Origin of the sequence: Ensifer sp. CCNWLY38, assembly GCF_037120565.1 — a bacterium.
Lineage (GTDB): Bacteria > Pseudomonadota > Alphaproteobacteria > Rhizobiales > Rhizobiaceae > Ensifer > Ensifer adhaerens_H.
Map to the genome: position 1 here is coordinate 398,209 of NZ_JBBBBO010000005.1, position 50,493 is coordinate 448,701.

Genomic DNA, 50,493 nt, shown 5'->3' on the forward strand with positions numbered 1-50,493 from the left:
GTGCCGGCAAGCCGGGCCTGCAGATTGTTGTCGCCATTGCTGTCGAAGGTGCCGAAGGCGCCAAAGGTGAGCGCGCCGGTCGCGATCTGCCCCTTGTCGACGCGCACCATGCCCTGGTCGTTGAACGCGGCTGCGATGTCGATGCTGGTCTCGCCCTCGAACATCGGGCGCAGTGCCGGCGGCATCAGCGAACCGAAGCCGCCGCCGCCCGTGACGGTGAGCCGATGCATGCCGTCGGGTGTCTGGACGTGGCGACCTTCGAGCTTGAGGATCTCGCTGCCGTCGAGCGCGGCCGTGGCAGCGCCGGCCCAGTCGGAAAGAGGACCTTCGCCGGTCAGCTTGATGTTGACCGCGGGCTCGTTGGGCAGGCGAAGGAGTTTCGCGAGCACGCCGTTGTTGGGCTCGTCGACGGTTGCCTCCAGCTTCAGCTCGTTGCCCGCCGGATTGAAGACGATATCGGCGACGGCGCGCGCTTCCGGCCGGTCACGCTGGGCGGCGGTCAGGCCGAGGGCGATGCTCTCGTTGGTCGCATTGATCTTACCGCTGGCGGTCAGGAACTGATCTTCGCCGGCGATTGCCTTGCCGATGACGATCTCCTTGAGATCGATCGCGTCGATCTTGACGTCGACGGGAAGCGCGAAGGTCGAGCGCACTTCCTTGGTCTCGGTCGAGGGGATCGGCAGGCGTTCGACACGCACCGAGCCGGCGGAGATCGCCGCGGCGTCGAAGCGGAAGGAGAGCAACGCTGCGGGCGACCAGTCGAGCTTGAGGTCGCGCACCTCGGCATAGACGCCTTCGCCGTCGAAGAGCGTGATGCTTCCGGCCGTAAACTCCCCGGTTAGCAGCGCGCTCGGATCGGCGATCCGCACGATCTGGTCCGGCGTTGCCGCATACTTTTCGATTGCCCAGGCAACGAGGCGGGCGCCGGGTGTCGTGAAGCCCACGAAGGCGACGAGAAGGAGGGCAGCGACCGCGATCACGCTAAGCAGATAGAAGCCATAGCGCAGCGTCGCGCGAAGGAAGCGGACGACCTGATTCATGATCTACCCATAACGCAAGTTGCGCGGCAGCGGAATCGCCGCAGGGAGAAACTATCGCGCAATGACGGCAATTTGCCGGTTCTTGCTGGAGAAACGGCCCTCCTCAGAACGATTGGCCGATACCGGCATAGATGCCGTACTTGGTGCCACCGGGATATTTGTTGAGCGGCACGGCGAAGTCGAGACGGATGGGGCCGAAGGGCGTGGCATAACGCAGGCCGATGCCGGCGCCGGCGCGAATGTCGGAGAAATCGGGCGTCGTTTTCGCCGACACTGTGCCGACATCGATAAACGGCACCACGCCGATCGTGTCGGTGACCGCGATGCGGGCTTCGAGCGAGGCGTTGACATAGGAGCGCCCGCCGGTCTCCTCGTTGTCGGCGTTGCGCGGGCCGATCTCTTGGTAGGAGTAGCCGCGCACGGAACCGCCACCGCCAAGATAGAAGCGACGGTTTGCCGGGATATCCTCAAGCCCGCTGCCGCCGACGAGCATGCCGGCGCCGACCTTGCCGGCGAGAACGAAACGCTTCTCGTCGCCGAGCGCATGGTAGCCGGATGCCGACGCTTCGAAGGACGAGAAGAAGGTCTGGCCTTTGATCTCGTAGCTCGGCTTGGCATTGATCATCGCCCGGTAGCCGTCGGTCGCGTTCAGCTTGTCGTCGCGCGTGTCGCGCACATATTCGAGCGGAATGGCGGCGGTCAGGTAGGAATTCGAGCCGAAGGCGTCGTCGATGTTGGCCCAGCTCAGCTCGCCGCCACCGGAGACGGTGTCGGTCGGCGAAAGTTCGAATGTCGCGCCGGCAGCACCCGTCAGGATCTTGGCGCGGTAGGCGTCCGGATCCTGGATGTTGGCCTTGACGCTGGCGGTAAAGGTCGATGCGGGGCCGAAGGCGCCGGGCTTGGCGAAGAGGATGCCGACCGAATAGTCGAGCCTGTCCAGTTCCTTCGTCTCGCCGATGCGGTCGATCGAGCCTTCAATGCGCAGCGATTCCGCCCGCCCGAAGAGATTGCGGTGTCCCCAATAGCCCGAGAGCCCCAGACCATCGGTGGTCGAAACCTGGGCACCGAAGCCGAAATATTTATGCTTGCCTTCGGAGACCTCGATCTTCATCGGGATCGATCCGTCGGGCGACAGCGTGTTGGCTTCCTTGATCGTCACGCTTGAGAACACGCCGAGCTGGCGCAGGCGCTCGGAGGCCTTGCGGATATCCTCGGGCGAATAGGGTCGCCCTTCGTTGAGGCGCGAATAGTCGCGCACGAAAGCGGGATCGACGGTCTTGGTTCCCGATACGCTGACATCGCCGACAGGCGCGACCGGCCCACCGCTTGCGCCGATGACGACGTCGACGGTGGAATTGGCGTGGTTGGCGACGGCGCTGCGTTCCGTGAGTTTGGCGAGCGGCCGGCCCTGCTCGCGCAGGTCGTTCACGACCTTTTCGCCAGCCTTGATGATCAGGGTCGAATCGGCGCGTGCGCCGGCAGGCAGGCCATAGTTATCAGCATTGAAGCCGGCCGCATCACCTTCGAACGTGACGGAACCGACCGTAAAGACAGGGCCGGGCGTGACGGTGACGGTTACCGGGATCGCTTGCCCATCGGGGAAGGCGGGATCCGGTGGCAGGCTGTCGATGTCCTGGCCGTCGACGCGAATGGCCACGGTGCCGCCGTAGCGGGCCTTTTCATAAAGCGCGGCGAGCAGCCGGTCGCGATCGTCGCGGGCGCGGATGGCAAGACCGAGATCGCCGGAGACCGGCTTTTCCTGGCCCTGGACGAGCTGGGAGCTGTTTTCCAGCGCTTCCTTCAGTTCCTTGTCTTCGGTGCCGGCGTCGAAGGTGAGGGTGTAGTTGACCGGATCGATGACCGACGCTTCCTCTTCGTCGCTCTCGAAGAACTTCATGCCGAAGAGCTTGAAGGCATGGGCGCTTTTCGCGGAAATCGGGCCGAGCGCAAACGAGAAGGCGACTGCAAGCGCAGTTGCGGCCTTCCAGTACGCAATACTCGACCGTGGTGGGGACATTCGCTTCCGCATCCCGTCTTCAGGCGACCCAATACAAACTGCCTGCATATGCGGCCGGGTCACTATCGCATGCCTAAGGTTTTCCATCTGTTAACGATGACAGCCGGCTGCATCCACCCCTGATGCCGATTTTCGGTGCCGATTTCCTGGAAAAAGCTCCGAAATGTTGTCGACGCAGCACAACCATAGGCTCCGGACGGGCGGTTGCCAGCCAGCCGCGCCGGCGTTTTGCAGGGCGCTTGACTGGCCTTGCCTACGGTTCGCCGGGCCTATGCGGCTTCCGGCAGTGCGCGCAACTGCGGCACGCGAGAGGCTATGATGACGAGAAACTGGACCAGGAAACCCGTTGCGGCAACCGCCAGGCATGCCCCGACGCCGAAACGCGTGGCGACGGCGGCACCCAGCGCTGCGCCGATCGGCCGCGCGCCGAACGTGGCCGTGGTGATGAAGGCGGAAACCCGGCCCAGCATCGCATTCGGCGTGACGGCCTGGCGCAAGGTGAGGGTGGCGATCGACCAGAGCACAGGCCCTGCGCCAAAGAGGAAGAAGCTCAAGCCGGCAAGAACGCCGGATGGCATCCAGATCGTCGAGAGCATCACGGCGGCGGCTGCCAACCCGTCGAGCGGACCAAGCGCAATCATCACGCCGAAGGGGACACGGCGCGCAATGGCGGGCGCGGCGAATGCGCCGATCATCATGCCGGCGCCATAGATGCCGAGCGTGATGCCGACGCCTGTCGCCGTCAGGCCGAGGGTTTGAATGGCATAAGCGACATAGACCGCCTGCAGCACGAACCATGCCGTGTTGAAGACGACGGCAGTCACGAGAATGGGCCTGAGCAGCGAATGGCCGGCAAGGAACCGTGCGCCTTCGACCAGATCCTGTAGAAGTTTGCGTTTTGCCGCGGCGGGTTGGTGCTGCTCGCTAACGCCGGCAAGCAGGATGACCGAGAGAAGAGACAGGCATGTGGCAGCGACATAGGCCACGGATGCGCCCGTCCATGCGACGATCGCGCCGCCGATCGCCGGCCCGCCCGAATAGGCAAGGCTGCGGGCGAGCTCCAGCCAACGATTTGCGTCGGCCAGTTGGGCGCGGGGAACGATCGCCGGGATAAGGGCAGGGGCAGCGACATTGTAGCAAACGGTGCCGATGGCGCCGACGAAACCCATCACGGCCAGAAGCGGCAGGGTCAACAGGCCGCTGACCATCAGAAGCAGCGTGGCGACCAGCGACAGCGCGCGCAGCATTTCCGAGGAGACCATCAGCCTCAGTCGCGAGGCGCGATCGGCGACGAGCCCGGCCGGAATGGCGAGTAGGAGAAACGGAAGTGTCTGGGCCATCTGCAGCCATCCGGTTTCCGCCGGACCGGCTGCGAGCAGAAGCACCGCGGCGAGCGGAGCGGCAGCCAGCGCCATCTGCTCCGAGAATTGCGCAAAAAGATTGGACCAGCCGATCCGCTTGAAGGCTGGGGGCAATGGATTGCCGGGTAATTTCGACATGTGACGGCCTCGATGGATGATACTTCGAGGCAGCAGACGGATTTGCGCGGCCGATAACCACCCGGTTTGCGCGCGTCGGATCATTTCTTGGGGGTATGCCTAGCTTCGCCGCGCGCCCGGAACGAAAAACCCCCTCAGGCTTTGCGCCATAAGGGGGTAATTGGATCCTACGGAGAGCTTGCGTTACGCCGAAGGATGACCGTCTTCGCTACGCCTTAGCGCGGGCAGGAGTCGATGTAACGGCGGCCATAGCGGTCGCGGTAGTAGCACTGGCCAGGCTGCTCGGTGACGTTGCCGATGACTGCGCCGGAAACGCCGCCGATGGCCGCACCGACCGCTGCGCCACGGACGTCGCCGGTGACAGCGCCGCCGATGATCGCGCCGGAAACGGCACCGATGCCGGCGCCTTTTTCCGTCTGGGTGCAGCTTGCGACCGACAGGGCGACCAGCACAAGTGCGATGGCTTTCTTCATATTGTTCTCTCCGATCTCTACGGATCTTAAGCCTAGCGCTCAGTCCGTCCCGTGGATGATGGCGAAGCCGGGAACATCCCGCTCCACCTGAACTTGCAGTTCGGAAAATACGCGGTCCCTATTGAAAGTCTACGGGGGACCTGCGGCTTCTTCCGGCGCGCAAGATAATGATATCGTTCCTGAACGGGACATGAAGGCTCAGTTCCGCGAGATACAACCCGCGTGGAAAAATATTGTCGTCCGGCGGGCGGTAGCGGTTGCGGCATTCCAAAAAAAGACAAATGATACAAACAAGCCTGCGACATCCGGAGGAGCGGATCCGTGGGCGACGGGCATCGATATCAGTTGGCGCGTACCCTAGTCGCGTGAACCATCTCACCCGACTTTTCGGCCGCGCTCGTGTTGGCATTGACCGACCCCGGAGGAGCGAAATGGCGAAAGTAACAATGACGGTCAACGGCCGTCAGGTGAGCGGTCATTGCGACGACCGCACCTTGCTGGTGCAATTCATACGCGAAAATCTCGGACTGACGGGTACCCATGTCGGCTGCGACACGTCGCAGTGCGGCGCCTGCGTCATCCATATGGACGGAAAATCGGTCAAGAGCTGTTCCATCCTCGCCGCACAGGCGGCCGGATCCACGATCACCACCATCGAAGGGTTGGCGGCGGACGGCGAACTCCATCCGGTGCAGGCGGCGTTCAAGGCCAATCACGGCCTGCAATGCGGCTTCTGCACGCCCGGCATGGTGATGACGGCCGTCGACATGATCCGCAGGCACCAGGGCCAACTGGACGAGGCGACGGTGCGCGCCGAGCTCGAAGGCAACATCTGTCGCTGCACCGGCTACCACAATATCGTCAAGGCGATCCTCGCCGCTGCCGCCGAGATGAGCGGCGCCCGCGTGGCCGCAGAATAGCGTTAGATTTGGGGGCGGGACCTCGCCCCGAAGGCATGTCATCGAAGGACTGTCGCTGGATATCTCGGGAGGAGATAGGCAATGGGCGTTGAAGGCATCGGCGCGCGGGTGGCGCGCAAGGAAGACAAGCGGTTCCTGACCGGAAAGGGCCGCTATACGGACGACATGTCCGTGCCGGGCATGAAGTATGCAGTGTTCGTGCGCAGCCCGCATGCGCACGCGAAGATTCTGAAGGTGGATGTGTCTGCGGCCAAGGGCATGCCTGGAGTCATCGACGTGCTCGACGGCAAGCAGATTCTCGCCGATGGCATCGGCAACCTGATCTGCGGCTGGATGATCCACTCCAAGGATGGAACGCCGATGAAGATGGGCGCCTGGCGGCCGCTCGCGCATGAGTCTGTGCGCTATGTCGGTGACGCCGTGGCGATCGTGGTTGCCGACAGCGTGGCCGAGGCGCGTGACGCGGCAGAGGCCGTCGTCGTCGACTACCAGGAACTTCCCGTCGTGATCGATGCGTCGAAAGCGCTTGAGGCGGGGCAGCCACAGCTTCATCCGGAAGCGCCCGGTAACCTGATCTTCGACTGGCAGATCGGCGACGAATCGGAGACCGACAAGGCGATCGCAACCGCTGCGCATGTCACCGAGGTCACGATCCACAACAACCGGCTCTCGCCCAATCCGATGGAGCCGCGGGCCGCACTTGGCATCTATGACGCCGGCGACGACCACTACACCTGCTACACCACCAGCCAGAACCCGCATGTGGCGCGGCTGGTGATGAGCGCCTTCTATAATGTCGCGCCGGAAAACAAGCTCAGGGTGATCGCGCCCGATGTCGGCGGTGGCTTCGGCTCGAAGATCTATATCTATCCGGAGGAGATCGTCTGTCTCTGGGCGTCGAAGCGCACCGGCGTGCCGGTCAAATGGACCTCCGACAGAACCGAGGCGTTCCTGACCGACGCGCATGGCCGCGACCATGTGTCGACGGTGAAGATGGCCTTCGATGCGAACAATCGCATCATCGGGCTGAAGGTCGACACGATCGCCAATCTCGGCGCCTATATGTCGCTCTTCTCCTCGGCGGTGCCGACCTATCTCTATGCGACGCTGCTTTCCGGCCAGTACGACATCCCGGCGATCCACGCGAATGTGCGCACGGTCTACACCAACACCGCACCGGTGGATGCCTATCGCGGCGCCGGGCGACCGGAGGCGACCTATCTGCTCGAACGCACCATGGAGACGGCGGCGCGCGAACTCGGGGTCTCGCCGGCGGAACTGAGGCGGGTCAACTTCATCCGCTCCTTCCCGCACCAGACGCCCGTGATCATGAACTATGACGCGGGCGACTACGAAGCGTCGCTGAACGCAGCGATGCAGGCGGCCGACTGGAACGGCTTTGCCGCCCGCAAGGCGGAAGCCGATCGCCGCGGCATGAAGCGCGGCATCGGCATGAGTTGCTACATCGAGGCCTGCGGCATCGCGCCGTCGGCAGCGGTGGGCTCGCTCGGGGCCGGCGTCGGGCTGTGGGAATCGGCCGAGGTGCGGGTCAATGCGGTCGGCACGATCGAAGTGCTGACCGGCTCGCACAGCCACGGCCAGGGCCACGAGACGACCTTTGCCCAGCTTGTCGCCGACCGCTTCGGCGTGCCGATCGACAGCGTCAACATCGTGCATGGCGATACCGACAAGGTGCAGATGGGCATGGGCACCTACGGCTCGCGCTCCGGTGCCGTCGGCATGTCCGCCGTCGTCAAGGCACTCGACAAGGTGGAGGCGAAGGCAAAGAAGATCGCCGCGCATCTGATGGAGGCAGATGAGAGCGACATCGTCATCGAAAATGGCGAGTTGAAGGTTGCCGGCACCGACAAGGCGGTGCCCTGGTTCCAGATGGCGCTTGCCGCCTACACCGCCCACAACCTGCCCGCGGGCATGGAGCCCGGACTGAAGGAAGGGGCTTTCTACGATCCGGCCAACTTCACCTTCCCGGCCGGTTGCTACATCTGCGAGGTGGAGGTCGATCCCGATACGGGGCGGACAAAGATCGTCCAGTTCGTTGCCGCCGACGACTTCGGCAACATCATCAACCCGATGATCGTCGAGGGGCAGGTGCATGGCGGCATCGCCCAGGGCATCGGCCAGGCGCTGCTCGAAGGGGTGCACTACGACCCCTCAGGCCAGCTGCTGACGGCAAGCTACATGGATTACGCCATGCCGCGTGCCGACGATCTGCCGTCGTTCCAGGTCTCGACCTCGAACACGCCGTGCCCGAACAACCCCCTGGGTATCAAGGGCTGTGGCGAGGCCGGTGCGATCGGCTCCCCGCCGGCGCTGATCAACGCCATCACCGACGCCATCGGCAACAACGCGCTTACCATGCCAGCGACACCGCAGAAGGTGTGGGCGGCAGCGCACGCGGCCAAGTGAACGGGAGGACACCCTCATGTACGAGACCCAATATCACCGGGCGTCCTCAGTTCAGGATGCCGTCAAGCAGATGGAAGCGGCCGGCGAAGGCAAGTATGTCTCCGGCGGCATGACGCTGATCCCGACGATGAAGCAGCGGCTGGCGGCACCGAGCGATCTCATTGATCTCCGGCATATCGCCGAGATGCAGGGCATCACGGTCAACGACCGGTCAGTGCGGATCGGCGCGGCCATGACACATTCTGACGTGGCGTCGTCGGCGGCGCTCAAAGCCGTCTGTCCGGCGATCTGCAGCCTTGCCAGCCATATCGGCGACCCGCATGTGCGGCACATGGGCACGATCGGCGGTTCGATTGCCAACAACGACCCGGCGGCCGACTATCCGGCGGCGATGCTGGCGCTCGGCGCGACGATCGTGACCAACAGGCGCGAGATCGCGGCGGATGATTTCTTCACCGGCCTGTTCGAAACGGCGCTGGACGACAGCGAGATCGTCACCGCCATCAGCTTCGATGCGCCTGCCAAGGCCGCCTACCAGAAGTTCGCCAATCCGGCGTCGCGTTACGCGATGACCGGTGTGTTCGTCGCGCGACGAGACGATGGCGACGTCCGGGTGGCCGTAACCGGAGCGGGAGCGAACGGGGTGTTCCGGCATGGCGATATGGAAGCGGCGCTGGTTGCCAACTGGTCGCCGGACGCGCTCAGCAATGTCAGCGTCGATGCCTCGGAGCTGCTCTCCGACATTCACGCCGACGCGGCCTACCGCGCCAATCTGGTGAAGGTCATGGCCAAGCGCGCCGTGGCAGCGGCCTGACCGGCATGCGGTGTCGCCAAACAGCAAAAAAAGGGGGCGGCTTCGGCCGTCCTTTTTTCATCCTTGCTTGACTTCGATCAAGCTTGAAGAGATGAACATGCGCTAAGGCTTTCTTTGGAATGTTTCAAAACTAGGGCGCTCCAGGTTGAAACGGTTTCAGTGAAAGCAGCGAAGATGCTTCGGTCCGAAAATGCTAGATCATTCCGGATGCATTCATTGGACACGCAGCGCTTCAGGGGCCTTTTGCCGCAGTTGGCAGATGCCGAGCATTCCGAGGTTGACCCCAGGTCGCTTTGATTGAAGAAAAGCGACCGGGCACTGGAGAAAATGATGGATTTCGACAATTTCTTTAAGAACGAGCTGGACGGGCTGCATCAGGAAGGCCGCTACCGGGTTTTCGCAGACCTCGCCCGTCATCGCGGCAACTTCCCGAAGGCAGCGCGCCACACGGCTGCGGGCGTTCAGGAAGTCACCGTCTGGTGTTCGAACGACTATCTCGGCATGGGCCAGCATTCCATCGTCACCGAGGCGATGAAGCGCGCCATCGACGAATGCGGCGCCGGCGCCGGCGGTACCCGCAACATCTCCGGTACCAACCACTACCACGTCCTGCTTGAGCGCGAGCTCGCGGACCTGCACGGCAAGGAATCGGCCCTGCTGTTCACCTCGGGCTACGTGTCCAACTGGGCAGCACTCGGCACGCTCTGTTCGAAGATTCCTGGCGTCATCGTCTTCTCGGACGCCGGGAATCACGCTTCGATGATCGAGGGGATCCGTCACTCCAAGTGCGAACGCGTCATCTTCAAGCATAATTCGGTGGCCGACCTCGAATCCAAGCTCGCTGCCGCCGATCCGCGCGCGCCGAAGATCATTGCGTTTGAGTCCGTCTATTCGATGGACGGCGACATCGCGCCGATCAAGGAATTCTGCGACCTCGCCGACAAGTACGGCGCCATGACCTATCTCGACGAAGTGCACGCCGTCGGCATGTACGGCCCCCGTGGCGGCGGCATTGCCGAGCGCGAAGGCCTGATGCATCGCCTGACGGTGATCGAAGGCACGCTCGGCAAGGCCTTCGGCGTCATGGGCGGTTACATCACCGGCTCTGCGGCGCTCTGCGACTTCATCCGCTCGTTTGCCTCCGGCTTCATCTTCACCACGGCGTTGCCGCCGACGCTTGCCGCCGGTGCGCTCGCCTCGATCCGCCACCTGAAGGAAAGCCAGGTCGAACGCTTCGCGCACCAGGAGCGCGTCCGTCGTCTGCGTTCGCTGCTCGACCAGCGTGGCATTCCGCATATGCCGAACCCAAGCCATATCGTGCCGGTCATGGTCGGTGACGCCGCCAAGTGCAAGTGGATCTCGGACCTCTTGCTCGACAATTTCGGCGTCTACGTGCAGCCGATCAACTATCCGACGGTGCCCAAGAAGACCGAGCGCCTGCGCATCACTCCGACGCCGCTGCACTCGGATGCTGACATCGATCACCTCGTCGGCGCGCTGCATTCGCTGTGGTCGCGCTGTGCGCTGGCCCGGGCGGTGGCGTAAGGCCGACCTCGCCGGCGCCTGGTGCACCGGTCGAAAACTCTGAGTTACTGAAGGAGCCCGGCCGCCAGTTGCCGGGCTTTTTCGTCGGCGGCGAAAACATCGCCCATGGTTGCGGCGGCCGGCAGGTCGGCGAGCTTGTCCATGACCTTTTCGACGATGTCCGCCATAGCGAGAAAGCCGGTGCGTCCGGCGATGAAGGCGTCGAGCGCCGTTTCTTTGGCGCCGTTGAGCACCGCCCCTTGCACGCCGCCCTCGACCATCGCCCGGCGCGCCAGCCGGATTGCCGGGAAGCGCACTTCGTCCGGCGCTTCGAAATCGAGGCGTGACAGCTTGGCGAAATCGAGCCGCTCGATCGGCAGGCTGCAGCGGCTCGGATAGGAAAGCGCATAGCCGATGGCGGTGCGCATGTCCGGGCAGCCGAGCTGCGCCAGCACCGATCCGTCGGTATAGCCGACCATCGAGTGGATCACCGACTGCGGATGCACGATCACCTCGACCTGTTCCGGTTTGAGGGCGAAGAGGTGCTTCGCTTCGATCATCTCCAGCGCCTTGTTGAACATCGAGGCGCTGTCGATCGAGATCTTGAGGCCCATCGACCAGTTGGGATGGGCGCGGGCGACATCGGCGGTTACATGCCGCATCTCCTCGAGCGACTTGGTGCGGAAGGGGCCACCAGACGCCGTCAGGATGATGCGCTCGACCGCGTGGCGCTGATGTTCCTCGAGCACCTGGAAGATGGCGTTGTGTTCGCTGTCGACCGGCAGCAGGCGGCCGCCGCCCGTCTTCACCGCGTCGATGAACAGGCTTCCGGCGGAAACCAGGCACTCCTTGTTGGCGAGTGCAATATCGGCGCCGCGGCGGGCGGCTGCCAGCGTGGGAGCGAGGCCGGCATTGCCGACGATCGCCGCCATCACCCAATCGGCGTCGCGTTCGGCTGCCTCGATCAGACCGCTTTTGCCGGCGGCGACGGCAATGCCGGTGCCGGCAAGGGCCGCCTTCAGGTTTTCGTATTGGTTTTCGTTGGCGGTGACGGCGAGTTCTGCGCCAACCTTCACGGCCTGTTCGGCAAGCAGCGGAATGTTGCCGTTGCCGGTGACCGCGACGACGTCGAAGCGCTCGCGACCGCCAAGGCGCTCGATGACGTCGAGCGTGTTGGTGCCGATCGAACCGGTCGATCCGAGGATCGTCAGTCGGCGCTTCGCACTGTCGCGGGATGCCATGCCAATACCCATGTTCTTCTTTTCGGACGGGATGCCCGGCGCAGCCTGCGCTGCGGACACGTGATCTTCGCGAGATCGATCCGAGTTTTTTATGTTGTTTGCTAGGCTCTACAGGCGAATTCCGCCGGCAACAAGGGCGCGGTCTTCAATCCGTGTCGCCCACGGGCTAAGAATCGGACTGCTTTGAGTCGGAGTCCGAAGGAGTTCGCGATGCTGAAGATCATTACCGCCGTTTCCTGCGCCTGCGTGACCATCGAGATGGCCTCGATGCAGCCGGTTGCAGCCGAAAACGTTCCGCCGCAGCTCGTCGGCACCTGGCTTGCCGAGGATATCGGTGGCGGCGGCGTGATCGACGATCTGCAATCGACGCTGGAAATCCGCGAGGACGGCACCTATGGCGGCATGGCCGGCTGCAACCATTTCACCGGCACCTTCAGTCTGTCGGGCACGACGATCACCTTCGGCCCGGCCGCATCGACACGCAAGATGTGCGTGCCGGCGGCGATGACCCAGGAGCAGAAATTCCTGGAGGCGCTTGGCAGCGAACTCTTCTGGGCAGTCGAGGGATCGAAGCTGGTGCTCAACAAGGCGGAGGGCAGAACCGCGATCAAACTGGCGTTGATATCGGCTGGTTCCGAAGGAGCCGACGTGACGTTCCGCGTTCCGGGGGCCGGTGCGGTGGATCGGCAATCGATGCGCTATGATTGCGGCGGCAAATCCGTCGAAGCGGAATACATCAATGCCGGCCCGGTTTCATTGGTGACTTTCACGATCGACGGTACCTTTGTCGTCGCCTCCAACGTGATTGCCGCTTCGGGCGCGAAGTATGCCGGCGGCCAGTACATCTGGTGGACCAAGGGCGACGAAGCGACGCTTTTCGACGCGACGAAGGGCGAAGAAGACCAGGGCGTCGCCTGCAAGCCCGCGCCTTGACGCGCAGCCTGCCCGGCAACGTCTTTAGGCGCGCTTTCCAACCCGGCTAAAGAAGTTTCCGGGAGAATCGGAACTTTTGCCCTCGCTTCATAGTTACAATCCCGGCGCTGTCGCGCTGTCGTTGTGAAAAGGGAGTTGATCCATGGGGCTGCTTATCGGAATCCTGATTACGTTCCTTGTCATCGTGTTGGTGCTCTATCTCGTCCAGCGGCTGCCGCTCGACGCGCGCGCCAAACAGATCGTCCAGATCATCGTGATCATCATCGGCATCATCTCTCTGTTGAAGTACCTGGCCGTCTTCTGACGCGCCTCGTTCCCAACCAATGTGAAAGCCGCCGGCTCCGATGTACCGGCGGTTTTTCTTTGCGCGGTCGGTCGATACTGACGGAAGCTGACAGTCGTTATGCCTAGGGTCGCGTCATCGAAACGGGAGACCCGACCATGCTGTCACCAAATCTCATCCTGCTTTATGTCGAAGACCCGCTGGCGAGCGCACGCTTCTACACCGACCTGCTCGATCGCGAGCCCGCCGCCGCCTTTCCAAGCTATGTCGCCTTCGAACTGGAAGACGGCCTAACCTTCAGTCTCTGGTCCACGGCGGCGAGGGATTTCGTATCCTCCGGCACGGGCCATCGCTCGGAAATCGCCTTCATGGTGCAGGACGATGCCGAGGTCGAGCGGCTCTATGCCGCTTGGCAGGAGCGGGGGCTTACAATCGAGCAGGAGCTGAAAACGGCCGTCTTCGGTCGCACCTTCGTCGCGCTTGACCTGGATGGTCACCGCCTGCGCGTCTGCCGGCCGGATGATTGAAGTGCTGCGAACGCTGTGATTCCGGGCCGATTTTGTCTAAACCTGCTCGTGGTTGATCTCTATCTGAGAAAGCAGTGACGCGGCCTCGCTCGAGTTGAACCAAGTATTGCCGGTATCGGCAAAGAATGGTTCTATGTCGATATGGGGGCTAATCGTCGTTTGGTTTCGATCATCGTTGCCGTGACTGTCTTGTTCGCGGCGATCGATGTTGTGTGGCTGCCATTTTCGACAATCAGCCTTGATCCGCGAAACTTTGGTCACCTTGCGAAGGCGGCGTCGGCCGCTTTGGCTGCCTATCTGATCGGCAGGCTTGTTCTCTACCGCTTGCGCGATGAAAGATCGTGGGCGGCCGGTGCGATGGGCTGCGGACCGCCTCATTGTGCTGGTCGTGGTTTCCACGATCTTTCTGCCACTCGGCTTCGTCAGTGCCATCTTCATGTATTTGGCTTCGGCGACCCAGGTCCCCCTGGTCGATGGCAAATTGGCGGCACTCGACGCGGCGCTAGGCTTCGATTGGCGTTCATTTCTGGAGACGACGAACGGGTCTCCGCCGGTCGCATGGGCATTGGTAATTGCCTATCACAGTCTGACACCTCAGGTGATTGCGCTGTTTCTCTTGTACAGTGCGGCTCGGCGAGCGGACAAAGCTTTGGAGTTCATCGCGCTGCTTGCGGTTTCCTCGGTGTTTACCGGCCTGTTGATGGCGATGTTTCCGGCCGCGGGCGCCTATGCCTATTTCGATCCGCCGCCCGAAACCTTCGACGCGTTTACGGCACGAGCCGGGATGTGGCACTACTCCGAACTGCTGAGGCTGAGGTCGGGGGACAACTTCAACCTGTTCGTCGGGAATGCGCAAGGCCTTGTGACTTTCCCCTCCTACCATACGGCCCTTGGAATCATGGTTGTCTATTCCCTGCGCAGCGTTCGCTGGGCCGCCGGCCCGATCGCTGTTTTGAACGCAGTGATGATCATCGGTACGCTGCCAGAGGGTGGGCATCATTTGAGTGATGTGATCGCCGGAGCGATGGTCGCTGTGGTTTCAATTCTGGCCGTTCGAGCGGTCGTGGGAATGGGACGGGAACGGTACCGACCGGAGCAGGCTGCGACGACACTTTAGGCAACGGCCAAAACAAAAAAGGCCGGGGCAAACCCGACCTTCCTCATCACCTTCGATCGACGCCAGTTCATCCGTGGTCATCAAGAAGGTGTGACTGTTCAATAGCTTCTGTTCGTGACAGGCAAATGACGAACTGACTTCCTTCCCGAAAGTCGGCGGCCCGGATCGCCGCCGACCGATGGTCTCAATCTGCCACTTCGACCAAAAGCTCGATTTCGACCGGCAATCCCAGAGGAAGGCTGGCGACGCCAAGAACGATGCGGCCCGAGAGAAGCTCTGGACCGAAGACCTTGGCGAGAAGGTCGGAAGCGCCATCGGCGACCGCGGGATGATCGCGGAAATCGCCTGATGTTGCGATGTAGACGCCGAGCTTGGCGACGGCGGTGACCCTATCGAGCGAACCGAGTTCGGCCCTGATCGCCGAGAGTGCGCTCAGGGTAGCGATTTCCGCGGCGCGCCGTCCCTCATCGACCGTTAATTCGACCCCAAGCCGGCCGACGACCTGCGGCTTGCGGTCGATCACCGGCAGCATGCCGCTCAGATAGAGCAGCTTGCCGATCCTGACCCCTTCGACATAGTTGCCGAACGGTGCCGCTGGAGGAGGCAGCGCGATGCCGAGTTCATTCAGCCGCTGTTCTGCGCCAGCGGCGGGCGCTTGCGCGCGGCTTACCATTTGCCCAAATGCGCGCCGCCGTCGACGTTCAGCACCTCTCCGGTGACGCGCGGCGCCCTGGTCAGGAACAGGACGGCATCCACGATCTCATCGACGCTGGAGATGCTGTGCATCGGCGAGAGCGTGTTGAGGAAATCCTTCGGGTTGTCCTTGTGTAGCGGGGTGTCGACGACGCCGGGGGCAACGACGTTGACGCGGATTCCGTCCCTTGCATATTCCATGGCGATATTCTTCGAGATCGCATTGATGCCGCCCTTGGTCAGCATCGCGACGGAGGCGTTCATGCCCGCGATCGGGCGATCGGCCAGCGGCGTCGTGATGCTGACGATGCTGCCGCCTCTCTTTTGCGCCAGCATCTGCCTGACGACCAGCTGGGTCGTGTGGAGGAATCCTTCGATGTTCGTGGCGCTCAGCTGGCGGTAGTCTTCGGCGGTGTAGTCGACGAAGGGCTTGGTGAAGAAGATACCGGCATTGTTGACGAGCGCATCGATCGAGCCGAACCGGTCGATCGCGGTTTCGACCACGCGTTTCGCCGTGGCCGGATCGGCGATATCGCCGTCGACGCGGGCCAGCCGGTCCGATTCGACGATGTCCCGGGACTGGCTGACGCTTCGCGAGGTTGCGACGACGCTATAGCCCTGCGCGAGAAAAGCGTTCGTGAGGCCCGCGCCGATGCCCTGGGACGCGCCGGTGATGATGGCGACCTTGTTTGCCATTTGATCTCTCCACGGTTGGATTGCGTTCGTGGGATCAATATGGTCGAGGTGCGATTGCACGATTAGATGAAATTATCTGGAATTACTTTTCCATCAGTGCAAAAATTGTGGCCATGGTCGATCTGAACGATATCGCGGTTTTCGCTGCCGTAGCGCAATTCGAGAGTTTCAGTCGGGCGGCGCGCGCGCTCGGCATGCCGGTCTCCACCGTCAGCCGCAAAGTGACGGCCCTTGAGGAGCAGCTGGGCGTCACTCTGTTGCAGCGGACGACGCGCAAACTGAGCCTCACGCTCCAGGGGCGCGCTTACTACGCGGAGTGCAGCGAACCGCTGAAGCAGCTTCGCGACGCCGAACGGGTCCTGAGCGAAGCGCAAAGAAAACCCGAAGGGCTTTTGCGCATCACTGTCCCCATGACTCTCGGGCAGCCGCCGTTCTTTGATTTCCTGTCCGGTTTCCTGAAGAGATACCCCGAGATCGAGGTCGACCTCTTGGTCACAAACATGTTCATGGACCTCGTTGCCGAAAACATCGACGTCGCGGTCCGGTTTGGCGAATTGCGCGATTCGTCGCTCGTCGCCCAGCGCATCGGCAGGAGCACCCACTTCCTCGTGGCTGCTCCCGAATACCTGCACGAACACGGCATGCCCTCCGCGCCGGAAGATCTGCGCGGCCACCGTTGTGTGCTGGTCAACGCCCGGAACAATGAAACCGAATGGCATCTCGTCAACGGGGACGAATCGATCAGGCTTCCCGTGAGCGGAGCCGTCTCGGTCCACGATATCCAGTCGGCCAGCGCTATCACCGAGCGCGGCCACGGCATCGGCCGGCTTCCGCCGATCTTCTGCGACAGCCTGCTTGCGAGCGGCAAGCTCGTGCGTGTGCTTCCAGGATGGTCGGCGCCGGATGTCTTTGTGCATGCGGTCTATCCGACGCGGCGGTTTCTGCCGTCGCGGTTACAGGTCTTCTTGCAGGCGTTGAGAGCCTGGCGTGGCCCGGCATGGCAGCCGCTTCGCTAGCCTTCGACCTCTTCGAGCTTCTGTGCGAATACGCTGAAGCCGGCGCGGCGGTAGGTGTCTTGCGCCTTGGGATGATCCCATTCGTCGGTGTGCAGCCAGATGCGCTTCGCACCGCCCTCCCAGACGGCGCGAAGCGCCCTGTCGAGAAGGAACGGCCCGAGCTTCCTGCCATACGCCTCCGGTACAAGGCCGAAATGGGTGAGCTCGACATCCGGCGTATCGACGCGATCGAATTCGCAGAGCCCGACCGCGCGGCCCTCAAGCCGAAGAATGTAGAGGCCGGTCGAGGCGCTATGTAGAAAACAGTCGAGATCGGCTGCGGGCATGCGCAACCGCTGATCCCAGCGCAGCGGTTCGCCGACGGCGCGATAGAGCGGCAGAAAGGCGGCGGCATACAGCCGTTCGGGCGCGACCGCTGCATGCTCGATCGGTGGCGGAAGCGCTTCGCCCGCGGACTGTTCACGCATTTCCATATAGGTCACGAGCAACTGAACCATGAGTGCACCAGAGTAACGCGTTTGGCTGGATTCTCACATTTCTGGCGGGGCATGGAGCGCCGCCTAAACGCGAGTGGGGAGCGGCCCGGGGGAACGTTTCGGAGGGTTGGAATTCTATCTATTTGATTTTTATGGTGATCCCGCTGCGATTCGGATGCGGGACCCCAGCTTAGGAATGTGTAGTTAAACCCTTATGCTTCAGGCGTTTTGGATTTGTCGTGCGCCATTTATGCTCCCTTCGAGGAAGGCATCATCAGCGGAACCCGACGGAAAATATCCGAATTGAGATAGCAAATGCCAACATACTCCATCAAGAGTCGTGGACGGTCGGAATACGCTGCCGAGGGTGCGTCGCGCGGTCCACTTGAATTGAGATTGCCAGCTGAGTCGGCATAGCCGGCTGACGGCGCTTGTGAAAAAAAAGCGAGGGGCAAAGGCCCCTCGCTGCCACGGTAGAGATCTGCTGGTCTGCTTACCAGCAGACTGTCCCGCTTAACGCGCGGTTGACACGACGCCTGTGCCGCCGCCGCTTTCGCTACCGCCGCCGCTTTCACTGCCGCCGCCGCTTTCACTGCCGCCGCCGCTTTCGCTGCCACCGCCGCTTTCGCTGCCGCCGCCGCTTTCGCTGCCGCCGCCGCTTTCACTGCCGCTTTCACTGCCACCGCCGCTTTCGCTGCCGCCGCCGCTTTCACTGCCGCCGCCGCTTTCACTGCCACCGCCGCTTTCGCTGCCACCGCCGCTTTCGCTGCCGCCGCCGCTTTCGCTGCCACCGCCGCTTTCGCTGCCGCCGCCGCTTTCGCTGCCGCCGCCGCTTTCGCTGCCGCCGCCGCTTTCGCTGCCGCCGCTGCTTTCACTGCCACCGCCGCTTTCGCTGCCACCGCCGCTCTCGCTACCGCCGCCACTTTCGCTGCCGCCGCCACTTTCAGTTGAACTTCCACCTCTGTCGCCGGTCCCCTTCGAACCGTCGCTCTTGCCGCCAATTTCGCCAGCGCCGCCGATTTTACCGCCGTCGGCGAATGCTGACGCCGTGGAACCCGCCGCTACGAGTGCGCAGATAGCAACTGTTTGAAGATACTTTTTCATGTTGGTCTCCCAATGTTGATTCAAGTATTTGCCCAGCCGCCGAGCAATAACTCACTCCTCAATATCGAGGCTAGGCATGTCCTTCCGTGACCTCTACTAAGCAGAGGTTGCGGGCGCCGCGTTCAGTGCCGGCGCCTCGCTGATGCCGCCGCAGAAACAAATACCCTGGGACGAAGATAACCCCCTCCGGTGCCACGTTTTTTTCGGGGTCGTCGGAGCCGTCAACTAATCGCTTCCTAAAGCCTGTGATTTTTTCACATTTACTAATAAAAATGCAGGCGACTATGACCGTAACTGCACATTTGAAGCAGATTTCGAACCATAGCGTGCAAACAACGCGACCGACGCCGCTGATCCCTGCGAAGCTGCGCATGAGGCCTGCATGCAGGGGTTACGCATGAAATTTTCGCATGTCTGACGCCGAGGAATCTGGTGTGATTCAAGGCGTCTCCTTTTGTTTTGGATGCTGATGACGGTAGAAACAACGGTGCCGCCGGGTGCGTGACCGCAACGCTGTGCGCAATTTCGCCCTGCTGCGCAAGTTTGCAGCAGTCGTTGGAGTGGCAGAAGTTCGTCTGCTGTAAAGAGCCGATCCACGTCTTCGATTGGGAGCCGATTTGTACCAGTTCGCGCGAACACGTTGTTCGTCTGGCGCAAAAGATCGCCGGCGGAAAATTTGAGAGACCCAACGGCGAGAACATCCAGTGGTTTTTCGACGAGCTGGCAAAATATCGGGCGCTCGCAATCTAGTTCCCCTTCGGCCTGCGCGAAGAGATTATCTCGCCTTACGAGCGTGGTGATCTGAAACTCGCGACAATCTCTGAGTGGGTCCAATTGCCTCCGGAAATGACCAAAATCGTGCGCAGCGAAAGCTCGCTTCTGCTGCGCGAGAGCATACTGACTGCCGGCTGAAAACACTGAGTAGCTCGCAAGGCTTCATATCGCGGGCTGCTTCTCTTTCCTTGCGCCCTGATGGCGCCTCTCTTCATTTCCCATTGTTTGTTGCCTGGCGGCGCTGCGCGTTAGCGTTGATATTCAACGCTGCGCGTTGCCGTTCCGGTTAGCTGTTGTGCACCATCCGTGCGCCAACGAATTCCCGCTAATACTCGGAAAGGCCTGAAAACGCTGGTAAATCTGGTAAACCAGTGGGGCACGGGATCGAGTGTGAAATTCAACCTAAGTTGTAGAGAAGATTGGTGATCCCGGCGCGATTCGAACGCGCGACCCCCAGATTAGGAATCTGATGCTCTATCCTGCTGAGCTACGGGACCACTTGGATAGCACCCATACAAAAGCAAGGCCTCTTCGCCAAGTGTTTTTGCATGAGTACCGGCGGAAATGCAGGCAGTGCCGAGCTTCGGCTATCCTGAAAGGGCGGCGCGTCGCCGGGGGCCCCTCGGGTTGAAATCGATTACGAAACGGGGGCTGGTCTTTCAGGTCTTTCGAATGCTAAGCAAGGCAGGCGTCGGCTTGAGGAGCCAGGCGCTCCCCTTGATACCTTCTTCAGAGACCTGATCCACATATGTTCATCGGAATAGATTGGGGCGGCACAAAAATGGAAGTCATCGCGCTCGGGCGTGATGGCGAAACGCGCGCCCGACATCGCGTCGCGACCCCGACCAGCGGCTACGACGATTGCATCCGTGCCGTTCTCGATCTCGTTGCCGCCGCCGAGCAGACGGCAGGCGAAACGGGGTCGATCGGTATTGGCATTCCCGGTAGCCCCAATCCGCGCACTGGCATCGTTCGCAATTCCAATGCGGTGCTGATCAACGGCAAGCCGCTCGGACGTGACCTAGAGGCGGCGCTCGGCCGACCGGTCAGGCTCGCCAACGACGCCAACTGCCTGGCGGTTTCGGAAGCGGTGGACGGTGCGGGCAGGGACGCGCATGTGGTTTTCGGCGTTATCGTCGGCACCGGCCATGGCGGGGGACTTGCGATCGACAAGAAGGTGCATGCCGGTTACCAGGGCGTTGCCGCCGAGATCGGCCATTATCCGCTGCCGTGGATGACCGGGGACGAGTATCCCGGGCATAAGTGCTGGTGCGGCAAACACGGCTGCCTCGACATGTATGCCTGCGGTACCGGCGTCGAGCTCGACTATCGAATTACCACGGGCGTCGAGCGGCGCGGACGCGATATCATCGAGGCGAAGCGGGCGGGCGATCCGGTCGCAACGGGCGTCTACGAGCGCTTCGTCGACCGGCTGGCGCGCAGCCTTGCGCTGCTCACCAACATCGTCGACCCCGACGTCTACGTGCTTGGCGGCGGCATGTCGAATGTCGACGAAATCTATGACGACGTGCCGCCGCGGGTGGTCAACTATCTCTTCGGCGACACGTTCGAAACGCCCATCCGCAAGGCCCTGCATGGCGACAGCTCGGGCGTGCGCGGCGCAGCCTGGCTCTGGAAGGACTGAACCCATGAATGTCGACAAGGACTTGGGCCGCATCGCGCGGCAGGAACAGGAATTGCAGTTCGAGCGCTTCGACCTCGAAACGGCCTGGGAGCTCGGCGCGCTGCTGCGCAAGATGGCGGTCGAGCGCAAGCTCGGTGTGGTCATCGACATCACGCTGTTTTCGATGCAGGTGTTCTACGCCGCGCTCGAAGGGGCGACGCCCGACAATCCGAACTGGGTGCGCCGCAAGCGCAACACGGTTTTCCGGCTGTTCAAGAGCAGCTATGCCACCGGCCGCGAGCTCGCGAAGGCGCAGACGAACCTGCAGGCGAAACTCGGGCTTGCCGATGCCGACTATGCAGCCCACGGCGGCAGCTTCCCGATCTTCGTCAAAGGCACCGGCTGCATCGGTGCGGTCACGGTTTCCGGTCTGCCGCAGCGCGAGGACCACAACATGGTTGTCGAAGCGCTTTCGTCCTTGCTCGGCAAGGATCACGACGCGTTGAAGCTCGAGGGCTAAGTGTTGGCAGGCGATATTTTCTCCCAGTCCCAGATTTTGTCGCAATGGCTGGCCGACAAGGCCCTGCCGCTCTGGCGCGACAAGGGTGTCGATGCCTCAGGCGGCTTCGTTGAGACGATCGACATGGCGGGCGCGCCGACGCGCGCCAACCGGCGCTCGCGCGTCCAGCCGCGACAGGTCTATTGCTTCTCGGAAGCCGGCCGACGCGGCTGGTTTGGCGATTGGCGCGGCGCGGCCGAAGGCGGACTTGCCTATTTCGATCGCGTCTTCAAGCAGCCGAGCGGCTTCTACGGCGCCCTCGCCGATGTGGATGGCAATTTGCTCGACGGATCCTTCGATCTCTACAATCAGGCCTTCGCGCTGCTCGCCTTCGCTTACCTTGCCGAGGTCGTGCCGGCGCGAAAGGCGGAGATGATCGAACGCAGCAACGACCTTCGGTCTCGGATCGAGGCGCACGTCAAGCATCCCGTTGCCGGTTTCGAGGAAGACAACCCTTCGCGCCTGCCGCTTTGCTCCAATCCGCACATGCATCTCTTCGAGGCGTGCCTTGCCAGCGAGGCGGTTGAGGGCTTCGATCAGGTCGCCTGGGCCAATCTCGCCGACGAGATTGCGGATCTGGCGATGGATCATTTCATCGACGCTGAGACCGGAGTGCTGCGTGAGTTCTTCGATCACGACTGGGCGCCGATTGCCGGCGACAAAGGCCGCATCGTCGAGCCCGGCCATCTCTTCGAATGGGCTTGGCTGCTGTTGCGCTGGGCAGAGCGTCGCGGCAGCGCCGAGGCGATCGTGAAAGCGCGGCGGCTCTTCAATATTGGCGAGGCGCACGGCATTTGCGCGAACCGCAACGTCGCGATCATGACGCTTCTCGACGATCTCTCGGTGGCCGATCCGATTGCGCGGCTCTGGCCGCAGACCGAGTGGCTGAAGGCCGCGGTTCGTTTCGCGGCGCTGACCAGCGGCGCCGAGCGTGAGCGCTATCTCGCTTCGGCGGCGCGGGCGGCGGCAGCGCTTCAGACTTTCCTGGAGACGCCAGTCGCCGGTCTTTGGCGCGACAAGCAGAAGGCCGATGGCAGCTTCGTTGACGAGCCTGCACCGGCCAGCAGCTTCTATCACATCCTCTGCGCCATCTACGAAACCGAGGATTGCCTGGCACGGCTCTGATTTGCCGATCCGGAGCAGGTCCTTTTGTCACGGCCCGTCGCAATCGCGGCGGGCCATTTTCTTTGTCCCGATGGCCAAATGTGATCGCGTCATATGTTGACATAAAGATATCTTTATGTGATTGACTCGTTTATTGTTTGTCGTTTTCAGAACGGGAGATTTCCCATGTCCGCCATCGGCGCCCTTTTCGGTGACGTTTCCTCCAAGCCGGACGGCTCCGAGATCAAAGAGGCGCTGCGTCGGGCGGCGAGTGAACGCATCCTGATCATGGATGGCGCGATGGGCACGGAGATCCAGCAGCTCGGCTTTATCGAGCAGCATTTCCGTGGCGACCGGTTCGGTGGCTGTGCCTGTCACCAGCAAGGCAACAACGATCTTTTGACGCTGACGCAGCCGAAGGCGATCGAGGACATTCACTACGCCTATGCGATCGCCGGCGCCGACATCCTCGAGACCAACACCTTCTCCTCGACCCGCATCGCCCAGGCCGATTACGGCATGGAGGACATGGTCTATGAGCTCAACCGCGACGGCGCCCGGCTGGCGCGCCGCGCCGCCAAGCGTGCCGAGGCCGAAGACGGTCGCCGGCGCTTCGTCGCCGGCGCGCTTGGGCCGACGAACCGCACGGCGTCGATCTCGCCCGACGTCAACAATCCCGGTTATCGCGCCGTCACCTTCGACGATCTCAGGATCGCCTATGCCGAACAGATCCGCGGCCTGATCGACGGCGGCGCCGACATCATCCTGATCGAGACGATCTTCGACACGCTGAACGCCAAGGCGGCGATTTTCGCGACCAAGGAGGTCTTCGTCGAGAAGGGTATCGAGCTGCCGGTGATGATCTCAGGCACGATCACCGACCTTTCGGGCCGCACGCTTTCCGGCCAGACGCCGACAGCCTTCTGGCATTCCGTTCGCCATGCCGATCCCTTCACCATCGGGCTCAACTGCGCGCTCGGCGCCAATGCCATGCGCGCCCATATCGACGAGCTCTCTGGTGTCGCCGATACCTTCGTCTGCGCCTATCCCAATGCCGGCCTGCCGAACGAGTTCGGCCAGTATGACGAAACGCCGGAGCAGATGGCAGCACAGGTGGAAGCCTTCGCGCGCGATGGCCTCCTCAACGTCGTCGGCGGCTGCTGCGGCTCGACGCCCGCTCATATCAGCGCGATCGCGAGAGCCGTTGCCAAGCACCCGCCGCGCGAGATCCCCAAGGTCGAGCCACTGATGCGGCTTTCCGGGCTGGAGCCTTTCACGCTGACCTCGGACATTCCGTTCGTGAACGTCGGCGAGCGCACCAACGTCACCGGATCGGCCAAGTTCCGCAAGCTGATCACAGCCGGCGACTATTCGGCCGCACTCGATGTCGCGCGCGACCAGGTGGCGAACGGCGCCCAGATCATCGACATCAACATGGACGAGGGTCTGATCGATTCGAAGCAGGCGATGATCGAGTTCCTGAACCTCGTCGCTTCCGAGCCCGATATCGCCCGCGTGCCCGTGATGATCGACTCGTCGAAATGGGAGGTGATCGAAGCGGGCTTGAAATGCGTTCAGGGCAAGCCCCTGGTCAATTCCATTTCCATGAAGGAAGGCGAAGAGGCCTTCCTGCACCACGCGAAACTCTGCCGCGCCTATGGTGCAGCGGTCGTCATCATGGCCTTCGACGAGGTCGGCCAGGCCGATACCAAGGCGCGCAAGGTCGAGATCTGCAGCCGGGCCTACAAGCTCCTGACCGAAGAGGCCGGCTTCCCGCCCGAGGACATCATCTTCGACCCGAACATCTTCGCGGTGGCGACCGGCATCGAGGAGCACAACAACTACGGCGTCGACTTCATCGAGGCGACGCGCGAAATCATCGCCACGCTGCCGCATGTGCATATCTCCGGCGGTGTCTCCAACCTTTCCTTCTCCTTCCGCGGCAACGAGCCGGTACGCGAGGCGATGCATGCCGTCTTCCTCTATCACGCCATCCAGGCGGGCATGGACATGGGCATCGTCAATGCCGGCCAGCTCGCCGTCTATGACGCGATCGACCCGGATCTGCGCGAGGCCTGCGAGGACGTGGTGCTCAACCGTCGCACCGATTCGACCGAGCGCATGCTTGAAATCGCCGAGCGCTATCGCGGCCAGGGCGGTTCGCAGGGACGCGAGAAGGATCTCTCCTGGCGCGAATGGTCGGTGGCAAAGCGTCTTGAACACGCGCTCGTCAACGGCATTACCGAATACATCGAGGCCGACACAGAGGAGGCGCGGCTTGAGGCAGCGCGGCCGTTGCACGTCATCGAAGGCCCGCTGATGGCGGGTATGAACGTCGTCGGCGACCTCTTCGGTTCCGGCAAGATGTTCCTGCCGCAGGTGGTGAAATCCGCACGCGTGATGAAGCAGGCGGTTGCCGTGCTCTTGCCGCACATGGAGGCGGAGAAGCTTGCCAATGGCGGCGAAGCGCGCGAAAGCGCCGGCAAGATTCTGATGGCGACGGTCAAGGGCGACGTGCACGACATCGGCAAGAACATCGTCGGCGTCGTGCTTGCCTGCAACAATTACGAGATCATCGATCTCGGCGTCATGGTGCCCTCGGCGAAGATCCTCGACGTAGCACGCGAGCGGAAGGTCGATATCATCGGTCTCTCCGGCTTGATCACCCCGTCGCTCGACGAAATGGTGCACGTCGCCTCCGAGCTTGAGCGCGAAGGCTTCGACATTCCGCTTTTGATCGGCGGCGCGACGACCAGCCGTGTGCACACGGCGGTCAAGATCAATCCGCGCTACGATCGTGGCCAGACTGTCTACGTCACCGATGCCAGCCGTGCCGTCGGCGTCGTTTCGAGCCTCCTGTCGCCGGAGGCGCGGGGCAACTACATTGAGACGGTCCGGGCGGAGTACCGCAAGGTTGCCGACGCACATGCACGCAACGAGGCGGAAAAGCGTCGGCTGCCGCTGTCGCAGGCGCGCGCCAACCAGCACAAGATCGACTGGGCTGCCCATCAGGTCAAGGCGCCGTCCTTCCTCGGCACGCGGGTCTTCGAGAGCTGGGATCTGGCGGAGCTTGCCCGCTATATCGACTGGACTCCGTTCTTCCAGACCTGGGAACTGAAGGGCGTCTATCCGAGGATCCTGGAGGACGAGGCGCAAGGTGCCGCCGCCCGGCAACTGTTCGACGACGCCCAGGCGATGCTTGCGCAGATCATTGAGGAGAAGTGGTTCGCGCCGAAGGCCGTGGTCGGCTTCTGGCCGGCCGGCACCGTCGGCGACGACATCCGGCTGTTCACCGGAGAGGATCGCGCTTCTGAGCTTGCGACCTTCTTCACGCTGCGTCAGCAGCTGACGAAGCGCGACGGCCGCCCGAATGTGGCCCTTTCCGATTTCGTCGCTCCGGCCGACAGCGGCTCCAACGACTATGTTGGTGGCTTTGTCGTCACCGCCGGCATCGAGGAAGTTGCGATTGCCGAGCGCTTCGAGCGTGCCAACGACGACTATTCCTCGATCCTGGTCAAGGCGCTGGCCGACCGTTTTGCCGAAGCTTTTGCCGAGCGCATGCATGAATATGTGCGCAAGGAACTCTGGGGCTATGCGGCCGACGAGACTTTCACGCCGCAGGATCTGATCGGCGAGCCCTATGCCGGCATCCGTCCGGCGCCCGGTTATCCGGCGCAGCCCGACCATACGGAAAAGGCGACGCTCTTCCGGCTGCTCGATGCGGAAGCTGCGATCGGCGTCACCCTGACCGAGAGCTATGCGATGTGGCCGGGTTCGTCGGTGTCCGGCCTCTATATCGGCCACCCCGAGGCCTATTACTTCGGTGTCGCCAAGGTGGAGCGCGACCAGATCGAGGATTACGCGACACGCAAGCGCATGCCGGTGCGCGAGGTCGAGCGCTGGCTGTCGCCGATCCTCAACTACGTGCCGATGCCGGAGAGTGAGGCGGCGGAGTAATCTCGCTCGGACGGCAGACAGACGGGCCGGTCTTGCCCGTCCATTCGCACGGAGGCCGTCGCACCCGGGGAATGCGGTCAGTCGGGAAGGCTTGCCAGAAAGCCGATGAGCGCGACGTTGAAGCGGTCCGGCCGCTGCAGCGGTGCGAAGTGGCTGACGCCGGAAAGCAGGATGAATTCGGCGCCGGGAATGCTGCGCGCCAGATAGTCGGCGTGCTCGCGCTTGATGAACTCGTCGTTTTCGCTCTGGACGATCGCGACCGGTACGCGGATCCGGCCGAGTTCTTCGGCGGTGTAGTTCGGCTCGGTCTTCTGCATCTCGCTGACGGCGTCGACGAAGGCGCCGAAATCGTCCGGCGTTGCCGATAGCTGTCTGTAGTCGCTCGAATGGCGGCCGAAGCAGCGGTCGAGCGCCGGGCTCGGCTCGATTTCCTTGGTTCCGCTCGGGTCCATGTTGCAGGCGAAGAAGAAGACGCCGGCGGCACGCTCCGGCTCCATCGAGGCGAGGACGAGTGCAATGCAGGCGCCGTCGCTCCAGCCGGCAAACGCCGCCTTCTCGAGCTCCAGCCGGTCCATGACGGTGATCGCGTCCGACGCCATCAGCTCATAGGTGTAGGGCCTGGTGTCGCGGGTGCTGCGGCCGTGGCCGCGGCTGTCGATCAGGATGACGCGGTGCCCGGCCGCAAGCAGCGCCGGCACCTGGTAGCCCCAGTTGCCGCTATGGCCGAGGCCACCATGCAGCAGGATCACCGGGGTGCCCCGGCCATAGGCCGCGTACCAGATGCGCGCGCCGTTGTGCTCGACGTGGCCCTCGACAGTTGCGGTTGGCAGGGGCGCTGCGCCATGTTCGGCAAATGCAGCAAGGTCGTCGTCCTGGAATTCCATGCACGCGGCCTCCGCTGCCTGATTCGCGACACGGGAAGCCTAGTTCACCGGCTGCGACTCGGGAAAGTGCCAGGAACCGTCGAGAATCTCCTTCCGGGGCCGGTAGAGCCGCACGGTATAGTTCCAGCCGTCGACCACAGGCAGGCAGTTGGCGATCTTGCCGTCGCAGCCGCCGAACTGGATCGAGACGCTGCCGTCATCAGCTTTCTTCGCAGTGATGTTGTTGATGGTGTAGGCGTCATATTGGTTCTTCTCGTAGAACCCTTGCGCGTCGTAGACGCTGACCGACCAGAAGGCATCGACCGGCACGTCCTTGACGGTAAGCTTGTAGACCGTCTTGCCGTCGTTCTTGGCCGGCGTGACGTTGAGATAGGTTGCGTCCTTGTCCGGATTGCCGCCCCAGCCGGTCGCCGTGCCGATCAGGTGGCGAATCGGATCGACCTCTTCCCTGGTGCCGAAGGCCTTCTTGAAGTCCGGCATGGTGGCGCCGAGCGCGAGCAACGCCTCGCGCACCTTCTTCTGGCTTGCCGGATCCCAGGCCGGGACCTCGAACTTGCCTTCTGCCTGCTGGCTGGCCTTGATCGCGTCCTGCAGCGCATGGACTTCGGCAAGGTCCTTCGGATCGGCGGGATCGACGAGGGTCCGCACGCCGACGACGGCGTAGCGCGTGCCGACCTTTTCTTTCGTCAGCGTGGTTTCGCCGGCGCCGTAGACGACCTCCGGTACATAGTGGTCTTCGTTGACCACCTGCAACGACATAAAGCGTTTTCCCGCGTCCGGCATGGTGACGGTCACAGGGCCGGCATCGAGATCGAACACGGCCGACGAATAGAGCGTGTCCCGATTGAGGCGAATGACGGTCTGATTGTCGATCGAAGCGGGTTCGCGTCGGTGCACGAATTTGCCGAAGCCGCCGTCCTTTACCATGGAAGCCAGATACATGTCGCTCTCGGCGCGAACGAAGTTGTCGACGCCGACCGTAACGGGCTCGGCGGCGGCCGCCTGCAACGGGTTGATGCCGACGAGAGCCGCTGTCAGAGCGAAGGCCATGCGAGATGTTGTCATGTCAGGGTCCTCGGTGCTCAATTGACGTGTTGCAGCGATGGGGCTTTCCACTTGCCATCCAAGGCGTCCGGTTTCGGCCAGTAGAGCCGCATTGCCATGAAGAACGGGCCGGTGGGAGCCGGCAACCAGTTGGCCTCCTTGTCGGGACCGGGGCTTTCGTTCTGGACATAGAGCGTCAAACCGCCATCGGCGTCCTTTTTCAGGTTCGGCAGCATCGGCGAGTTGATGAGATAGCGGTTAAGCGGATTGGCGTAGAGCAGGCTGGACGGCAGCTCATAGAGGGTGAGAGACCAGAAGGCGTTGACGGGCGGCAGTTGCCCGGGCTCGAAGCGCAGGGTGTATTTGCCGGCGCCGGTCAGCGGCTTCTTCTGGTCGTCGATGAAATAGGCGGGATAGAGGGCCTCGTCCTTCGAGTTGCCGTAGATGCCGAGCACGGCGCCTGACATGCGCTGCAGATAGTCGTTCTTCAGGAATTCCCGTGTGCCGAAGCTGTCGGCACTCGAAGCCTTGCCGGTATCGATCATGGTCTCCTTGTGTTCCTTAAAGGCAGCCCAGGCATCCGCCATGCCGTCTGAGACCGCCTTCTGGATGTCCGGCGAGAAGGCCTGCAGGTCGAATGTCTTGCCGGCGCCGATGTTCAGGTCGGCGAAACGCTCCATCAGCGTTATCTCGGAGGGGTGCGTGGGGCAGAACTGCAGGATGAAATTGAGAACTTTGAAGAAATCGGCTGAGGTTTTTTCGTCGGCAGCGCTCAAGGGGGCAATGAAGTCGACGGCGGGTGCTGGTGCCGGGGCCGGCTGGCCGAGGAACTTCGATAGCGGCTCGACCTTGTAGCCGGCCTGGACCTTCTTGACGTTTTCTATGTCGCCGGGACTGAAGAGTTGTGTGCGGTAAAGCACGAAGGCGAACTCGGTCTCGGAGCGGATCACGGATGTGATGCCGCCAGGGGTCTCGCCTTTCCAGTTCGGGCCGGCCAACAGGTAACTTCCTGCCTCATTCCCGGTGGCGCGGCTGCCGACATAGGCGAAGTTGAATGTGTAGAGGTCGATGAATTGCAGGGAATAGTAACGCCCCTTCTCGACCGCCGGCACGGTGAACACCAACGGCTCTGCCCTGAGATCGGCGCCGACATAGGAATAGGGCGTATCGGAATTCGGGGTCTGGATCGCCTTGTCGTCCGGAGTGTAGACGCGGGCATTGTTGACGAGTTCGTTCCAGGGCGCCTTGAACTCCGGCCCGCTGGCGTCGACAAAGTAGGAGTGCTGGATCCGATAGTTGTCGACGAGCGGGAAGCCGTAGATATAGGCGTCCTTGGCAATGGCGCGCGCCTCTTCTGCGGACAGACCGATATCGGCGGCACTCGCTCTCGTTGCCTTGAGTGCCGGCAGCGCCGTTGCAAGAGCGCCGAGCATCAGCAGTGATCGTCGTTTGAGCATGGCGGTTTCCTTCCGATAATCGCCAACAATCGTGCCAGTTCGATGGGGCACCGCAAGTACGTAACGGTTACGGCGCTGAGCAAGCGTTGGCCTGTGCGCGCCGATGGCGCCGCCTGCCAAGCTGCGGTAACATCTGCGCTGGAGTACATCGTACGTTGAGAGCTCGTCGATGGAGCGCCGTCTCGCTGCCGTCCTGTTCGCGGATGTCGTCGGTTACAGCCGCCTGAGCCGGCTGGACGAGGAAGGGACGCGCCTGCGATTCCAGTCGGACCTTTCCAACATCCTGGAGCCGTTTTTTATCGAGCATCACGGGCGTCTGGTGAAGACGATGGGCGACGGGCTGCTCGTCGAGTTCCGCAGCGTCGTCGATGCGACGCAATGCGCAATCGAGATCCAGAGGCGCAAGGCGGCAGAAGCCGGCAAGGGGCCAGATGGCGAGAGGCTGGATTTCCGCATCGGCATCAATCTCGGTGACATCATCGTCGAGGGCGACGACATCCATGGCGATGGCGTCAACATCGCCGACCGGGTGCAGGCGCTGGCGCAGCCTGGCGGCATTGCGATATCCGGCACGGCCTATGACCAGATCAGCTCCAAGCTGAAGGTCGGTTTCGTGTCGCTCGGGCAGCAGCCGGTCAAGGGGCTCGGCGATCCGATCCGGGTCTACCGTGTGCTCCTGGACCCGGAAGCCGCAGGCAGGACGGTTGTTGAGAAAAACCGACGAAATACTGCCTGGGCAAAGGGGCTGGTGATCGGGCTTGCCGCGATCGCAATTTCGGCCGCGCTCGCCTGGTGGCAGCCGTGGGCATGGATCGGGCCCGACGGCCCGGCGCAGCGTTTCGCCTATCCCCTGCCGGACCAGCCTTCCGTCGCGGTGCTGCCCTTCATCAATGTCAGCGGCGACAGCGACCACGACCACTTGGCCGAGGGACTGACCGACGATCTCATCACCGAATTGTCCAAGGTGTCCGGCCTCTTCGTCATCGCCCGGCACTCGGTGTTTGCGCTCAAAGGGAGCGCCACCAAGATCCAGGACGTGGCTGCCGAACTCGGCGTGCACTATGTGCTGGAGGGCACGCTGCAGCGGGCCGACCAGCGGCTGCGCATCAACGTCAAGCTCATCGACGCGATGAGCGGTCTTTCGCTGTGGGCGGAGCGCTACGACCGGCAATATGCCGATCTCTTCGCCGTCCAGGATGACGTCATCGGCAAAATCATTGCAGCGCTTGAGGTCAAACTCAGCGAGGGCGAACGCGACCGGTTGGCGCGGATCCCCACGGATAATCTCGAAGCCTATGACAACTACATGCGCGCCGAGCAGCAAGGCCTTATCTGGCGCGATGTCGAGACCAATCGTCAGACACTCGCCTTTTACCAGCGGGCGATCGATCTCGATCCGAATTTCGCCGATGCTCATGCCGGCATAGCGCGCATCGCGGTCGACGTCTGGCGCAACGACTACAACTATCTCTGGTCGGCGGCCGTGGCACGCAAGATCGCCTATGATGCTGCCGGGCAGGCGTTGAAACTCGACGCCAACAATGCGCGCGCCCACACGGTGCTGGCGCTGCTGCAGCTCGTCGATGGACGCGCTTCGGAGGCAAAGGAATCGGCGCTCAGGGCCGTCTCGATGCAGCCCAACGATGCCGAGGCGCTCGCCAACCTGGCGCTGGTCCTTGCCCAGACCGGGGAGCACGAGCAGGCCTTAGACGATATCGAACGGGCACTCAGGCTCGATCCGTCGCCCTCATCGAGCCTGCAGCTTCTGGCGGGCATCGTCTACTACACTGCGCGCCGCCTCGAAAAGGCGATCCCATTGATCGAAGCGGCGCGCGAGACGCTGCCGAAGGCGGAAGCCGTGAAGGAGTATCTCGCCTCGGCCTATGCCCAGCGCGGCGACCAGCAGAGCGCAGCGGCAGTAGCCGCGGAACTGCTAAAACTCTTCCCGGACACCAACCTGACCTATTATAGCTATCTCTATGACTACTGGCGCGAAGAGGACCTCTATCGTCACCTTTTCGGCCTGCGTGTCGCTGGCATTCCGGAATGGCCCTTCGGCTTTGTTGGTGCTGCCAGCGACCGGCTTGGCCCGGCGGAACTCAAGCAATTGACCGATGACAAGACCTGGGTTGGCGTGCACAAGAACGGCACGAGCTTCGCGCAGTTCTTCGACAAGGCCGGAAACACCGCCTACCGCACCAGCAACACCAACATCACCGGCCATGTCGAAGTGAAGGGCAACCAGCTCTGCGAGAAGTATGACGGATATTTCCTCGACCGCATGGTTTGCGGCTACGTCTACCGCAATACGGCAAAGGGCGAGCGCACGGCGGACTACATCAACGTCACGCCGCAGGCGCTGAAGTTCTTCTCGATCGAGAGGTGACGGCAGTCACCCGGCATCGAAGCACTCACTCCATTGACGCTGTTCCGGACGGAAAACCGCTACACACTTTTCCTGGAACTGCTTTAGGGCGAGGGCTTCGTCCAGTTGATCGACGTCTTCTCGGTGAGCAGCGTCTGCTCGACCTCGGACCAGTGCTTGCGCGAATCGACCACCTTGTTCGGGTTCTTCACAAGGCCGTCTGCAGCGCCGGGGTCGTAGCTGAGGTACAGCTTGTCCTCGATGATGCGCCAGGCCTTGGGGTCGATGTTGGTCGTCACCGTGCCGAAGGAGACGCCATCGGCGCAGTAGCCGCCATATTGCGGCGCATAGCGAGTGGGTTCCTTGATGAACTGGTCACGGTGCTCGGCGCTTGCGAACTGCCAGGTGGCGCCGAGCCAGCGATAGCTGAATTCGGGCGATCCTTCGACCGCCTTGTTCTCTGTAAAGTAAGCGACCGGATCATAACCCTTGATCGCCACGTCGCCGAAATAGCCGGTGTTGACAGGTTCTTCCGCCAACGCCGGGCTGGCGAATGCGAACAGCACCGCCGTCGCCGCGATTGCGCCCGCTATCGGATATCGAGACATGCCATGTCCTCCGTTTCCGGATGTGCTTGTTATTGTCGCTTGGTGCATTCGCCGTAGAGCCAGTCGCCGACGAGGTCGGCCTTCTGGCAGGTGGCTCCAGCCTTCAGCAACAGCTCGGCGGCCGGCCAGTGGGAGCGCCACCCCGCTTGCGTCAGCGGGGTGTAGCCGTTGCGTTCCTTGGCCTCGATGTCGGCCTTGTTGGTCAGCAGGAAAGCCACGATCTCGGCGTGGCCCTCTTCGGCTGCCGCATGCAGCGGCGACATCTTGTAGAAGTTGGCGACGTCGTTGACGGTAGCACCCTTGGCGACGAGCAGCTTGACGGTTTCGAGATTGCCGCCATAGGCAGCGGCGTGCAGCGCCGTCAGGCCGCCTTTGTTGCGAATCTCGATGTCGCCGCCGCGGTCGATGAGAAGCGCTACAACTTCCGTGCGCCCCTTCAGAGCGGCGATCAGCAGCGCCGGCTCGCCAGCCGCATCGGGCTCGGTTATGTCGGTTCCCTGATCGAGCAACTGTTTGACGCGTTCTGTGTCGCCGTCCCGTGCTGCGTCATGCAAAGGACCTGCTATGGCCGCCGCGGCAAAGGACGCCACCACGACGAATGCTGCCAGGATAGAATTCATCGCGCAACCTCCGCCCCAGCTTCGGTCTCGCCTAATTGGAGAAAGCGAAAATACCACAGGGCGACCGGTGGAAACAGGCATTACCGCCGCCTGATCCATACTCCTTTTGGGTGGCTGCGATGATGAATGCCTGTCAGGCGGCGACCTGCATCAGGTCGAGCATGCGGTCGATAGCGCTCGGAATGGGCGCGATGATCGGCGTCGGGAACAGCGGCTGGAGCTGTTCGGCCGCCTGGCCGAGTGGGCCGCCACCGATGATGACGGCCTCGGCGCCATCCAATTCAACACACTGACGGACGGCGTCGCCGAGGGCTTCCAGCAGGCGCTCCGGATTGGCAGAGAGCGCGAGCGGGTCGCCTGACGTGCAGCGGATGCCGGTATACTGGTCCCAGACGCCGAGATCGCGGGCGCGGTCGTCGATCGCCTGGATCAATTCCGGCGTCGTGGTGGCGACGCCGAACTTGCGGCCGCCCTGCGAGGCCTCGATCATCGAGGCCTCGCAGATGCCGATCACGGGGATCGCGAGGCGGCGTTTGAGGGCGGCAAGGCCGGGATCGCCGAAGGCGCTGACGACAATACCGAGGCATCCAGCCCCATGCCTTTCGCCAATCTCGACGACTTCGGCAGCGGCCGCATCCAACTGCTCGGGCGTCACGATCATCAGCGGGTTCCGCATGGCCGTGGCGACTGCCACGGCCATGCGTCCTGATGCAGCCCGGCGTGCGATGGCGACCATCATGTCGCTGGTGGCATGCGAGCTGTTCGGGTTGATCAGAAGGATATGTGAGCTCACGTTCTCAGTTCCGCGCCGACTTTGATTTCAGAAGTGTCAGCCTTTGCGAGGTCGGCGTCCGCAGGCTGGGTCAGGTCTTCCATCGACATGCCGTAGGTCTCGGGCCCGAGCTGGATGCAGAAGGCGAAGACCGCATACATGCCGGCGGCGAGACCGAAGACACCGACCATGCCGTAGACGTCGAAGAGGGCGCCGGCGATGGTTGGGATGAAGGAACCCGCAGCCGAGCCGGTTGCCAGGATCAGCGCCACGCCGAAGGCGCGGATGCGGGTCGGGAAGAGTTCGGGCGCATAGATCCAGATCGAGGTGTTGAGCAGGAGAACGAAGAACTGGAAGATCGCGCCGAACATCAGGACGAGGTAGATGTTGGTGCCGAGATAGGCGATCGAGACTGCCGCAAGGCAGGCGAAGACAGCGCCGAGCGTTAGCACCTTCTTGCGCGGGAAGTAGTAGCCGAACATCGAAGCGGCGACGGCGCCGAGCACGCTGCCGCTCTGGATGATCATGCTGTAGAGCAGGCTTCCCTGGAGCGTGTAGCCCATGGACACGAAGATGATCGGCATCAGTGTCAGCACCGAAAGCTGGGCGCCGTAGCTCATCAGGATGGCGATGGCGACCGGGATGGTGCGGCCGATGAAGGGCGCGCGGAAGAGTTCCTTCCAATCGCTCTTGACCGGTTCTTCGTCCTTGAGGTGATCCTTGGTCAGATACTCCTGCACCTTGAGATTGCGTGGCCGCAGCGAGCCGGAGGCGAGGATCGAAAGCACCTTGTTGGCCTCGTCGATCTTGCCCTGCGATGCCAGGAAACGTGGTGTTTCCGGCACGAAGCGGCGATAGAAGACGACGAGCAGGGCCGGCAGAGCGAGCGAGGCGAAAAGCCAGCGCCAGCTGTTTTCACCCGGGAAGAGGGTGAAGATCATCAGGCCGAAGGCAGGCGCCAGGAAGTTGCCGAAACCGCCGGCGCCGACATTGACGAGGCCGGCCGCCGTGCCGCGGAATTTTGGCGAGCAGAATTCCGACAGCATCGTCACCGCCGTGGAGATCTCGCCGCCGACCCCGAAGCCGACGATGGCGCGGGCAAAGCAGAGGGTGGCGAAGTTTGGCGCCATGGCGCAGGCGGCCGAGCCGATGGTGAAAAGCAGGAGGTTGATGGTCAGCATCACGCGACGGCCGTAGCGGTCGCCAAGGATGCCGGAGAGCAGACGGCCGAGGGCGGCGCTGCCGAAGGTGATGGTGTTGAGGAAGCCGATGTCGGTGCCGGTGAGACCCCAATGTTCCTTCAGGATCGGGCCGGCGACGCCGATGGTGTTCTGCTCGAAGCTGTCGAACAGGCAGCCGATGAGCACGAGGGCGAGGATCTGCTTGTGGGCGCCGGTGACGCCGATCTTGGTGAAGGCTGATTCCAACTGTCTGATGACCGGCGATGACCTGCCGGACGGTACCATATTTTCCGCTGCCATGGTTCGTTCCCCTTTATGGCTCAACAACGTGAAAATTCAGTTTCATGAAATCTACATCATGAAATTATGGTTTCATAGAAGATTCGATGATGCACTGCGAAAGGACGGAGCCCTTCGCCGCATCAATCTGCGGAATGCAGGTTTCGTGCCATCTTAAGCGAAACCTCAGTTTCGTCTTTTCTGTCAGCGGCTTGGAGGCTGGCTGTCGTGGCGCAAGCGAAGGAAACTGAAGTTTCTTATGTGCAAAAAATAATCTGGCGTTTCAGGCCGCGGCCCAATCCACGCTCACAATTCCTCCAGCGCATCGTTGATGGCTTCGATGCCGCGGAGCCGGTTTCGACCGGCCGTGCCGGCGATTTCGATGCATCGTGTCGTCAAGAGATGGCAGAGCGCCATGACCGAGACGTGGTTGAAGAGGGGGCCTGGCGCCAGTGTCTGGCAGCGGAAATGCCATTCCGCCTGGTTGAGGAAGGGCACGCCCTCGTCGGTGATGTAAAGCAGCCGCGCGCCCGATTTTTCCAACTGTCCGAGAGTCGGCTCCATGAGGGAGACGCGCCGGCGCAGTCCGAAGAGGATGACGACATCGTCGCGGCCGATGCTGACCAGATGTTCGCCAAGCGTCTGGCCGCCTCCGGGTATGGCGCTGATGTTCTCGATCACCTGCGTCATCTGCCATTGCAGATAGGTGGCGAAGGAATGGCTGGCGCGGAAGCCGATGACCCAGACCTTGCGGGCGCCGAGAATGGCGGTTGCCGCCGCCGTCACCTGGGTCTCGGAGATGGCGAGAAAGGTCGCCTCGATGTTGGCGACGCCTTGCGCCACATGTGAGGAGAGCGACTGTTCGCCGCCGCTGTCGGTGGCAGTCGCAAGGAACAGCCGCGAGCCCGTCTGCTTGTCGGCGCGGGCATGACGGCGCGCCTCCTCGTAGTTGTCGTAGCCCAAGCGCTGGATGAAGCGGGAGACGGTCGCCTTCGACACGTGCGCCAGCGCCGCCAGTTCCTGGGCCGAGTAGCTCGCGACCTCGCCGGGAAAATCGCAAAGGAAATCCCCCAGCCGCCGCTCGGCCGGATGCAGCTCCGGCAGCACCTGGCGGACGCGCGTGAGGAAGGAGCGTTCTTTGGGGCTCATGTCGATTCCATGAAACTGTCGTTTCACGGCAATCTCTGATTTTCGAGAGGACATTGCAAGCGAGGCGGGCGGGTGCCGCCTCGCTTTCAACTGGGAACGGAGGAAGGTCCTACAGCGCCGCGCGTCTTATCAGACGCGCAAAGGTCGCTGTAGCACTTTGATTTGCTGCATGTCTTCGTCCTTGAATCGAGGTCGATTTAAGGAGACATGCAGTAGCCCCGCCGTCAGTACTTCGATGGCACGTAAAGTTCCGGCGGCAGCACCTTGCGCTCGTAATCCGGGTTGAAGACGCGTTCCGGCAGCGAGATTTCCTCGTGCGGCACGTCCTCGTAGGGGAACTGCATCAGAAGGTGATCGATGCAGTTGAGCCGGGCACGCTTCTTGTCGTTGCCTTCGACGATATGCCAGGGCGCTTCCGGAATGTTGGTGCGGGCGAAGGTCTCTTCCTTGGCCTTGGTATAGCCTTCCCAGCGCACCCGCGATTGCAGGTCCATGGGCGAGAGCTTCCACTGCTTCAGCGGATCGTGGATGCGCACGAGGAAGCGCATCTGCTGTTCTTCATCGGTGATCGAGAACCAGTACTTGACCAGTCGGATGCCCGAACGCACCAGCATGCGCTCGAATTCAGGCACGTCGTTGAAGAACTGCTCGACCTGATCTTCGGTGGCAAAGCCCATGACCCGCTCGACGCCGGAGCGGTTGTACCAGGAGCGGTCGAACAGAACGATCTCGCCGCCGGCCGGCAAATGCGGCACGTAGCGCTGGAAATACCATTGCGTCTTTTCGCGGTCGGAGGGTGCCGGCAGCGCGACGACGCGCACGACGCGCGGATTGAGCCTCTGGGTAATGCGCTTGATGACGCCGCCCTTGCCGGCGGAGTCACGTCCCTCGAAGATCACCACCACCTTTTCCTTGTGGTGAACCACCCAGTCCTGCAGCTTGATCAGCTCCGACTGCAGCTTCAGCAGCGCACGGAAATAATCGATGCGCGGGATCGTCGGCGGGTGGCTCTTGCGATAGATCTTGCGGATCTCTTCAGAGAGCGCCGGTTCTGAAAGCTCGAGTTCGTAGTCTTCGTCGAGCGTGTCGGCCAGTTCCGCTTCCAGCCAGTCCTGCGTCTCGATCTCGTCGTTCGACCTGTTCATCTGACCCTCCGATACGATGTGTCCACCGACAGCTTTGCAAATACTATCGTTAGTCGGCTTATTTCACAGACGCATGAAAGGAATTTGACGCCGGGACTTTTGCGCCCCTGATCGCCCCTATCCCTTCATATACCAGCCCCAGGGTTCGTCGGTGTCGAAGCTGGTGATCTGCTTGGTCTCGAGATAGTTCGAAAGGCCCCAGCGGCCGAGTTCGCGGCCGATGCCCGATTGTTTGTAGCCGCCCCAGGGAGCCTCGGTGAAGGTCGGCTGCGAGCAGTTGACCCAGACGATACCGGCGCGAAAAGCCCGGGCGACGCGTTCGCAACGCTCGCGGTCAGCCGACATGACAGCCGCCGCGAGACCGAAGCGGCTGTCATTGGCCATGCGGATCGCGTCCGCCTCTTCGCGGAACGGCTTGACGCAGACGACTGGGCCGAAGATCTCCTCGCGCCAGACGAAGCTGTCTTCGCGCATGTCGGTCAGCACGGTCGGCTCGAGGAAGTAGCCGCTGTTGAGGCCGGCCGGGCGGCCACCGCCTGCAGCGACCGTGGCACCGTCCTGCCGGGCGCGATCGATGGCGCCGATAACCTTGTCATATTGGCCGCGGGAGACGATCGGCCCGAGCAGCGTGCCGTCCTCCAGGCCATTGCCTATCTTGATCTTCGCGGCCTCTTCGCAAAGACGGCTGACGACGGTCTCGTAAATCTCCTCCTCGACCAGCACCCGCGAGGTTGCCGAACAGACCTGGCCCTGGTTCCAGAAGATGCCGAACATGATCCATTCGACGGCCTTGTCGATGTCGCTGTCGGCAAAGACGACGAAGGGCGACTTGCCGCCGAGTTCGAGGCTGACATTCTTGATGTCCTGGGCGCCGGCCATCATCACCTTGCGGCCAGTCACGACAGAGCCGGTGAAGGCGAGCTTGTCGATCAGCGGATGCTCGGTGAGCGGCTGGCCGGCATCCTGGCCGGTGCCGGTGAGGATATTGAGCACGCCGGGTGGCAGCCCGACTTCCTCGGCAATGACGCCAAGCTCAAGCGCCGTTAGCGGCGTCAGTTCGGAGGGTTTGAGCACGATGGTGCAGCCGGCGGCTAGCGCCGGCGCCACCTTCCAGGACACCATCAGCAGCGGATAGTTCCAGGGGGTGATGGCACCGACCACGCCGAGCGGCTCGCGCACGGCGCGTGCGGTGAAGCGGCTGTCGCCGACGGGGATCGTCTCCTCCGGATCGGCGTCCAGTTCCTCGGCGAGGCCGGCATAGAAGCGGAAGCAGCCGGCGGCGTCGTCGATGTCCCAGAGCGCTTCCGGCAGCGGCTTGCCGTTGTCGGCGACTTCGAGCCGCGCCAGCGAGTGGCGCTTCTCTTCGATCTTCGCAGCGATCGCTCGGAGATAGACGGCACGCTCCGTGCCTGACAGCTTCGGCCAGGGGCCGCTGTCGAAGGCGATGCGGGCGGCCTTTGTCGCCCGGTCTACATCCTCGTAGGTTGCCGCCGGAGCGCGATGGATGATCTCTTCCGTCGCCGGGTCGATGACGTCGAGCGTACCGCCGCGCCGTGGTTTTTCCCATTTTCCATCAATGAACAACCGATCCTGCATGCCATACCCCTTAAAAAGCCCGGAGCAAGTATGGCCAGTCTGTGCGAAGCGCGCCAGTCGCAAGTTACGGCTGCCGTTGATCTTTTTGGTTCGGAGACGTCGCTTAATGGTCGGTAACCCGCCCGCGCGACCATGCGTCTGCTTTGAGGCTATCCGCTATCGCGTTGCATTGGCCAATGCCGGAGCAACATTGGCGATCTGTGTAATCACCATGCCGCCGACGATGAAGAGCAGGCCGGTCAGTCGCGCCGCATTGACGGGCTTTGCGGGGAAACCCATCAGGCCGAAGTGATCGATCAGCAGGGAGACCACCATCTGGCCGGCGATGACGGCGACGATGAAGCTTGCCGCGCCGAGCTTCGGCGCAAGGAGGAGAGCAGCGGTGATATAGATCACGCCGGCGGCGCCGCCGATCCAGATCCACCACGGACCCTTGAATGCCGCCGCAAGGCTGGGCAACGGCGCCCGCAACGCGATCAGCATCGGCAGGATGAGCGCGAGACTGACGCCGAGCGAGACGACCGTCGCCCAGAGCGGATGGCCGAGGAGGCGGCCAAGGTTGGCATTGGCGCCGGCCTGGAGGGGGACGAGGGCGCCGGCGAAGATCGCCGCGGCAAGCATGAGGAGGGAGGAGAGAGTGGGCATTGTTTTTTCCTTCTTGATTGCCTCATCCTCTCGCATCGATGTGAGGAATGGAAATTCCAATTTCGCACGTGTTATATGCGTTTCATGAATAATCTCAGCGGAATCGACCTGAACTTGCTGGTGGTGCTCGATGCCCTGCTGGCGGAACGCCATGTGTCGCGTGCGGCCCTGCGACTGAACAAGAGCCAGCCGGCGGTCAGTCATGCGCTCGCGCGCTTGCGGGCTCTTTTCGACGATCCCTTGCTGGTGCGCCATGGCGGACAGCTTGAACCGACGGTGCGGGCGCTGGAGATCGCGCCACAGCTTGCCGAGGCCCTGGCGCATATGCGCCAGCTCATGGGGTCTCAGCCGTTCGATCCGGCAATGGAGCGCCATATCTTTCGGCTCGCGATGTCCGACTACGCCGCCCTCGTTCTGCTGCCGCAATTGATGGCGGTGCTGCGCCGGCAGGCGCCGAACGTCGACCTCATTGTCAGCCAGGCGAGCCGTGAAGTGATGATGTCGCAAGTCGTCGATGGCGAGATCGATCTGGCGCTCGGGGTGTTTCCGACGTTGGCCGAGGATCTGAGGACATCGCTCCTGTTTACGGAGCACTTCGCCTGCCTGGCAGATGGCGCGAGCCTTGGTGGCGAGAAGACCATGGATCTGACGGCCTATCTGGAGCGGCCGCATATTCTCGTTTCGCTGCGCGGCGATACCGGCAACGAGATCGACCTGGCGCTGGCGGCCGCGGGGCACAAACGCCGCATTGCGCTGGCGCTGCCCCATTGGAGTGCTGCGCCCGGCCTGGTTCTCGGTACGGACATGGTGCTTACGGTGGCACGCCGCATCCTGCCGCGTGGTGCTGAGGCTGGGTCACTGACCGTCTTCGATCCGCCCTTCGCCATCCCGCCTTTTTCGTTCCGTCAGATCTGGCATCGGCGGCGCGACGGTGATCCTGCCCACCGCTGGCTCCGGGAACTGATCACCCACATTCTCGCGCCGTCGGAGGCGCCTTCCGCCGCTGCCCGAACCCCAGAAGTATGATCCTGAAAACGAAAAGGCCCGGTGCGGCAATGCCGACCGGGCCTTTCTGATAAGCTCAGTTTCGCGTCAGTCGTGGCTGACGCCCTGGATCGCCGAAACCTGCCATTCCGCGCCGGGCTTGCGGACAAAGGTCCAGAGTTCGACCGCTTCGGTCAGCTTGTCCGGATCGCCGCTGATGACCTTGCCCGTGGTGCGGTCGCGCATCACGTCGATGCTTTCGTAACGCATGGCAACGGTCGCGTAGTCGGTTCCGTTTTCGGACCAGGCTTCGGCCACGTCGCCCTGGACAAGGTGCACGTCGCGCACATCGTTCTTGACGCCGCTCGTCGCATTGTCGCTGAGCTCTTCGGCGAGGTAGGACATGGCTTCCGGCGTCGTCAGGCGGCGCAGCGTGCCGTAGTCTTCCGCGGCGTAAGCGGCCTGCACGTCCTTCAGCATCTTTTCGAACTGTTCGAGGTCTGCCTGCTGGACGCCGATTTCATCGGCCGGCCCGTCGGTGACGGGGGCCGGTGTCGGCGCCGCGGTCGGGCGCGCGTTCGCCTGGCCGCCGGCCTGACCGCCACCGATGGTGGGGATCTTGAACGACGGCATACCGTTCGGCTGAGCCGACGACCGCTCGGACGGGCCGGCATAGGCCGTCTGCTGGCGGTTGCGGCCGAAGAAGCGCATGGCGAGCATGATCAGCCCACCGATCAGAAGCATCTGCACGATCAGGCCGAGGAAGCCGGCCGCACCGCCGAAGCCGCCGCCCATCAGCATGCCGATCAGACCGCCGACCATGAGGCCGCCGAGCAGCGAGCCGCCGAAACCGCTGAAGAAGCCCGGACGGGCGTTCGGCTGGGTCGCGTTCGGGCGCGTCTGGCCGGCCGCCGGATTGGTGGCGGCGGGGCCGGCGTCCTGGCGCGGCGTCATCGAACGGTCGATCGGTGCCGCGTTGGTCGGTGCGGTCCGGGTGACGGGCGGCTGCGAGAAGGTGCGGGTGCCGCGGCTGCCGAAGCCGCCGCCCGAACGCCGCGCTTCGGCGACGTCCACGACTGTCAGCGCGACGGTCAAGCCGATCGCCATCATTGCCAGAGCTCGTCCAAAACGCCCAAATCGCTGCATTGCCATCTCAACCCCTAATCTTGCTTGGGCTCAAAACTGAGCCATCAGGGCCTGATATAGGGGTTCAAGGCCCGTGATTTAAGCGTTTCGCGTCGTATTTCGGCCAGTTTACCGTTATCCGCTGCCGCGCTCCGGCCCGAATCCGGCGTGGAATCAGCACCTTCGATCACACTGGATGTCGCATTCCACCCCGCATTTTCGCTAGCGATTGGCTGCCAGGATCAGGCTTGCCGCCTTTTCGGCGATCATGATCGTCGGCGAATTGGTGTTGCCCGAGGTGATGGTCGGCATGATCGAGGCGTCGGCGATGCGCAAGCCCTTGAGGCCGCGCAGGCGCAGTTCGGGATCGACGACACTTTCCGGATCGGCACCCATGCGGCAGGTCCCAACCGGATGAAAGATCGTCGTGCCGATGTCGCCAGCCGCGCGCTTCAGGTCGTCCTCCGTCTCATAGGACGGGCCCGGTTTGAACTCGACCGGATTGAAGCGGGCGAAGGACGGCTGCTTGACGATCTGTCGGGTCAGGCGAATGGCGCTGACGGCGACGTTGCGATCGGCCTCTGCGGTCAGGTAACGCGGCCGGATGTCCGGTGCCGCGGCGAAGTCCGGGCCTTTGAGGTGCACCGAGCCGCGGCTTTCCGGGCGAAGATTGCACACACTTGCGGTGATCGCCGGGAAGGAATGAACAGGTTCGCCGAATTTATCCAGCGAGACCGGCTGCACGTGATACTGCAGGTCGGGCGTTTCCTTCTCCGGGCCGGAGCGGGTGAAGATGCCGAGCTGGCTTGGCGCCATCGCCATGGGGCCGGACCGCTTCAGCAAATATTCAAGACCGATCGACGCCTTGCCGAAAAGCGAATTGGCCTTTTCGTTGAGCGTCGGCACGCCCGTCACCTTGTAGGCCATGCGAAGCTGCAGGTGATCCTGCAAGTTCTCGCCGACGTTCCCGCGTTCGTGGAGGAGCTCGATGCCGTTTGCCTGAAGCACGTCGCCGCGGCCGATACCGGAGAGTTCAAGTATCTGCGGCGAGCCGATCGCGCCGGCGCAAAGTACCGTCTCGCGACTGGCACGGGCGCGCTTGACCGTGCCGTTGTGCTGGAACTCGACGCCGGCGATGCGGTCGCCTTCGATGATCAGCTTGCGCACATGCGCCTTCGTCAGAACCGTGAGGTTGCCGCGTCTCTGCGCCGGGCGCAGGAATGCTTTCGCCGTGTTCCAGCGTATGCCGGAGCGCTGGTTGACGTCGAAATAGCCGGAGCCTTCGTTGCTGCCGCGGTTGAAATCTGGCGTTTCGGGAATGCCGGCTTCGGTGGCGGCCTTCTGGAACGCGTCGAGCACGTCCCAGCGCACGCGGGCCTTTTCCACCCGCCATTCACCGCCAGCGCCGTGCATGTCGTTGGCACCCTTATAGTGGTCCTCCGACTTCTTGAAGAGCGGCAGCACGTCGTCCCAGCCCCAGCCGGTGCAGCCGAGCTGGCGCCAATGGTCGTAGTCCTGCGCCTGGCCGCGCATGTAGATCATGCCGTTGATCGACGAGCAGCCGCCAAGCACCTTGCCGCGGGGATAGCCGAGGGAACGGCCGTTGAGACCCTCTTCGGCGGCCGTCGTAAAGCACCAGTCGGTGCGCGGGTTGTTGATGCAGTAGAGGTAACCGACCGGAATATGGATCCAGTGGTAATTGTCGCGGCCGCCAGCCTCGAGCAGCAGCACGCGATGCCCTAGGTTTTCGGAAAGGCGATTGGCAAGCACGCAGCCGGCGCTACCCGCCCCGACGACGATATAGTCGAACGTGTCCATGGATCTCTCTCAATGTTCGGGGCTCGACCCTTCAGGTAACGGGATCGGGCGACGGCTTCTTCCGTCCGTGAAACCACGGACGGTGGGAGGCCAGCTACTGTCTGTGTTCAAAACCGAGTTTGCGGCCGAGCCGCGAATGATAGAACTCGCCGACGATGCCGCGGCGGAAGACCAGCACACAGACCATGAAAACGAGGCCGGTGATGATCGTCACCGGGAATTCCGATGTCGCGAGATAGTTCTGCAGCGTCACCACCAGGCCGGCGCCGAAGAGCGGGCCGATCAGCGTGCCGATGCCGCCGAGAAGCGTCATCAGGATCACTTCGCCCGACATCTGCCAGCTGACGTCCGTCAGCGTCGCGAATTGGAAGACCAGCGCCTTGACTCCGCCGGCAAGCCCGGTGAGTGCCGCCGACATCACGAAGGCGGCGAGCTTGTAGTTGCGCACGGAATAGCCGAGCGACACGGCCCGCGTCTCGTTTTCACGGATCGATTTCAGGATCATGCCGAAGGGCGAATGAATGATGCGCCAGATGATCGCGACGCCGATGACGAAAACGCCGAGCACGAAATAATACATGTTCGTCGACTGGCTCAGGTCGATGAAGCCGAAGAGGTGGCCGCGCGGCACGGACTGTATGCCGTCTTCGCCCTTGGTGAATTCCGCCTGCAAGCAGAAGAAATAGAACATCTGCGCCAGCGCGAGCGTGATCATGGCGAAGTAGATGCCCTGTCGGCGGATTGCGAGGTAGCCGACGATCAGCCCGAGCAATGCCGCGCCGGCGACGCCGACGAGGATGCCGAGCTCCGGCGGCAGGCCCCATTCCTTGACCGCATGCGCGGTGAAATAGGCAGCTCCGCCGAAGAAGGCCGCATGGCCGAAGGAGAGCAAGCCGGTATAGCCGAGCAGCAGGTTGAAGGCGCAGGCAAAGAGCGCGAAGCAGAGCAGCTTCATCAGGAAGACGGGGTAGAAGAACAGCGGCGCCAGGAGGAGCAGCGCCAGCCCCACGCCCAGGAACACCGTCTGCACGACGACCGGGCTCTTTTCCTTCGGTTTTTCGATGTCGAGTGTCAGCGTCATATCAAGCATCCCGGCCGAAGAGGCCTGCCGGCCGTATCAGGAGAACGATGGCCATGATCACGAAGATCACGATGTTGGAGGCTTCCGGATAGAAGACCTTGGTCAGCCCCTCGGCGACGCCGAGTAGATAGCCGGTGACGATCGCGCCCATGATCGAGCCCATGCCGCCGACGACCACCACGGCGAAGACGACGATGATGATGTTCGAGCCCATCAGCGGCGAGACTTGGTAGATCGGCGCCGCGAGCACCCCGGCAAGGGCGGCCAAGGCGGCTCCCAGCGCATAGGTGAGCGTCAGAAGGAACGGCACGTTGATGCCGAAGGACTGCACCAGCACCGGGTTTTCGGTGGCGGCACGCAGATAGGAACCAAGCTTGGTCTTCTCGATCACCAGCCAGGTGCCGATGCAGATGATGAGCGAAAAGACGATCACCCAGCCGCGATAGATGGGCAGGAACATGAAGCCGAGATTGGTGCCGCCGGCAAGGGCTGCCGGCGTCGCATAGGGCTGGCCGGAGGCGCCATAAAGATAGCGGAAGGTGCCCTCGATCGTCAGCGCCAGGCCGAAGGTGAAGAGCAGGCCATAGAGCGGGTCGAGCGTATAGAGCCGCCGCAGCATGGTGCGCTCGATGACCGCGCCGACGAGGCCGACGGCAACAGGTGCGATGATCAGCGCCGGCCAGTAGCCGAGGCCGAAATACGACAACAGCAGCCAGGCGAAGAAGGCGCCAAGCATGTATTGCGCGCCATGGGCGAAATTGATGACCCGCAAGAGGCCGAATATGATGGCAAGGCCAAGGCTCAGGAGGGCGTAGAACGAGCCGTTGATCAGCCCGATCAGCAATTGCCCGAGAAAGGCCTGCATGGGAATTCCGAAAATCGTGCTCATCGCTCAGACTCCCAGCACGTCATGCAGCGTGTCCATGCGGGCGGAGAGTTCCGAGACCGGGAATTCGCCGACCATCTGGCCATGGTCCATCAGATAGAAGCGGTCGGCAACCTTGCTGGCAAAGCGGAAGTTCTGCTCGACGAGAAGCACGGTCATGCCGCGCTGCTTCAAGGTTTTCAACACGTCGCCGATGCGCTGGACGATAACAGGGGCAAGCCCTTCGGTCGGCTCGTCGAGCAGCATCATGCGCACGCCGGTCCTCAAGATCCTGGCGATCGCCAGCATCTGCTGCTCGCCGCCGGAAAGCTTGGTTCCGGGGCTGCTGCGGCGCTCGTAGAGGTTCGGGAAGAGTTCGAAGATCTCGTCGATCGTCATGCCGCCTTTGGCGACCGCCGGCGGCAAAAGCAGGTTTTCGTGGACCGACAGTGTCGAGAAGATGCCGCGCTCCTCCGGAATGAAGCCGAGCCCATGATGCGCGACCCGGTGCAGCGGCACTTTCATCAGGTTCACGCCGGCAAAGCTGATCTCGCCCTTGCGCTTGCGCACGATGCCCATGATCGAGCGCAGCGTGGTCGTCTTGCCGACGCCGTTGCGGCCAAGAAGCGTGACCATCTCGCCTTCGCCGACCGAAAGGTCGACGCCATGCAGAATGTGGCTTTCGCCATACCAGGCATTGAGGCCGGAAACTTTCAACAATGGTTTCATCTCAGGCCTCCTCAGTGCCCATGTAGGCGGTGCGCACGCGCGGGTCGGCCGACACCTGGGCATAGTCGCCTTCGGCTAGGATCTCGCCGCGCTGCAGCACGGTGACGTGGTGGCAGAGCGTTGCGACGACGGAGAGATTGTGCTCGACCATCAGTACTGCGCGCTCGCGCGCCACTTCGCGGATGATCTCGGCGACCATGCCGACATCCTCGTGGCCCATGCCGGCCATCGGCTCGTCGAGCAGCAACACCTTGGGATCGAGCGCCAGTGTCGTCGCGATCTCCAGCACGCGCTTGCGGCCATAGGATAGATCAGCGGCAACGGCATTGCGCTCCCGATCCAGGCCAACCGATCGGATCAGCTGGTCGGCCTTGGCATTGAGACTGTCGAGCGCCGAGATTGGCTTCCAGAACTGGGTCGCAAGCCCGTTCGGCCGTTGCAGCGCCACGCGCACATTGTCGAGCACCGTCAGATGCGGAAAGACGGCGGAGATCTGGAAGGAGCGCACCAGCCCCATGCGCGCCACCTTGTCCGGCGCCGTGCGCGTGATGTCCTCGCCAAGCAGCGTGATCGTGCCGTCGGTCGGCTGCAGGAATTTGGTCAACAGATTGAAGACCGTTGTCTTGCCGGCGCCGTTCGGGCCGATCAGCGCATGCACGCGCGCATGATGGACGTCGAGATTGACGTTGTTGACGGCGGTGAAGCCGCCGAAGTCACGGCGCAGACCGCGGGCGGAGAGAACCACCCGCGGTGCGCCATTCGGTTCGGTAACCGGTGCGCTCATCGCGTTACGACTTCACGAGGTCGCAGCCGCTCTTGGCCGGATCGATGAAGGCTTCGGAACCTGGAATGGTGGCGAGCACCTTGAAGTAGTCCCAGGATTCCTTGCTTTCGTCCGGCTTCTTCACTTCCAAGAGGTACATGTCGTGGATCATGCGGCCGTTTTCCGCGACCTTGCCGTTTTCGGCGAAGACGTCGTTGACCGGCAGCGCACGCAGCTCCTTGGCAACCGCGTCGGCATCGTCGGTGCCGGCCTTTTCGATCGCCTTCAGATAGGAAAGCACGGCCGAATAGGTGCCGGCATGCACCATGTTCGGCATCTTGCCGGTGCGCTCCATGAAGCGCTTGCCGAATTTGGCGCTCTCTTCGTTGCGGTTCCAGTAGAAGCCCTCGGTGAGTGTCAGCCCTTGCGCCGCCTCGAGGCCGAGGCCGTGGACTTCGGCAAGTGTGAAGAGCAGCGCCGCCAGGCGCTGACCGCCCTGGACGATGCCGAACTCGGCCGCCTGCTTGATGGCGTTCGAGGTGTCGAGGCCGGCATTGGCAAGGCCGATCACCTTGGCGCCGGAGGATTGCGCCTGCAGCAAGAAGGAGGAGAAATCCGTCGTCGCCAGCGGATGGCGGACGGAACCGACAACGGTGCCGCCGTTCTGCTTGACGTAGTTGCCGGTGTTTTCCTCGAGCGAATAGCCGAAGGCATAATCGGCGGTCAGGAAGAACCAGCTGTCGCCACCCTGCTTGACGAGTGCACCGCCGGTGCCGACCGCAAGCGCATGGGTGTCATAGGCCCAGTGGAAACCATAGGGCGAGCACTGCTTGCCGGTCAGCTCGGTGGTCGCAGCACCGGTGTTGATGGTGATCTTCTTCTTCTCCTTCGACAGCGCCTGCACCGCAAGGCCGACCGAGGAACTGGTGAGCTCCATGATGCTGTCGACCTGTTCGGTATCGTACCATTGGCGGGCGATGTTCGAGGCGATGTCGGCCTTGTTCTGGTGGTCGGCGGTGATCACTTCCACCGGCACGCCCAGAACCTTGCCGCCGAAATCCTCGACCGCCATCAGCGCCGCCTCATAGGAGGACTTGCCGCCGAAGTCGGCATAGACGCCGGACTGGTCGTTCAGGATGCCGATCTTGACCTTGCCGTCGGATGCATCGGCGAAAGCGGCCGTGCTGCTGGCAAGCATAGCTGCCAATGTTACGATCAGTTTCTTCGTCATTATGTTCTCCTCCAGAGACGCGAACCCTCTCGAAATGCCGCGTGAAAACAGGCGCGGGTTCCGGCGTGCCAGTGGCGATGCCGGGTCGTTCATTCCGTTCTGTTCAAATTTGGCCAGACATGCTCCTCAGATGTCGGCACTGGCCGGTACAATCCGGAAAAAACCGCTTGGATGCAAGCGCCGCCGACCGTAAATTGCAAACAGGGTCTGTTCATTTTCGAACAGATGGGGAGTGGCGATGAATCCGAATTTTACCTGGGACGACCTGCAGTTCTTTCTGGCGGTGGCCCGCACCGGGCAATTGTCGACGGCGGCGCGGCGGCTGAGAACCAGCCACGCCACGGTTTCGCGGCGGATCGACCGGCTGGAATTCGCCCTCAAGGTGAAGCTCTTCGAGCGCAATCCGCGCGGTTACGTGCTGACCGGCATGGGGCAGCGCTTCATCGAGACGGCCGAGCGCATCGAACGCGAGACCGAACAATTGCAACTCGACATCAACGACGGCCTGACGGCGCAGCGCGGCGTCGTCCGGCTCAGCACGCTCGAAGGCTTTGGCAATTTCTTCCTTGCCGATCGGCTGGCGGATTTTGCCGAAAACTATCCGAACGTCTCGCTCGAACTGGTGGCGATCCAGCAGATCATGTCGCTTTCACGCAAGGAGGCGGACATCCAGGTGGCGCTGACGGCGCCGAAGGCCGGGCCCTATCACTCCGAGGTGCTGACCCCCTATACGCTGCATGTCTATGGCGCGCGCGGCTATCTGGCGAAACATCCGCCGATCAAGAGCCGCAACGACCTCGTGGCGCATCGCTTCGTCGGCTACATCGAAGACATGATCTTCGCGCCCGGTCTCGATTACCTCGGCGAGTTGCAGCCGGGACTGCGCGCCCATTTCCAGAGTTCGAGCATCCTGACGCAGCTGAAGGCGGTACGACAGGGGCTTGGTCTTTGCGTGCTGCCGCACTTCATGGCGCGGGAAGAGCCGGGTCTCGAAATCGTCCTTCCCGAAGAGATCGAACTCAAGCGTACCTACTGGATGGTCTGCCACCGGGATCTGGTGGCGGTGCCGCGGGTAAGGGCGGTGCGTGAGTTCCTGATGCAGATCGTGCGAGAGAACCGGTCGTATTTCACCCGTGAATCGACGCCGCAGGTGGCGAGCCTGCGGCGCGTGTCGCGGACGTAATTTCTGCCCGATGGGGGAGAGATCTGATTTGGCAGGGCCAAGGGGTGATTTGCGCACGGAAAGCCCGCGAATGAGCTCCTCAGAATCGACAGGGTTTATCAACAGTCGAAAATTGTGATTGAAATCAATAGCTTGTTCTTTTTTGAAGTTT

Annotated in this window: 45 protein-coding genes and 1 tRNA gene (1 of these 46 only partly in view); 17 read left to right on the forward strand and 29 right to left on the reverse strand. The window is 62.6% G+C overall.

The annotated features are described in order from the left end of the window. From V7S54_RS13925 to V7S54_RS13940, 4 genes are all read right to left on the reverse strand, one after another. Positions 1 to 1,040 carry the start of a translocation/assembly module TamB domain-containing protein gene (locus V7S54_RS13925; RefSeq protein WP_065374214.1) on the reverse strand. It extends 3,139 nt beyond the left edge of the window, so 1,040 of the gene's 4,179 nt are visible here — the first part of the coding sequence; it begins with the start codon at positions 1,038 to 1,040; its stop codon lies off the left edge, out of view. A gap of 103 nt (positions 1,041 to 1,143) precedes the next feature. Beyond that, a complete protein-coding gene (locus V7S54_RS13930; protein ID WP_336408441.1) occupies positions 1,144 to 3,057 on the reverse strand; it encodes an autotransporter assembly complex protein TamA in 1,914 nt (637 codons plus the stop codon). A gap of 269 nt (positions 3,058 to 3,326) precedes the next feature. Then, positions 3,327 to 4,556, reverse strand: coding sequence for an MFS transporter (locus tag V7S54_RS13935; protein ID WP_065374216.1), 1,230 nt, complete (start codon positions 4,554 to 4,556; stop codon positions 3,327 to 3,329). A 215-nt stretch (positions 4,557 to 4,771) separates the two neighbouring features. Continuing rightward, positions 4,772 to 5,029 (reverse strand): glycine zipper domain-containing protein, encoded by a 258-nt coding sequence (locus V7S54_RS13940; RefSeq protein WP_058321762.1) that lies wholly within the window; start codon positions 5,027 to 5,029, stop codon positions 4,772 to 4,774. 431 nt (positions 5,030 to 5,460) lie between these two features. On the opposite strand from V7S54_RS13940, the gene V7S54_RS13945 reads away from it, so the two are divergent. The 4 genes from V7S54_RS13945 to hemA all read left to right on the forward strand — a co-directional run bounded on the left by V7S54_RS13945 (position 5,461) and on the right by hemA (position 10,735). Beyond that, positions 5,461 to 5,949 carry a (2Fe-2S)-binding protein gene (locus tag V7S54_RS13945; protein ID WP_034802397.1) on the forward strand — a complete coding sequence of 163 codons (489 nt, stop codon included), beginning with the start codon at positions 5,461 to 5,463 and terminating at the stop codon, positions 5,947 to 5,949. 81 nt (positions 5,950 to 6,030) lie between these two features. Then, positions 6,031 to 8,376 carry a xanthine dehydrogenase family protein molybdopterin-binding subunit gene (locus V7S54_RS13950; RefSeq protein WP_065374217.1) on the forward strand — a complete coding sequence of 782 codons (2,346 nt, stop codon included), beginning with the start codon at positions 6,031 to 6,033 and terminating at the stop codon, positions 8,374 to 8,376. A 16-nt stretch (positions 8,377 to 8,392) separates the two neighbouring features. Next, positions 8,393 to 9,190, forward strand: coding sequence for an FAD binding domain-containing protein (locus V7S54_RS13955; RefSeq protein WP_065374218.1), 798 nt, complete (start codon positions 8,393 to 8,395; stop codon positions 9,188 to 9,190). Between the two features lie 330 nt (positions 9,191 to 9,520). Next, entirely contained in the window at positions 9,521 to 10,735 is a 1,215-nt protein-coding gene (gene hemA, locus V7S54_RS13960) for a 5-aminolevulinate synthase (RefSeq protein WP_065374219.1), read from the forward strand. 44 nt (positions 10,736 to 10,779) lie between these two features. Here hemA and dxr read toward each other — a convergent pair whose 3' ends face one another. Then, a complete protein-coding gene (gene dxr / locus V7S54_RS13965; protein ID WP_065374244.1) occupies positions 10,780 to 11,955 on the reverse strand; it encodes a 1-deoxy-D-xylulose-5-phosphate reductoisomerase in 1,176 nt (391 codons plus the stop codon). 210 nt (positions 11,956 to 12,165) lie between these two features. Here dxr and V7S54_RS13970 point away from each other — a divergent pair, with 210 nt between their 5' ends. From V7S54_RS13970 to V7S54_RS13980, 3 genes are all read left to right on the forward strand, one after another. After that, positions 12,166 to 12,888 (forward strand): META domain-containing protein, encoded by a 723-nt coding sequence (locus V7S54_RS13970; RefSeq protein ID WP_065374220.1) that lies wholly within the window; start codon positions 12,166 to 12,168, stop codon positions 12,886 to 12,888. Between the two features lie 142 nt (positions 12,889 to 13,030). Beyond that, positions 13,031 to 13,192, forward strand: coding sequence for a Thivi_2564 family membrane protein (locus V7S54_RS13975; RefSeq protein ID WP_089044368.1), 162 nt, complete (start codon positions 13,031 to 13,033; stop codon positions 13,190 to 13,192). Between the two features lie 137 nt (positions 13,193 to 13,329). Then, positions 13,330 to 13,698 (forward strand): VOC family protein, encoded by a 369-nt coding sequence (locus tag V7S54_RS13980; protein ID WP_065374221.1) that lies wholly within the window; start codon positions 13,330 to 13,332, stop codon positions 13,696 to 13,698. A 36-nt stretch (positions 13,699 to 13,734) separates the two neighbouring features. Here V7S54_RS13980 and V7S54_RS13985 read toward each other — a convergent pair whose 3' ends face one another. Further along, a complete protein-coding gene (locus V7S54_RS13985; RefSeq protein WP_336408440.1) occupies positions 13,735 to 14,097 on the reverse strand; it encodes a hypothetical protein in 363 nt (120 codons plus the stop codon). Here V7S54_RS13985 and V7S54_RS13990 point away from each other — a divergent pair. Beyond that, positions 14,078 to 14,815 carry a phosphatase PAP2 family protein gene (locus V7S54_RS13990; protein WP_336408439.1) on the forward strand — a complete coding sequence of 246 codons (738 nt, stop codon included), beginning with the start codon at positions 14,078 to 14,080 and terminating at the stop codon, positions 14,813 to 14,815. The genes V7S54_RS13985 and V7S54_RS13990 overlap by 20 nt on opposite strands. Positions 14,816 to 14,999: 184 nt before the next feature. Here the strand turns inward: V7S54_RS13990 and V7S54_RS13995 are convergent, their stop codons facing one another. Next, entirely contained in the window at positions 15,000 to 15,488 is a 489-nt protein-coding gene (locus tag V7S54_RS13995) for a RidA family protein (protein WP_065374223.1), read from the reverse strand. Then, a complete protein-coding gene (locus V7S54_RS14000; RefSeq protein WP_065374224.1) occupies positions 15,482 to 16,204 on the reverse strand; it encodes an SDR family NAD(P)-dependent oxidoreductase in 723 nt (240 codons plus the stop codon). The genes V7S54_RS13995 and V7S54_RS14000 overlap by 7 nt, the downstream gene beginning before the upstream one ends. On the opposite strand from V7S54_RS14000, the gene V7S54_RS14005 reads away from it, so the two are divergent. Beyond that, positions 16,198 to 17,220 carry a LysR family transcriptional regulator gene (locus V7S54_RS14005; RefSeq protein WP_234792999.1) on the forward strand — a complete coding sequence of 341 codons (1,023 nt, stop codon included), beginning with the start codon at positions 16,198 to 16,200 and terminating at the stop codon, positions 17,218 to 17,220. The genes V7S54_RS14000 and V7S54_RS14005 overlap by 7 nt on opposite strands. On the opposite strand, the gene V7S54_RS14010 is transcribed toward V7S54_RS14005, so the two are convergent. Together V7S54_RS14010 and V7S54_RS14015 are read right to left on the reverse strand one after the other, a co-directional pair. Then, on the reverse strand, positions 17,217 to 17,717 hold the full coding sequence (locus tag V7S54_RS14010; RefSeq protein ID WP_336408438.1) for a GNAT family N-acetyltransferase: 501 nt from the start codon (positions 17,715 to 17,717) through the stop codon (positions 17,217 to 17,219). The genes V7S54_RS14005 and V7S54_RS14010 overlap by 4 nt on opposite strands. 492 nt (positions 17,718 to 18,209) lie before the next feature. Further along, positions 18,210 to 18,800 (reverse strand): PE family protein, encoded by a 591-nt coding sequence (locus V7S54_RS14015; RefSeq protein ID WP_336408437.1) that lies wholly within the window; start codon positions 18,798 to 18,800, stop codon positions 18,210 to 18,212. A gap of 501 nt (positions 18,801 to 19,301) precedes the next feature. On the opposite strand from V7S54_RS14015, the gene V7S54_RS14020 reads away from it, so the two are divergent. Continuing rightward, the gene (locus V7S54_RS14020; RefSeq protein ID WP_141679549.1) at positions 19,302 to 19,550 is read left to right on the forward strand and encodes a hypothetical protein; all 249 of its coding nucleotides are present in this window, start codon (positions 19,302 to 19,304) and stop codon (positions 19,548 to 19,550) included. A 444-nt stretch (positions 19,551 to 19,994) separates the two neighbouring features. Here V7S54_RS14020 and V7S54_RS14025 read toward each other — a convergent pair. Then, a tRNA-Arg gene (locus V7S54_RS14025) sits at positions 19,995 to 20,071 on the reverse strand. A 251-nt stretch (positions 20,072 to 20,322) separates the two neighbouring features. Here V7S54_RS14025 and V7S54_RS14030 point away from each other — a divergent pair. The 4 genes from V7S54_RS14030 to metH all read left to right on the forward strand — a co-directional run bounded on the left by V7S54_RS14030 (position 20,323) and on the right by metH (position 26,818). Beyond that, positions 20,323 to 21,219 (forward strand): ROK family protein, encoded by an 897-nt coding sequence (locus tag V7S54_RS14030; RefSeq protein ID WP_065376814.1) that lies wholly within the window; start codon positions 20,323 to 20,325, stop codon positions 21,217 to 21,219. A 4-nt stretch (positions 21,220 to 21,223) separates the two neighbouring features. After that, the gene (locus tag V7S54_RS14035) at positions 21,224 to 21,718 is read left to right on the forward strand and encodes a heme-degrading domain-containing protein (protein ID WP_065376815.1); all 495 of its coding nucleotides are present in this window, start codon (positions 21,224 to 21,226) and stop codon (positions 21,716 to 21,718) included. A 3-nt stretch (positions 21,719 to 21,721) separates the two neighbouring features. Continuing rightward, positions 21,722 to 22,882 carry an AGE family epimerase/isomerase gene (locus V7S54_RS14040; RefSeq protein WP_065376838.1) on the forward strand — a complete coding sequence of 387 codons (1,161 nt, stop codon included), beginning with the start codon at positions 21,722 to 21,724 and terminating at the stop codon, positions 22,880 to 22,882. Positions 22,883 to 23,047: 165 nt separating this feature from the next. Next, positions 23,048 to 26,818 (forward strand): methionine synthase, encoded by a 3,771-nt coding sequence (gene metH, locus V7S54_RS14045; RefSeq protein WP_065376816.1) that lies wholly within the window; start codon positions 23,048 to 23,050, stop codon positions 26,816 to 26,818. Positions 26,819 to 26,895: 77 nt separating this feature from the next. On the opposite strand, the gene V7S54_RS14050 is transcribed toward metH, so the two are convergent. From V7S54_RS14050 to V7S54_RS14060, 3 genes are read right to left on the reverse strand one after another with little or no spacing between them, the layout of a single operon-like run. Continuing rightward, positions 26,896 to 27,702: an alpha/beta fold hydrolase gene (locus V7S54_RS14050; RefSeq protein WP_065376817.1), complete on the reverse strand. Its 807-nt coding sequence runs from the start codon at positions 27,700 to 27,702 to the stop codon at positions 26,896 to 26,898. A 39-nt stretch (positions 27,703 to 27,741) separates the two neighbouring features. Beyond that, positions 27,742 to 28,767: a DUF1254 domain-containing protein gene (locus V7S54_RS14055; protein ID WP_065376818.1), complete on the reverse strand. Its 1,026-nt coding sequence runs from the start codon at positions 28,765 to 28,767 to the stop codon at positions 27,742 to 27,744. A gap of 17 nt (positions 28,768 to 28,784) precedes the next feature. Beyond that, positions 28,785 to 30,203, reverse strand: a complete 1,419-nt coding sequence (locus V7S54_RS14060; protein WP_065376819.1) for a DUF1254 domain-containing protein — start codon at positions 30,201 to 30,203, stop codon at positions 28,785 to 28,787. A gap of 169 nt (positions 30,204 to 30,372) precedes the next feature. Here V7S54_RS14060 and V7S54_RS14065 point away from each other — a divergent pair, with 169 nt between their 5' ends. Beyond that, positions 30,373 to 32,589: an adenylate/guanylate cyclase domain-containing protein gene (locus V7S54_RS14065; protein ID WP_065376820.1), complete on the forward strand. Its 2,217-nt coding sequence runs from the start codon at positions 30,373 to 30,375 to the stop codon at positions 32,587 to 32,589. 83 nt (positions 32,590 to 32,672) lie between these two features. Here the strand turns inward: V7S54_RS14065 and V7S54_RS14070 are convergent, their stop codons facing one another. From V7S54_RS14070 to V7S54_RS14105, 8 genes are all read right to left on the reverse strand, one after another. Then, positions 32,673 to 33,176 (reverse strand): YHS domain-containing (seleno)protein, encoded by a 504-nt coding sequence (locus V7S54_RS14070; protein WP_065376821.1) that lies wholly within the window; start codon positions 33,174 to 33,176, stop codon positions 32,673 to 32,675. A 29-nt stretch (positions 33,177 to 33,205) separates the two neighbouring features. Beyond that, the gene (locus V7S54_RS14075; protein WP_065376822.1) at positions 33,206 to 33,796 is read right to left on the reverse strand and encodes an ankyrin repeat domain-containing protein; all 591 of its coding nucleotides are present in this window, start codon (positions 33,794 to 33,796) and stop codon (positions 33,206 to 33,208) included. A gap of 133 nt (positions 33,797 to 33,929) precedes the next feature. Next, entirely contained in the window at positions 33,930 to 34,589 is a 660-nt protein-coding gene (locus V7S54_RS14080; RefSeq protein ID WP_065376823.1) for an aspartate/glutamate racemase family protein, read from the reverse strand. Continuing rightward, on the reverse strand, positions 34,586 to 36,049 hold the full coding sequence (locus V7S54_RS14085; RefSeq protein ID WP_065376824.1) for an MFS transporter: 1,464 nt from the start codon (positions 36,047 to 36,049) through the stop codon (positions 34,586 to 34,588). The genes V7S54_RS14080 and V7S54_RS14085 overlap by 4 nt, the downstream gene beginning before the upstream one ends. 285 nt (positions 36,050 to 36,334) lie before the next feature. Next, entirely contained in the window at positions 36,335 to 37,177 is an 843-nt protein-coding gene (locus V7S54_RS14090; RefSeq protein ID WP_065376825.1) for a MurR/RpiR family transcriptional regulator, read from the reverse strand. A gap of 224 nt (positions 37,178 to 37,401) precedes the next feature. Then, positions 37,402 to 38,322: a polyphosphate kinase 2 gene (ppk2, locus tag V7S54_RS14095; protein WP_065376826.1), complete on the reverse strand. Its 921-nt coding sequence runs from the start codon at positions 38,320 to 38,322 to the stop codon at positions 37,402 to 37,404. A 117-nt stretch (positions 38,323 to 38,439) separates the two neighbouring features. Further along, positions 38,440 to 39,918, reverse strand: coding sequence for an aldehyde dehydrogenase family protein (locus V7S54_RS14100; protein ID WP_065376827.1), 1,479 nt, complete (start codon positions 39,916 to 39,918; stop codon positions 38,440 to 38,442). 156 nt (positions 39,919 to 40,074) lie between these two features. After that, on the reverse strand, positions 40,075 to 40,563 hold the full coding sequence (locus V7S54_RS14105; RefSeq protein WP_065376828.1) for a DMT family transporter: 489 nt from the start codon (positions 40,561 to 40,563) through the stop codon (positions 40,075 to 40,077). A gap of 84 nt (positions 40,564 to 40,647) precedes the next feature. On the opposite strand from V7S54_RS14105, the gene V7S54_RS14110 reads away from it, so the two are divergent. Next, the gene (locus tag V7S54_RS14110; RefSeq protein WP_065376839.1) at positions 40,648 to 41,589 is read left to right on the forward strand and encodes a LysR family transcriptional regulator; all 942 of its coding nucleotides are present in this window, start codon (positions 40,648 to 40,650) and stop codon (positions 41,587 to 41,589) included. A gap of 66 nt (positions 41,590 to 41,655) precedes the next feature. On the opposite strand, the gene V7S54_RS14115 is transcribed toward V7S54_RS14110, so the two are convergent. The 7 genes from V7S54_RS14115 to V7S54_RS14145 all read right to left on the reverse strand — a co-directional run bounded on the left by V7S54_RS14115 (position 41,656) and on the right by V7S54_RS14145 (position 49,159). Continuing rightward, positions 41,656 to 42,654 carry a Tim44 domain-containing protein gene (locus V7S54_RS14115; RefSeq protein WP_419178186.1) on the reverse strand — a complete coding sequence of 333 codons (999 nt, stop codon included), beginning with the start codon at positions 42,652 to 42,654 and terminating at the stop codon, positions 41,656 to 41,658. A 240-nt stretch (positions 42,655 to 42,894) separates the two neighbouring features. Beyond that, positions 42,895 to 44,490: a GMC family oxidoreductase gene (locus V7S54_RS14120; protein ID WP_065376830.1), complete on the reverse strand. Its 1,596-nt coding sequence runs from the start codon at positions 44,488 to 44,490 to the stop codon at positions 42,895 to 42,897. A gap of 94 nt (positions 44,491 to 44,584) precedes the next feature. After that, entirely contained in the window at positions 44,585 to 45,580 is a 996-nt protein-coding gene (locus tag V7S54_RS14125) for a branched-chain amino acid ABC transporter permease (protein ID WP_065376831.1), read from the reverse strand. After that, a complete protein-coding gene (locus tag V7S54_RS14130; RefSeq protein WP_065376832.1) occupies positions 45,573 to 46,460 on the reverse strand; it encodes a branched-chain amino acid ABC transporter permease in 888 nt (295 codons plus the stop codon). Before V7S54_RS14130 ends, V7S54_RS14125 begins: the two co-directional genes overlap by 8 nt. A 3-nt stretch (positions 46,461 to 46,463) precedes the next feature. Then, positions 46,464 to 47,165 (reverse strand): ABC transporter ATP-binding protein, encoded by a 702-nt coding sequence (locus tag V7S54_RS14135; protein ID WP_065376833.1) that lies wholly within the window; start codon positions 47,163 to 47,165, stop codon positions 46,464 to 46,466. Between the two features lies 1 nt (position 47,166). Then, the gene (locus tag V7S54_RS14140) at positions 47,167 to 47,949 is read right to left on the reverse strand and encodes an ABC transporter ATP-binding protein (protein WP_065376834.1); all 783 of its coding nucleotides are present in this window, start codon (positions 47,947 to 47,949) and stop codon (positions 47,167 to 47,169) included. Between the two features lie 4 nt (positions 47,950 to 47,953). Continuing rightward, a complete protein-coding gene (locus V7S54_RS14145; RefSeq protein ID WP_065376835.1) occupies positions 47,954 to 49,159 on the reverse strand; it encodes an ABC transporter substrate-binding protein in 1,206 nt (401 codons plus the stop codon). A 238-nt stretch (positions 49,160 to 49,397) separates the two neighbouring features. Here V7S54_RS14145 and V7S54_RS14150 point away from each other — a divergent pair, with 238 nt between their 5' ends. Further along, positions 49,398 to 50,342 carry a LysR family transcriptional regulator gene (locus V7S54_RS14150; RefSeq protein ID WP_065376836.1) on the forward strand — a complete coding sequence of 315 codons (945 nt, stop codon included), beginning with the start codon at positions 49,398 to 49,400 and terminating at the stop codon, positions 50,340 to 50,342. Positions 50,343 to 50,493 lie beyond the last annotated feature (151 nt).

Excerpts from the sequence above, each read along its gene's own strand:
- V7S54_RS14010 (WP_336408438.1), bottom strand. The coding sequence starts at position 17,717 with ATGGTTCAGTTGCTCGTGACCTATATGGAAATGCGTGAACAGTCCGCG.
- V7S54_RS14150 (WP_065376836.1), top strand. The coding sequence starts at position 49,398 with ATGAATCCGAATTTTACCTGGGACGACCTGCAGTTCTTTCTGGCGGTG.
- V7S54_RS13970 (WP_065374220.1), top strand. The coding sequence starts at position 12,166 with ATGCTGAAGATCATTACCGCCGTTTCCTGCGCCTGCGTGACCATCGAG.
- V7S54_RS14110 (WP_065376839.1), top strand. The coding sequence starts at position 40,648 with ATGAATAATCTCAGCGGAATCGACCTGAACTTGCTGGTGGTGCTCGAT.
- V7S54_RS14030 (WP_065376814.1), top strand. The coding sequence starts at position 20,323 with ATGTTCATCGGAATAGATTGGGGCGGCACAAAAATGGAAGTCATCGCG.
- V7S54_RS13935 (WP_065374216.1), bottom strand. The coding sequence starts at position 4,556 with ATGTCGAAATTACCCGGCAATCCATTGCCCCCAGCCTTCAAGCGGATC.
- V7S54_RS13975 (WP_089044368.1), top strand. The coding sequence starts at position 13,031 with ATGGGGCTGCTTATCGGAATCCTGATTACGTTCCTTGTCATCGTGTTG.
- V7S54_RS14055 (WP_065376818.1), bottom strand. The coding sequence starts at position 28,767 with ATGACAACATCTCGCATGGCCTTCGCTCTGACAGCGGCTCTCGTCGGC.
- V7S54_RS14015 (WP_336408437.1), bottom strand. The coding sequence starts at position 18,800 with ATGAAAAAGTATCTTCAAACAGTTGCTATCTGCGCACTCGTAGCGGCG.
- V7S54_RS14115 (WP_419178186.1), bottom strand. The coding sequence starts at position 42,654 with ATGGCGATCGGCTTGACCGTCGCGCTGACAGTCGTGGACGTCGCCGAA.
- V7S54_RS14130 (WP_065376832.1), bottom strand. The coding sequence starts at position 46,460 with ATGAGCACGATTTTCGGAATTCCCATGCAGGCCTTTCTCGGGCAATTG.
- V7S54_RS14070 (WP_065376821.1), bottom strand. The coding sequence starts at position 33,176 with ATGTCTCGATATCCGATAGCGGGCGCAATCGCGGCGACGGCGGTGCTG.
- hemA (WP_065374219.1), top strand. The coding sequence starts at position 9,521 with ATGGATTTCGACAATTTCTTTAAGAACGAGCTGGACGGGCTGCATCAG.
- V7S54_RS14145 (WP_065376835.1), bottom strand. The coding sequence starts at position 49,159 with ATGACGAAGAAACTGATCGTAACATTGGCAGCTATGCTTGCCAGCAGC.
- V7S54_RS14120 (WP_065376830.1), bottom strand. The coding sequence starts at position 44,490 with ATGGACACGTTCGACTATATCGTCGTCGGGGCGGGTAGCGCCGGCTGC.
- dxr (WP_065374244.1), bottom strand. The coding sequence starts at position 11,955 with ATGGCATCCCGCGACAGTGCGAAGCGCCGACTGACGATCCTCGGATCG.
- V7S54_RS14060 (WP_065376819.1), bottom strand. The coding sequence starts at position 30,203 with ATGCTCAAACGACGATCACTGCTGATGCTCGGCGCTCTTGCAACGGCG.
- V7S54_RS14090 (WP_065376825.1), bottom strand. The coding sequence starts at position 37,177 with ATGAGCCCCAAAGAACGCTCCTTCCTCACGCGCGTCCGCCAGGTGCTG.
- V7S54_RS13930 (WP_336408441.1), bottom strand. The coding sequence starts at position 3,057 with ATGTCCCCACCACGGTCGAGTATTGCGTACTGGAAGGCCGCAACTGCG.
- V7S54_RS14140 (WP_065376834.1), bottom strand. The coding sequence starts at position 47,949 with ATGAGCGCACCGGTTACCGAACCGAATGGCGCACCGCGGGTGGTTCTC.
- V7S54_RS14065 (WP_065376820.1), top strand. The coding sequence starts at position 30,373 with ATGGAGCGCCGTCTCGCTGCCGTCCTGTTCGCGGATGTCGTCGGTTAC.
- V7S54_RS14050 (WP_065376817.1), bottom strand. The coding sequence starts at position 27,702 with ATGGAATTCCAGGACGACGACCTTGCTGCATTTGCCGAACATGGCGCA.
- V7S54_RS14000 (WP_065374224.1), bottom strand. The coding sequence starts at position 16,204 with ATGGCAAACAAGGTCGCCATCATCACCGGCGCGTCCCAGGGCATCGGC.
- V7S54_RS13955 (WP_065374218.1), top strand. The coding sequence starts at position 8,393 with ATGTACGAGACCCAATATCACCGGGCGTCCTCAGTTCAGGATGCCGTC.
- metH (WP_065376816.1), top strand. The coding sequence starts at position 23,048 with ATGTCCGCCATCGGCGCCCTTTTCGGTGACGTTTCCTCCAAGCCGGAC.
- V7S54_RS14105 (WP_065376828.1), bottom strand. The coding sequence starts at position 40,563 with ATGCCCACTCTCTCCTCCCTCCTCATGCTTGCCGCGGCGATCTTCGCC.
- V7S54_RS14100 (WP_065376827.1), bottom strand. The coding sequence starts at position 39,918 with ATGCAGGATCGGTTGTTCATTGATGGAAAATGGGAAAAACCACGGCGC.
- V7S54_RS14075 (WP_065376822.1), bottom strand. The coding sequence starts at position 33,796 with ATGAATTCTATCCTGGCAGCATTCGTCGTGGTGGCGTCCTTTGCCGCG.
- V7S54_RS14035 (WP_065376815.1), top strand. The coding sequence starts at position 21,224 with ATGAATGTCGACAAGGACTTGGGCCGCATCGCGCGGCAGGAACAGGAA.
- V7S54_RS13950 (WP_065374217.1), top strand. The coding sequence starts at position 6,031 with ATGGGCGTTGAAGGCATCGGCGCGCGGGTGGCGCGCAAGGAAGACAAG.
- ppk2 (WP_065376826.1), bottom strand. The coding sequence starts at position 38,322 with ATGAACAGGTCGAACGACGAGATCGAGACGCAGGACTGGCTGGAAGCG.
- V7S54_RS13940 (WP_058321762.1), bottom strand. The coding sequence starts at position 5,029 with ATGAAGAAAGCCATCGCACTTGTGCTGGTCGCCCTGTCGGTCGCAAGC.
- V7S54_RS13980 (WP_065374221.1), top strand. The coding sequence starts at position 13,330 with ATGCTGTCACCAAATCTCATCCTGCTTTATGTCGAAGACCCGCTGGCG.
- V7S54_RS14085 (WP_065376824.1), bottom strand. The coding sequence starts at position 36,049 with ATGGCAGCGGAAAATATGGTACCGTCCGGCAGGTCATCGCCGGTCATC.
- V7S54_RS13945 (WP_034802397.1), top strand. The coding sequence starts at position 5,461 with ATGGCGAAAGTAACAATGACGGTCAACGGCCGTCAGGTGAGCGGTCAT.
- V7S54_RS14125 (WP_065376831.1), bottom strand. The coding sequence starts at position 45,580 with ATGCTTGATATGACGCTGACACTCGACATCGAAAAACCGAAGGAAAAG.
- V7S54_RS13995 (WP_065374223.1), bottom strand. The coding sequence starts at position 15,488 with ATGGTAAGCCGCGCGCAAGCGCCCGCCGCTGGCGCAGAACAGCGGCTG.
- V7S54_RS14135 (WP_065376833.1), bottom strand. The coding sequence starts at position 47,165 with ATGAAACCATTGTTGAAAGTTTCCGGCCTCAATGCCTGGTATGGCGAA.